A 55534-nucleotide genomic window follows, 5' to 3' on the forward strand; every position below is an offset into this window, starting at 1 on the left:
TGATGACGCTGGAGGCCCAGACCATCGCGCGCGCCTGCGGCAAGAACCACCTGCACAATCTGGAACCCGAAGACCTGTGTTCCCTGACCATCGAGGCTGCGGCCATGGCAGGCGTGCCCCTTGCGGGCACCAACTGGATCCCCGGTCGCACCGGCGGATTCTGACCCAACAAAATCAGGGATGTATCATAAAATGGTCAAAGACCTTGCTGCCTGGGCCCAGGAAAAGGGCGTCAAATATTTCATGGTGTCCTATACCGATCTGTTCGGCGGCCAGCGGGCCAAGCTGGTGCCATGGCAGGCCATCAATGACATGGCCCGCGATGGCGCCGGATTTGCCGGTTTCGCCACCTGGCTGGACCTCACGCCCGCCCACCCCGATATGATGGCCGTGCCCGACCCGGCTTCGGCCATCCAGTTGCCGTGGAAAAAGGAGGTTGCCTGGGTCGCCTCCAACTGCGTGATGGAAGGCGCGCCGGTCGCACAGGCCCCGCGCAACGTGCTGCGCCGCCTGGTGGACGAGGCCGCGAAAGAGGGGCTGCGGGTGAAAACCGGGGTGGAGCCGGAATTCTTCCTGCTCACCCCCGAGGGCGACCAGATCTCAGACCCCTATGACACCGCCGAAAAGCCCTGCTACGACCAGCAGGCGGTGATGCGCCGCTATGACGTGATCGCCGAGGTCTGCGATTACATGCTGGAGCTGGGCTGGGAGGCCTATCAGAACGACCATGAGGATGCGACCGGCCAGTTCGAGATGAACTGGAAATACGATGATGTGCTGCAAACCGCAGACAAGCACAGCTTTTTCAAGTTCATGCTGAAATCGGTGGCCGAAAAGCACGGGCTGCGCGCCACCTTCATGCCCAAACCCTTCAAGGGGCTGACGGGGTCGGGCTGTCATGCGCATATCTCGGTCTGGTCGCTGGATGGCACGCGCAACGCCTTTGCCGACCCGGATAAAGAGCTGGGCCTGTCGGATCAGGGCCGCACCTTCCTGGGCGGCATCATGAAACATGCCAGCGCGCTGGCCGCAATCTGCAACCCCACGGTCAACAGCTACAAGCGGATCAACGCGCCGCGCACCTCCTCCGGGGCGACATGGGCGCCGAATACGGTGACATGGACCGGCAATAACCGCACCCATATGGTGCGCGTGCCCGGCCCCGGCCGGTTTGAGCTGCGTCTGCCCGATGGCGCGGCGAACCCCTATCTGATGCAGGCTGTGATCCTTGCTGCGGGTTTGGATGGTGTGCGCAGCCAGGCCGATCCCGGCCCGCGCCATGACATCGACATGTATCAGCAGGGCCATACCATCACCGATGCGCCGAAACTGCCGCTGAACCTGCTGGATGCGCTGCGTGATTACGACGCCGACAGCACGCTGAAAGCCATGATGGGCGAGGAGTTCTCGGCGGCCTATATGAAACTGAAGCGCAAGGAATGGGACAGCTACGTTGCCCATTTCTCGCAATGGGAGCATGACAACACGCTGGATGTGTAACCCCGCGCGCTAACCTTGCGGATAGGCGATCACCGAAAGGTAGCGCGCCGGCAGGGAAATCAGCCCTTCCGGCCCGTGCCGCGCATCGGCATCAAAGAACAGGCTGTCGCCGGGGCGCAGGCGATAGACCTCATCGCCATGCCGATAATCAACCTCGCCTTCCAGCATGTAGAGCAGCTCCAGCCCCTCATGCTGGAAGGTGGGAAAAGTGTCGCTCTCGGTGGTCAGCGTGATCAGATAGGGTTCCACCACCACGCCCGAACTGTTGGAACCGATATGGCCCAGCATGTGATACTGGTGCCCGGCGCGCGTGCCGCGCCGCTCGATCTCCAGATGCTCGCCCGCGCGCACATGCTGCGCCTCGCGCCGTTCCTCGAAGCTGCGGAAAAACGCGGTCACCGGCACCGAAAACGCATGGCTCAGCACCTGTAGCGTGGTGAGCGAGGGCGAGGTATGGCCGTTTTCGATCTTGGAGAGCATCCCCATCGACAGGCCGGTCACCGCCGCCAGATCGGCGACGGTCATGTTCTGCTGATGGCGGAAATTGCGCACCTCGCGGCCAATCGCCGCCTCCAGATTGCGTTCGGCCACTTCGCGCAGGCGGTGGGGGTCTTGGTCAAAGGCGGGCTTGCCGCGCGGCAGGCTGGACTCGGGCATGACGGATTTCCGGCAGAGGGACAATCTTCACTACCAAGAAACCCGGCAGGCCACAACCGGCGCAAGCCCCGACGCGCGCGGGCCGCGCTTAGCCCATCCGCTCGCTGGCATGAGAGCCGGGCGAGGCCGGGAACACCACGGTCTTGTCGCCATTGAGGAACACCCGCCCGTTCACATGGGCATGCACCGCGCGGCTCAGCACCTGCGCCTCCACATCGCGGCCAAGGCTCACGTAATCCTCGGCGCTTTGGGCATGGGTGATGCGCACCGTATCCTGTTCGATGATCGGGCCTTCATCCAGATCGGCGGTCACATAATGCGAAGTCGCCCCGATCAGTTTCACCCCCCGCTCATAGGCCTGTTTATAGGGGTTTGCCCCCTTGAAGCTGGGCAGGAAGGAATGGTGAATATTGATGATCCGCCCCGACATCTCGCGGCACATCTCATCCGACAGAACCTGCATATAGCGCGCCAGCACCACCAGCTCGGCCCCGGTCTCGCGCAAGATCCGCATCTGCGCCGCCTCGGCCTCGGGTTTGGTCTCTTTGGTCACCTTGATGCAATGGAAGGGAATGTCGTGGTTGACCACCAGTTTCTGATAATCGAGGTGGTTGGAAATCACCGCCACAATCTCAATCGGCAGCGCGCCGATCTTCCAGCGATAGAGCAGATCGTTCAGGCAATGCCCGAAGCGGCTGACCATCAGCACCACCTTGCGCTTGCGGGTCTCGTCCAGAAACTCGGTCTCCATGCCGAAGCGCGCCGCCACCGGGGCAAAGCCTGCGCGCAGGGCCTCCAGCCCGGCCCCGGTTTCCGAGCGAAAGCTGACGCGCATGAAGAACCGCCCGGTGGCGGTATCATCAAACTGGGCGCTGTCGGTGATGTTGCAGCCCTGTTCGGCCAGATAGGTGGAAATCGCGGCCACGATGCCACGGGTCGAGGCGCAGGTGACGCGCAGGGCGTAACGGGTCATGTCAGTCTCAATTCTGGAAAGGTGGAAATCAGCCAAGCCGCGCTGCCGCTGTGGTCAGCGCATGCCACAGCGTTGCCGCAGCCGAGCGCAGGCCCAGCAGCGCCAGCCGGTCGGGGGCGCGGCGGATCACCAACACGCTCATATGCTCCAGCCCGGTGCGGGTGCCCATGCCGGGGCGCAGACGGTCGGGCGCGATATTCACCAGCCGCGCCAAAAGCGCGAGGATCGGCGCCTCGCCCGCTTCGGAGGTGATCTCGAAGGCCACAAAGCCATCGGTCTGTTCCGTCACCGAACAGCCGGGGCATTGGCCTTGCAGGGCGGTGGCAAAATCGGTCTCTGCCAGCCCCTCACCCTCGATCAACCATTGCTCTGGCCCCATCCACAGCGCGGCATGGCGGCCCGCCTGCCCCCAAGCCCCCGGCCCCGGCAAGGCAAGGCCAAAGGGCGCGGGCTGAGTGGTGCCCCGGCGCAGGGTGAGCGAGGCCAGCGCAAGGCCGCTGTTCTCCGCCATCCGCAGCGCGCCATGCCGGGCCTCTTGCGGCAGGGTGCCACCAAGCGCGGTGGTGGCCGTGAGCTGCAATGTATTCAGATCAGTCACGCAGGCGCCCTCCATCCGGGTCAACAAAATGGGCAGGCACCACACGCAGCGCGATTTGCTGGCCCTGCAAGGGGTTGGCGGCCACGATCACCTCGCCCAAACGCTCCGCGCCGCGCGCCAGAAAGCCCAGACCGATGCTGGAACCGACATGCGGCGAATGACAGGCCGAGGTGATCCAGCCCTCATCGGTTTCGGTTTTCTGCTGCGCCCCTTGCGCGAACAGATGCGACCCCGCCACCACCGGATCGCCGGGGTTCACCGGCTGCAACCCCACCAACACGCGCGCCTCCTCCACCAGCCCCTCGCGCCGCGACATCACCGCGCCGATGGCATCCTTTTTGTCCGAGACCATGCGCCCCAAGCCCAACATCTGCGCCGTGGTCTGGCCGTTCAACTCGTTCCCCGCGACATGGCCCTTTTCGATCCGCATCACGCCAAGCGCCTCGGTGCCGTAAGGCGTGGCCCCCAGATCGGCGCCCACCGCGACCAACCGCGCCATCAGCGCTGCGCCGAACCGCGCCGGCACCGCCAGCTCATAAGCCAATTCACCCGAGAAAGAGATGCGGAACAACCGCGCCCGCAGACCTCCGCAGATCGTCAGCTGGGCGCAGGCCATGAAGGGGAAGGCCGCGTTTGACAGATCGAACCCGTCCACCACCCGCTCCAGCAGCTTGCGCGCGTTTGGCCCCGCCACGGCGAATTGCGCCCAAGCCTCGGTGGTGGAGATCAGCTGCACATCCAGCTCTGGCCACAGGCATTGCCGCGCGAATTCCATATGGCGATAGACCGGCCCGGCCTGCGCCGTGGTGGTGGTGACCACATAGTGATCCTCCGCCAGCCGCGCGCAGGTGCCATCATCATAGGCGTGGCCATCCTCGCGCAGCATCAGGCCATAGCGCACCATGCCCACCTTCAGGCTCGCCATCGGATTGGCGTAAAGCCGGTCGAGGAACACCGCGGCATCGGCGCCCTGCACATCCACCTTGCCCAGGGTCGTCACATCGCAGATGCCCACGCCCTTGCGGGTGGCGAGAACCTCGCGATCGACCGAGTGCCGCCAATGGGTTTCGCCCGGCTGCGGGAACCATTGCGCCCGCATCCATTGGCCGACCTCGACAAACACTGCGCCTTGCGCCGCCGCCCAGGCATGGCTGGGGGTCAGGCGGCGCGGGCGGAACTGCGCCCCGCTATCGCCGCCGCCCAGAGCCGACAGCGCCACGGGCGTATAGGGCGGGCGGAAGATCGTGGTGCGGGTGGCGGCGATGGTCTGCCCGGTCAGCTCGGCCATCACCGCCAGCGCGGCGACATTGGCGGTCTTGCCCTGATCGGTCGCCATGCCCAGCGTCGTCCAGCGCTTCAGATGTTCGACCGGGCGCATGTTTTCCTGATGTGCCAGCTTGATGTCCTTCACGGTCACATCATTCTGAAAATCCACCCAGGCGCGGCCCTTGCCCGGCACATGCCAAAGGCTTTGGCCCGCAAGGCTCCGGGCCTCGGTAATGGGCAGCGCGGGCGCGCGGCCCGAAAGGCCCAGATCGGCAAGGGCGCGCAGCGCGGCCGCCACGCCCGAGGCCATGACCGCCGCCGTCTCGCCCTGCCCTGCCGCAGCCCCCGCCACTGCGAGCCCGGCGGGCAAGGTATCGGGCAAGAAGGCCTGCGCGGCCTCGTCCCATCGCGGGCGCCCGCGCTGATGCGAGGCGAGGTGCAGGTTCGGGTTCCAGCCCCCCGCCACGCCAAGCGCGCCACAGCTCAGCCACTCCACCCCGCCACCGTGGCGCACCTGCACCGCGCGCAGCCCCAGCCGCCCGCGGCTGTCGCACACCTGCCCGCCCGCGATCAGGCGATACTCGCCCATGGCCCGCGCCTCGGCCCGGCTGTCGATCACCGCCGCGATCTCCACGCCCTTGGCGATCAGGTCCAGCGCGGTCTGGTGGCCGTCATCCTGACTGGTGAAAATCGCCACCCGCTGCGCCGGGCTGACGGCAAAGCGATTGGCATAGGCGCGCAAAGCCCCGGCTTGCATCACCCCCGGACGGTCATTGTTGCGGAAGGGAATGTGGCGCTCGGTCGCGCCTGCTGCCAGCACGGCCCGCCGCGCGGTGATGCGCCACAGGGTCTGGCGCACCTGCGCGCCGGGGATTGGCAGGTGGTCCGCCACCCGCTCCACCGCGCCATAAACCCCGTGGTCAAACAGGCCCCAAACGGTGGTGCGCCGCATCAGGCGCAGGTTGGGGAGGCTGGCCATTTCGGCCTCCAGCCCTGCCACCCAGTCGCGCGCGGGCGCGCCATCCAGCGTTGCGCTTTCCGCCAGCAACCGCCCGCCTAGCCGCGCATCTTCATCGGCCAGAATGACCTGCGCGCCCGCCCGCGCCGCCGTCAGCGCCGCCGCCAGACCCGCCGCCCCCGCGCCGATCACCAGCAGGTCGCAATGCAGGAACCCCTTGTCGTAAGCATCGGGGTCCGCAGCCATCGACAGCCGCCCCAGACCCGCCGCCTTGCGGATCATCGGCTCATACAGCCTTTCCCAAAAAGCGCGCGGCCACATGAAGGTCTTGTAGTAGAACCCGGCGGTCAGGAAATTCGCCATCAGGTCATTCACCGCCAGCGCATCGAAGGCGAGCGAAGGCCAGGCGTTCTGGCTGCGGGCCTCCAGCCCCTCGAACAGCTCCACCGCCGTGGCCCGCGTGTTCGGCTCGGCCCGCGCGCCGCCACGCAGCGTGACCAGCGCATTCGGCTCCTCCGAACCGGCGGAAAACACGCCGCGCGGGCGGTGATACTTGAAGCTCCGCCCCATCAGCCGCACATCATTGGCCAGCAAGGCCGAGGCCAGCGTATCGCCCGGATGCCCCGTATAGGCGCGCCCGTCAAAGGTGAAGCGCAGCGTTTGGCTGCGGTCGATCTCTCCGCCCGAAAGTCTCATTTCGCACCTTTGGCGCGCAGCGCCACGTCACGCGCCAGTTCAGCGCCGAGGATCTCATGGGTGAGCGTGTTGCGCGTGACCACCAGCCAGCTGCGGTCGCCCTGTTCGTGAAACCACAGCTCGCGGTGAACCCCGGCGGGGTTGTCGCGCAGATAGACGTAATCGGTCAGCGCCTGCGGATCGGCCAGACCATCGGGCCGGTTCAGCAGGGCGGCATCGCCCAGACAGGTGAATTCCTGCGCATCGCGCAAACCCAGAAGCGGATGGGGGATCAGCATCGCGTCATCACCTCAATGCAGGTTCGGTTGGGCGCCCATGCCCTTTTCGTCAATCACATAGCCCCGCGCGAAGCGGTCCAGCCGATAGGCGCGCGCGGTGTCATGCGGGGTGTCGGTGGCAAGCAGATGGGCGAAGGCATAGCCAGAGGCGGGCGTGGCCTTGAAGCCGCCGTAACACCAGCCCGCATTGAGATAGAGCCCCGCCACCGGCGTGCGGTCGATGATCGGGCTGCCATCCATCGACATATCCATGATGCCGCCCCAGATGCGCAGCAGCCGCGCCCGCCCGATCATCGGCATCAGGGCCATGCCGCCCTCGGCCACATCCTCGATCACCGGCAGATTGCCGCGCTGCGCGTAGGAATTATAGCCGTCAATATCGCCGCCAAAGACCAAGCCGCCCTTGTCGGATTGGCTGACATAAAAATGCCCGGCGCCAAAGGTGATCACGCCATCAATCGTCGGCTTCAGCCCTTCGGAAACGAAGGCCTGCAAGACATGGCTTTCGATCGGCAGGCGCATCCCCGCCTGCGCCATCACCCGGCTGGTCGATCCGGCCACTGCCACGCCCACCTTGCCCGCGCCAATATAACCGCGCGAGGTTTCCACGCCGCGCAGCCGCCCGTTTTCAATCCGAAAGCCGGTCACCTCGCAATTCTGGATCAGGTCCACCCCCGCCAGATCGGCGCCGCGCGCATAGCCCCAGGCCACGCCGTCATGCCGCGCCGTGCCCGCGCGGCGCTGCAACAGCCCGCCCTTGATGGGAAAGCGCGCGTGATCGAAATTCAGGAAGGGATACATCGCCCGGACGCCCTCGGTGTCCAGCAATTCGGCATCGGCGCCTGCCAGCAGCATGGCATTGCCGCGCCGCCGATAGGCATCCCGCTGCGCATCGGTATGGCACAGATTCAGAATGCCGCGCTGGCTGACCATGGCGTTGAAGTTGAACGCCTGCTCCAACCCCTCCCACAGTTTCATCGAGAATTCATAGAAGGGCTCGTTGCCCGGCAGCAGGTAATTCGAGCGGATGATCGTGGTGTTGCGGCCAATATTGCCCGAGCCGAGCCAGCCTTTTTCCAGCACCGCGATCCGCGCCTGTTTGAAGGTTCTGGCAAGGTAATAGGCCGTCGCAAGCCCATGGCCGCCGCCCCCCACAATCACATAATCATAGGCCGGTTTCGGCTCGGGGTTGCGCCATAGCGGGCGCCAGCCCTTATGGCCGGTCAGCGCCTCTTTCAGAACCCGGAACGCTGAATAGCGCATCTCTGCCCGCCCCTCATGTGCCATGTCGCTGGGTGTATCTAAGGCCGGAACGGGCGCGGGGGCTTGCCTTCTGCGGACATATTCTTGCCTGTGGCGGCCACATGCCTATACTGGGCGGCATGGCAGACCCTGCTCCCCTTTCCATCGGGTTCATCCTGACCCCGGATTATGCGCTGATGTCGCTGGCGGCGGCGGTGGAGCCGCTGCGCGCCGCCAATCAGCTGGCGGACCGGGCGCTCTATCACTGCACCTTTCATTCGGTTGCGGGGGGCTTTTTGCCCTCCACCTCTGGCGGCGGGTTCGACACCACACCCTTGGCCGAAGCGCCGCGCTTTGATCTGGCCTTTGTGGTGGCGGGGGGCAATCCACTGCGCTTTGAGGATGCGGGTCTTGCGCGGGCGCTGCGCGGGCTGGCGCATCAGGGGGTCGGCTTGGGCGGCATTTCGGGGGGCGCCGCCATTCTGGCCAAGGCCGGGCTGATGCAGGGGCGCCGCTTCACCCTGCACTGGACCCATATCGACCCGCTGGCCGAGGCAATGCCGGATCTGCTGATCGAACGCGCGCTTTATGTCATTGACCGTGATCGCTATAGCTGCGCGGGCGGCGTGGCGGCGCTGGACATGATGGGCGCGCTGATCGCCGGAGCCCATGGCGCCGATTTCGCCCGCGCGGTCAGCGAATGGTTCATCCATCCGCGCCTGCGTCTGGCCGAAGAGCCGCAACAGGCCCCCGTGGCGCAGCGCTTCAACCTGCATCACCCGATTCTGGAAGCGGCGGTCGAGCTGATGGAAAGCCATCTGGCCGACCCGCTGGCCCCCGGGCAAGTGGCAAGCCTGTGCGGCCTCAGCGCGCGCCAGTTGCAACGGCTGTTCACCGCGCGATTTGGCCAGCCGATGATGGAATTTTACCGCGATCTGCGGCTTGCCAAGGCCGATGAGCTGCTGCGCCAAACTGCGCTGCCGGTGGTGGAAATCGCCCTCATCACCGGCTTTGCCAGCACCAGCCATTTCACCCGCTGCTACGCCGCCAGATATGGCAGCCCACCCGCCCGACGGCGCAGGGGCTGAGGCGCGGGCTGGCGGAACCAGCCCCGATCCGGGGCCGGGCCGCCTCCGTGGCGGCGGGTCTACGACCAAAGTCGAACCCGGCGCTTGATCGGTGTCAAACCGGGCTTTCGCGCTCTGTGATGGGATGGCGCAGGCACGCGCACCGCCCCCATACGGAGACCCGGAATGACCCCTCACCCCCTCCTGCTTTCCAGCCTCTTTCTGCTGGCCACCACCCCCCTTGCCCGGGCCGAACAGGCGCTGGACGAGCGGATCAAGATCGAGGCCGGCGGCGCCTTTTTCGCCTCGGAATGCCAGCGCTGCCATTCGGTGACCGCCGACCGGCAAACCTATGGCCCGCCTTTGGAAAATGTCATTGGACGCCGCGCCGGATCAGTGCCGGATTATGCCTATTCCCCCGCCCTCGCCCAGGCCGGTTTCACCTGGACCGAAGGCGCCCTGCGGGCCTGGATGGAGGATAACCAGGCCTTCGTGCCGGGCACCAAAATGCGCCATGTCGGGGTGACGGATCCGGTGGTGCAGGCCTTCATCCTGGCCTGGCTGAAACAGCCCCGATCCTGACGCCGCCCCCCTGCCCCGCGCCGCGCCCGCGGCCGGGGCCTAAGACTATGGTGGCATGTTCAAGCGCGCCGCGCCGCGCTTAGCATCCGGTCCAACGTGGCATCCCCGGCCCCCGGCCCGGTGACACGGCCTTGAGAGGAAGGCACCCGACAAAAGGCACATCCAAGGGAGGACAGGATGAACCGCTTCACGGCAGCCGCGATTGCTGCAATCATGCTGAGCGCCGCCGCGCCCGTCTGGGCAGGCGTGACCGAAGAGGATCTGGCGAAAGACCAATCCACCCCCGGCGACGTGCTGACCAATGGCATGGGGCGCGATCTGCAACGCTTCAGCCCGCTTGAGACGCTGAACAAGAAAAACGTCGCCAATCTGGTGCCCGCCTGGGCCTTCAGCTTTGGCGGCGAAAAGCAGCGCGGGCAGGAAACCCAGCCGCTGATCCATGACGGCATCATGTATGTCACCGGCTCTTACTCGCGGCTTTACGCCATCGACATCAAGACCGGCAAAGAGCTGTGGCAATACGACGCCCGCCTGCCCGAAGGCATTCTGCCCTGCTGCGACGTGATCAACCGGGGCGGCGCGATCTATGGCGACAACATCTATTTCGGCACGCTGGATGCCCGCATCGTCGCGCTGAACCTGAAAACCGGCGATGTGGTCTGGAACAAGAAAATCGCGGATTACAAAGAGGGTTACAGCTATACCGCCGCACCGCTGATCGTGAACGGTCTGGTGATCACCGGCAATTCGGGCGGCGAATTCGGCGTGATCGGCGAAGTGCAGGCCCGCGATGCGCTGACCGGCGAAACCGTCTGGACGCGCCCGGTGATCGAAGGTCACATGGGCACGCTGAACGGCAAGGAAAGCACCATGACCGGGACGCTGAACGCGACCTGGCCGGGCGATCTGTGGAAGACCGGCGGCGGCGCCACCTGGCTGGGCGGCAGCTATGACGCCGAGACCAACACGCTGGTCTTCGGGGCAGGCAACCCGGCGCCCTGGAACAGCCATCTGCGCAATGCCGGTGCCCCGGTTGAAGGCAATGTGGGCGACAACCTCTATGCCGCCTCGCGTCTGGGCATCGACCCGGCGACGGGCGAGATCAAGTGGCACTTCCAGACCACCCCGCGCGAGGGCTGGGATTACGACGGCGTGAACGAGGTCGTGGCCTTCACCGACAAGGACGGCAACAAGAAATTCGCCACCGCCGACCGCAACGGCTTTTTCTACGTCCTGAACCGTGAAGACGGCAAGTTCCAGCACGCCTGGCCCTTCGTGAAAGACATCACCTGGGCCAGCGGCATCGACGAGACCGGCCGCCCGATCTTCAACGAGGCTAACCGCCCCGGCGATCCGTCCAAGGCCGCCGATGGCGCCAAGGGCGAGATGATCTTCGCCTCGCCCTCGTTCCTGGGCGGCAAGAACTGGATGCCGATGGCCTATAGCCAGAACACCGGCATGTTCTATGTCCCCTCGAATGAATGGGGCATGGACATCTGGAACGAGCCGATCAGCTACAAGAAGGGCGCCGCCTATCTGGGTGCAGGCTTCACCATCAAGCCGAATTACGAAGACCATATCGGCAGCCTGAAGGCCATCGACCCGGTGACCGGCGAATGGAAGTGGGAATACAAGAACGAGGCCCCGCTCTGGGGTGGCGTGATGACCACGGCGGGCGGTCTGGTGTTCTTCGGCACGCCCGAGGGCGAGTTCATGGCGCTGGATGACGAGACCGGCGAAAAGCTGTGGTCGTTCCAGACCGGCTCCGGCATCGTCGGTCAGCCTGTGACCTGGGAACAGGATGGCGAGCAATATGTCTCGGTCGTGTCGGGCTGGGGGGGCGCCGTGCCGCTTTGGGGTGGCGAAGTGGCCAAGAAGGTGAACTACCTGAACCAGGGTGGCACCGTCTGGACCTTCCGCCTGCCCAAGCAATTGGCCTCGAACTGATCCGATCCTATGAAGACAGGCGCGCCGGGAAACCGGCGCGCCTTTTGTCATGTCAGCGCCTTACACCGAAAGGCAGGCGTATTTCATCGTCAGATAATCCTCGATCCCGTGGCGCGAGCCTTCGCGGCCCAGACCCGATTGCTTGACCCCGCCAAAGGGCGCCACCTCGGTGGAGATCAGCCCGGTATTGATGCCGACCATGCCATATTCCAGCGCCTCCATCACCCGCCAGACCCGCGCGACATCGCGGGTGAAGACGTAAGAGGCGAGGCCGAATTCGGTGTCATTGGCGGCGGCGATCACCTCGGCCTCGGTGTCGAACCGGAAGACCGGGGCGAGGGGGCCAAAGGTTTCCTCGCGCGCCACGGCCATCTCGGCGGTGACGCCGGTGAGAACGGTGGGGGCAAAGAAGGTGCCTTCCAGCGCGGCGCCCCCCGTGACGACCTGCGCGCCCTTGGCGGTGGCATCGGCGACATGGGCCTGCACCTTGGCCAGCGCCGCGGGCGAGATCAGCGGGCCGATCTCCGCCCCCTCATCGCCGGGCCCGACGCGCAGCGCCGCCACCGCTTCGGCCAGACGCGCGGCGAAGGCATCGTGAATGCCCGCCTGCGCATAAATCCGGTTGGTGCAGACACAGGTTTGCCCGGCATTGCGGAATTTCGAGGCGATGCAGCCCTGCACCGCCGCCTCCAGATCGGCATCATCGAAGACGATGAAGGGGGCATTGCCGCCCAGCTCCAGCGACAGTTTCTTGATCTGCGCCGCACCCTGCCGCATCAGGATACGGCCCACATTGGTGGAACCGGTAAAGCTGATCTTCGACACGGCCGGGTTTTCGCAGAACTCCAAGCCCAGCCCCACGGCGTCGGTGGAGGGCAGGATCGACAGCACCCCCTTGGGTAGCCCCGCCCGCTCGGCCAGCACGGCAAGCGCCAGCGCCGAAAGCGGGGTTTCGGCGGCGGGTTTGGCCACGATGGTGCAGCCGGCGGCCAGCGCAGGTGCCAGCTTGCGCGCGATCATCGCATTGGGGAAATTCCACGGCGTGATCGCCGCCACCACGCCAACCGGCTGGCGGATCACCAGCAGGCGCTTGTCGCGCTGATGGCCGGGGATGGTTTCGCCGTAAATCCGCTTCGCCTCCTCGGCGAACCATTCGATATAGCTGGCGCCATACAGAATTTCGCCCTTGGCCTCGGCCAGCGGTTTGCCCATCTCGGCGGTGAGGATCGCCGCCAGATCCTCGGCATGGGCCAGCACGAGGTCATGCCAGCGCCGCAGGATCGCCGCGCGTTCCTTGCCCGTCAGTGCCGCCCAGCCGGGTTGCGCGGCCTTGGCGGCCTTGATCGCCGCCGCCGCATCCGCCCGGCTGCAGTCGGCCACCTCGGCCAGAATAGTCCCGCGCGCGGGGTCATGCACCGCCAATCGGGCGGAGGTTTCCACCCATTCCCCCGCCAGACAGGCGCGGGTTTCCAGGAGGCTCGGATCGCTCAACCGCATGGCTTATCCCTTCACGAAAGCATGGGCCGCCTCGGGCGCCCAGCGGATATGCAGCCGGTCCCCGCGCGCGATACGCCCCGCCAAAGGGTGCCCGAAATTCAGCCGCACAGTCAGCGCCGCGCCCCAGCCGGTGCGGGCCGACACGGTGGTATTATTGCCCAGAAAGGTCAGGTCTTCCACAGTGACCGGCAGGCTTGCGCCCTCTGGCCCGGCCTCGGGGGTCAACTCGATCCGCTCGGGGCGCAGCATCAGCTCTGCGGCCTGTCCCGCCACGCCCAGCCCATGCAGCGGCACGGCGGCGACGGTCGATCCATCGGCAAAGCGCAAGCCCGCGCGGCCCTGCCCCACCCCTGCCAGCTCGCCCGCCAGAAACGCACTATCCCCGATGAAATCGGCCACGAAATGCGTGGCGGGGTTGGCGTAAAGCTCTGGCCCGGTGCCGACCTGTTCAATCTTGCCCTTGTTGAAAATGGCGATCCGGTCGGACAGGCGCAGCGCCTCCTCCTGATCATGGGTCACATAAAGGATCGTGACCCCGGTTTCCTGATGGATGCGGCGGATTTCAAACTGGATCTCCTCGCGCAGCTTCTTGTCCAGCGCCGACAGCGGCTCATCCATCAGCAGCACCGGCGGATCATAGACGAGCGCGCGGGCAAGCGCGACGCGCTGTTGCTGGCCGCCCGACATCTTGGCGGGCATCCGGTCCTCGAAGCCATCCAGCCGCACCAAGGACAGCGCGCGCTTCACCTTCTGCGCGATCTCGTCCTGCCCCATCCGCCGCACCCGCAGCGGAAAGGCCACATTCTCGCCTACGCTCAGATGCGGGAACAGCGTGTAGCGCTGAAACACCATGCCGATATTGCGCTTGTGCGACGGCGTTTGCAGGATCGACTGACCGCGCAGTTTGATGTCGCCCGCCGTCGGGTCTTGAAACCCTGCCAAGATATACAGCGTGGTGGATTTGCCCGAACCAGAGGGGCCAAGGAAGGTCATGAACTCGCCTTCCGCGATGGAAAGCTCCACATGGTCGGTGGCGACCACCGTTCCATAGGTCTTGCGGATGCCGTTGATATGCAGGAATGGGGTCATTCGGATTTACCTTTGCGAAGGACGGCGGCGGCGATCATCAGCAGCACCGTCAGTGCGACAAGCAGGGTGGAGGCGGCAGCAATCACCGGCGTCAGGTCTTGGCGGAGTGTCGTCCAGACCTTGACCGGCAGGGTTTGCAGGCTGGGCGAGGCCATGAAGATTGCCAGCACCACCTCATCCCAGGAGATAAGGAAGGAAAAGATCGCGGCCGAGAACAGGCCGTGGCGGATGCCCGGCAGGGTGACGCGCAGCCGCGCCTCCCAGGGCGAGGCCCCGCAGAGGATGGCGGCATCCTCGATGGCCGGGTCGAAGGTCTCCAGCGCGCCGGTGATGGTGATGATGGCGAAGGGCAGTGCCACGATGACATGGGCGATGACAAAGCCCAGCAGCGTGCCATTCAGCCCCAGCCGCAGGAACGCGGCATAAAGCGCCACGGCCACAATCACCACCGGCAGCACCATGGGCGTGAGGAAGAAGGCCCGCAGCACCTCGCGCCCCTTGAAAGTGCCGCGCACCAGCGCCAGCGAGGCCAGAAGCCCAAGCGCGACAGAGATCACCATGACGATGACCCCGATCTTGGCCGAGGTCAGCGCCGCCCCCATCCAGCGCGGATCGGCGAACAGCTCCTCATACCATTTCAGCGTCCAGCCCGGCGGCGGAAAGATCAGCCAGCGGGAATTGCCGAAAGACAGCGCCACGATGAACAGGATCGGCAGCAGCAGAAACAGGCTCATCACCGCGCAGATGGCCGAAAGCGCCCATTTCCACGCGCCCAGCTTGTTGAAATCCAAAAGCATCAGGCGGCCTCCTTCCGGTCCAGAAACCGCAACTGCACGGCATAAAGCCCCAGCGTGACCAGCAGCAGCAGAAAGGCCGCCGCCCCGCCCATGCCCCAGTTCACAAGGCTTTGCACCTGTTGGGCGATCAGTTCGGCCAGCATCATATTGGCGGTGCCGCCCAGCAGCGAGGGCGTGACGAAATAGCCCAGCGACATCACAAACACCATCAGCGCCCCCGAGGCGATGCCGGGCGTGGCCAAGGGCACCAGCACGCGGGTCAGCGCCTGCCATCTGGTTGCACCACACAGGGCCGCAGCTTGCAGGATCGCCGGGTCGATTTTCTTGATCACGCCCATCAAGGGCAGGATCATGAAAGGCAGCATGATATAGACCATGCCAATGGTCACACCGACCAGATTGTTGGTCAGTTGCAGCGGCTGATCAATGAGGCCCACGGCCTTCAGCATCCGGTTGATGAGGCCGGTCTGTTGCAGCAGCACCATCCAGGCATAGGTGCGCGCCAGAAGGTTGGTCCACATCGACAGAAGGATGATGGCAAACACCACCGCCGACCAGCGCGCGGGCATGATGGCCAGCGCCCAGGCCACCGGAAAGGCAATCAGCACCGTGACCAGCGTGACCACACCCGCCACGAAGAAGGTGTTGAAAAACACCTTGGCATAGGTGGAGCTGCCCACCAGCGTGGCATAGTTTTGCAGGCCCAACTGTGGCTCGGTCACCGAACGCGTCAGCAGGAATACCACGGGAATGACGAAAAACGCGGCCAGCAGCAGGATCGCGGGCATGGCAAAACCAAGCCCCGACCCGCGCCGGGGGGCGGCGGCGGAAAACATGTCCGATCCTCCTCTGTCGGGTGGCCCCCCGGCGCCGGGCCGGGGGGAGGTGGCGCTTATTGCGCCTGCCAAGCATACCAGCGGTTGCCGATCTCATCGCGGTGTTCGGCCCAATAGGCCATATCGGCATTCACCTGCACCGCGGTTTGCGCATCGGGCAGGGTGGCGCGGATCGCCGGGTCCATCAGATCAGCCGAGCCGAGGTTCACCGGCGCATAGCCGGTGGCAGCGGCAAAGGCGGCCTGCCCTTCGGCGCTGGTCGCCTCGGCGATGAATTTCATCGCGGCCTCCTTGTTCTTGGCGCCCTTGGGCACCACCAGCGCATCGGCGGCGGTGATGTTCTGATCCCAGCTGATGCCAACGTCCATGCCATCGGCTTGCAGCGCCGACAGGCGGCCATTCCAGAAGAAGCCGATCGGCGCCTCGCCCGAGGCCAGAAGTTGCTGCGATTGCGCGCCGCCTTCCCACCAGATGATGTCCGCCTTGATCGTATCCAGCTTCTTGAACGCGCGGTCGAGATCGAGCGGATACAGCGCCTCGGGTGCCACGCCATCGGCCAGCAGCGCGGCCTCGATCACGCCGGGCGCCGACCATTTGTAGAAGGTGCGCGTGCCGGGGAACTTGGCGGTGTCGAACAGATCGGCCAGCGTGGCGGGCTTGGCATCGGAGAAATTCGCCGGGTTCCAGCCCAGAACGAAGGAATAGTAGAAAGACCCCACCGCGAAATCCGACACAAAGCGCGGATCAAGCTTCGCCTTGTCGATCACCGTGAAATCAAGCGGTTCCAGCAGCCCGGCCTTGCCCGCTTGCAGCGCCCAGTCATATTCCACATCGACCACATCCCAGGTCACGGCGCCGGCCTCGACCATGGCTTTGATCTTGCCGTAATCGGTCGGGCCATCCTGCACCACGGCGGGGCCGCCCTTTTCGGTAAAGGGCGCGGCCCAATGTGCGGCCTGTGCATCCTGCGTGGTGCCGCCCCAGCTGGTGAACACCATGTCTTGCGCATGGGCAGCCGAGGTCAGGGCGCTGGCGAAGGCCAGCGCGATCATGGTCTTTTTCATCTGTTTTCTTCCCTGTTAAGGCCGGTCAGCGCATCACGAACGGGTCCGGGATCGGATCGTCCGAGGTGCGCAACCAGACCGTTTTCACCGTCGTATAGTCCAAAGCCGCGGCAAGGCCTCCCTCCCTGCCGTGACCAGAAAGCCCGTGCCCGCCGAATGGCGCGATGGGGGAAACGGCACGGTAGGTATTCACCCAGACGATCCCGGCACGGATGCCCCGGATCATGCGATGGGCGCGGGTCAGGCTTTGGGTGAACACGCCCGAAGCCAGCCCGAAAGCGGTATCATTGGCCTTTTCAAGCGCCTCTGCCTCGGTGCTGAAGGTGACGACCGACAGCACCGGACCAAAGAATTCTTCCGTCAGGCAAGGCGCGTCTGGCGCGTGCGAGCAATCCAGAATGGTGGGCGGGAAATAGAAGCCCGGCCCCTCCGGCACCACGCCCCCCGTCACCAGCCGCGCGCCTGCCGCCAGCGAGCGCGCGATCAGATCCACGATCCGGTCGCGCTGGCGCTGCGTGCAAAGCGGGCCGACCTCGGTGGCCATATCGCCCGGCGCGCCGATGGTCACGGCTTCGGCCTTGGCCGTCAGCCGCGCCAGAAACGCGTCCTTCACACTGGCCTGCACCAAGAGGCGCGAGCCCGCGACGCAGCTTTGCCCGGTGGCGGCAAAGATGCCCGAGACCTGCGCATTCGCTGCGCTGCCCAGATCGGCATCTTCAAACACGATGAAGGGCGATTTGCCGCCCAGCTCCAGCGAGGTTTTGGCAAGGTTCTCGGCACTGGCCCGCACGATATGGCGCGCGGTCTCCGGCCCGCCGGTAACGGCGATATGCGCGACCTGCGGGTGCGTGGTCAGCGCCCGCCCGGCCTCTGGCCCGCCGGTCAGGATATTCACCACACCGGGCGGAAAGCCCGCCTGTTCGACCAGCCGCGCAAATTCCAGCAGCGGTGCCGGCCCATCCTCCGAGGCCTTCACCACCAAGGTGCAACCCGCCGCCAAGGCCGGGCCGATCTTCACCGCCGAGAGGAACAGCTGGCTGTTCCATGGCACGATCGCCGCCACCACGCCCACGGGCTCGCGGCGCAGCCAGACCTCCATATCCGGCTTGTCGATGGGCAGATGCGCGCCCTCGATCTTGTCAGCGAGCCCCGCATAATAGCGGTAATATTCCGCCACATAGGCGATTTGCGCCGAGGTTTCGCGGATGATCTTGCCGGTATCGCGGGTTTCCAAGGCGGCCAGACGCGGCGCCGCCGCCTGCACCAGATCGGCCAGCTTGTGCAAAAGCTTGCCCCGCGCGGTGGCCGTCATCGCGGGCCAAGCGCCCGAGGTGAACGCCCGATGCGCCGCCGCGACCGCCCGGTCCACATCGGCGGCACTCGCCATCGGCATCACCGCCCAAGGCGCGCCCGTCGCCGGGTCAAGGCTGTCAAAGCTGGCCGCGCCATCCTCGAAAGCCCCGTCGATATAGTGCTGAAAACGGTCCATCGGGCGTTCCTGTATTTAGGCGAAAGCGGGCATCACGTCGCGGATCAACCGCTCCAGCGAGGCCTTTTTCCGCTCAAAGCTCATGCCAGTGTCGATCCAGAAGCTGAACTCATCATAGCCCAAAGCCTCATAGCCCTTGATCCGTTCGATGACCTCCGGCGCTTCGCCGATGATCTGGTTCTTGCGCATGGCCTCTGCCGAATAGAACGGATGCGCGGCGATTTCGGCCTCCGTCAGTTCCTGAATGAGACCCTGCGAGATCGGCCGTTCATTCTTGAACCAGGCGCCGAAATAGCAATAGAACCTGTTGATCTCCTGCGCGGCCAGCTGCGCGTCGGCCTCGCTTTCGGCCACATAGGCATGGCGCAGCACCATGATTTTCGGGCGCGGCACGGTGGGGTTGGCGGCACAGGCGGCGTTGAAACGCTCCATCAGGCTGACCACCTCCTCATCGCCCAGATGCAGCGGCGTGACCTGCACGTTGCAGCCCTGCGACACGGCAAATTCATGGCTGTTGGGGTCGCGCGCCGCCACCCAGATCGGCGGCCCGTCGGATTGCAGCGGCTTGGGCGAGGCAGTGGTCTTCGGGAATTGCCAATATTCGCCCGCATGTTCGTAATCGCCCGCCCACAGCGCCTTCACCGCCGGGATCAGCTCGCGCAGGCGCCCGCCCGCGCCCCAGGCATCCAGACCCGGCATCAGGCGTTCGTATTCAAAGCTGTAGGCGCCGCGCGCAATGCCCAGATCCAGCCGCCCATCCATGATGATGTCGGCCATCGCCGCCTCACCCGCCAGCCGGATCGGGTGCCAGAAGGGGGCGATCACCGTGCCGGTGCCAAGGCGCACATTCTTGGTGCGCCGCGCCAGATCCACCAGATTGAGCAAGGGGTTCGGCGCGATGGTGAAGTTCATGCCGTGATGCTCGCCCGTCCAGATGGCATGCATGCCACCCTCATCGGCGATGCGGCACAGCTCGATCATCTCGTCATAAAGGCGCTTCTGGTCGTCTTCCGCCGACACACGCTCCATATGGATGAAAAGCGAGAATTTCATCAGTTCTGTCCTTCCGCGATACGTTGCACGCGTCCCTGTTCATGTGTGCCGAAATAGGTGCCGTAATTGCCCATGCGGGTTTCCTCGGCCAGACGCTGCAACATGCTGCGCAGCGCCGGGTCGGTGACATCGGCCATGCCTTCCGGCGAAAGTTCGACAAAGGCGCCCGTGGCGGGGCTGCCTGCCTGCGCCGGGCAGCGCAGGGCGAGGTGCTGGGTGCCCAACTTGGCATCCTCATAAACGGCGTAGACCGAGCCTGCCTCGGCCTGAAGGTTCAGGCTGGCGAACAGGGCAGAAAGCGCCGCCTGCACACCGTCGCGGCCCACGCGGGTCATCGGCACCGAAAGCCCGCCGCGCCCGTCATCCACCAGCAGCACCTTTCCCTCGGCCTGAAGGATGGCCGAAAGCACCACATCCGGCCCAGCGGGCAGTTGCGTGGCGGTGGCGGCCGGCGTGACATAGGCGCCGCGATAATAGCCAAGGCCGGGATGGGCATTGGCCTCAAACGCGCCGATCCGGCCCAGCAGGATCGTATGATCCCCCGCCGGGATCGCCTGTTCCATGGTGCAATCGAACCAGGCCGAGACTTCGGCAATCAGCGGCGATCCCACCGGCCCGTGCCGCCAATAGACGCTGGCGAACCGATCTTCCGACGGGCGGGCGAAGGTGGCCGAGACATCCTTTTGTCCCTCGGCCAGAATGTTCACGGCAAAGCCCTTGGCCTTGCTGAATTGCGCCAGATTGGCCGAACGATTGGCGATCGACACCAGCAAAAGCGGCGGGTCCAGCGAGACCGAGGAGAAGGAATTGGCAGTAAAGCCCAGGGGCTTGCCCTGCTCGTCCAGCGCGGTGACCACGGTAACCCCGGTCATGAAACAGCCGAAAGCATCACGCAAGGCGCGCGGATCAAGGGGGGCACGCGGGTCGATGGGGTCGCTCATGCCAAAGTCTCCTCGGTTTCCAGCCAGCGCTGCAATTCTGCGGTGACCGCCTCGGGGGCGGTCAGGTTCACCATATGGCGGTGCCCCTCGATCACCACGGCCCGGCCATGGGGCGCCATGGCCGCCATGGCGCGGGTCATCTCGGGCGTCGAATTCGCATCGCCATCGCCGGTCAGCACCAGCAGCGGGCAACGCACCGCACCCAAGCGATCAGCATAAACGCCATCGCCCTCGGCAAAGGCGCGATAGGCGGCGGCATAGCCCGCAGGCGAAACGCCGCGCAGCCAGCCCGCGACCTGATCGCGCAAAGCGCTCTGGCTGTCGTCGAACCACCGCGCCAAGGGGGCCTCGATCCCGCCACCCCCGGCGGCAATCTCTGCCGCCCGCGCCAGAACGGCGGCCCGCGCGGTTTCGCTGCGCCGATGCACCCCATTGAGCAGCGCCGCGCGCGCCACCAGATCGGGGCGCTCCACCGCCAGCCCGCCCGCGATCAGCGAGCCCATGGAATGCCCGGCCACCGAGACCGAACCCAAGCCCAAGGCCTCGATCACCCGCGCCGCCCAGGCGACGTAATCGGGCAGGCGCGGGTCACCCGGCAGCGGGTCGCTTTCACCATGGCCTGGCATATCCACCGCGATCACGCGGTGGTCTGCCGCCAACGCCGCGATCTGAGGCCCCCAGGCCTCGGCCCGCATGCCAACGCCATGGATCAGCAGCAGCGGCGCGCCCGCCCCCGCCTCAATGATCCGTGCGGCCGCGCCGTCAGACAGAGGCAGGGTTCGCGACATCATGGCCCAGATCCTTGAGGTCTTGGTAACGGTCGCCAATCCGGTGATGCGGCCGCCCGCCCGTGGCCGCGCCAAGTGCCACCACGATCTCATCGGCGCCCGGCGCATCGGGGATCGAAAAGTGCCCGGTCTGGTAATGCGAGCGGCGGCCCTCGTCATGCTTGTCCATCAGCGGGATCATGATCGGCGTATTGGCCGGGCCGCGCACATTGGTGAAAGCCAGATAGGTCTTGGCGCCAAGCGCCTGCCGGTAATGGTTGCCAAAGCGCAGCGTGTGGATCAGCGCATTGGCATGTTCCAGCTCGCCATTCAGCCCCACCACGGCGGCCTTGCCATAGGCCTCCACCTTGTCGGCCCCGCCCGCAGCCTCCAGAATCATCGCCGTCAGCAGCGCGCCGATTTCCGGGGCGACGGCGTGGATCTCGGGCTTCAGGTCTTCCACGAACCCGCGCCCCGCCCAGGGGTTTTGCAGCACAACCGCCGCCGAGATCAGCTTCAGGGGTTGCGGCGCCGCGCGCCCGCCCTCGATCAGCGTCGTCTCGATATTGAGATAGGTCTTGCGAATCTGTGCCGCCATCGGAGCCTCCTGCTTTGCGGCTGTATGTTGGTATACCATAAGACGGCATGTCAAGAACAACTTGATTTGCCCCAAGCCAGCGCCTATCCTGCCGCCATGGACCAGACACATGACGCCGATCTGCGCATTGCGCATTCGCCCACCACGCTCCGCGAACTGGCGGTAGACCGGCTGCGACAGGCGATCATCTCGGGGCGGTTCTCGGGCGGCGACCGGCTGGTGGAACGCACGCTCTGCGATCAGCTGGGCGTTTCGCGTTCCGTGGTGCGCGAGGCGATCCGCTATCTGGAGGCCGAGGGACTGGTAGAGACCCAAGGGCGCAGCGGCCCGACGGTGGCGCGGCTGGATTGGGATCAGGCGCGCCAGGTCTATGCCATCCGCCGCCTGCTGGAATCCGACGCCGCCGCCGCCTGTGCCCGTGCCGCCGATGCCGGGGTGAAGGCCCGGCTGCAAGCGGCGCTGGTGCGGCTGGATGCCGCCTTCGCCGAGGCAACGCCCGCGCAGCTTTATGATGCCACGACAGGGTTTTATCAGGTGATCTTCACCGCCGCCGGGCATGGTGTGGCATGGGAGATCGTGCAGCGCCTGAACAGCCGGATTTCCCGCCTGCGCGCGCTGACGCTGGCCACCACCGACCGCCGGATTTCCGGCCCCGCCCATATGGCACGCATCTGCGCCGCGATCTGTGCCGGCGATGCCGAGGCCGCCGCGCAGGCGGTGCGCGAACATCTGGACGATGCCGCCGCCATCGCCCGCACCCTGCTGGAGACCCGGAAATGAGCGCCTATTGGCTGGCCCATGTCACCGTCACCGACCCCGAGGCCTATAAGCAATATCAAGCCCTTGCCCCCGCTGCCTTTGCGCCCTTCGGCGGCCGCTTTCTGGCCCGCGGTGGTGCGTCCGAGGTCATGGAGGGGCCAGAGCTGGCCCGCCATGTGGTGATCGAATTTCCCTCGCTGGAGGCCGCGCGCGCCTGTTACGCCTCGGAGGCCTATCAGGCCGCCCGCCGCGCCCGCGCCGGGGCGGCAGAGGTGCATCTGGTGATCGTCGAGGGCCTGCCCGAAGCCTGACCGCGTTACAGCGGCAGGCCGGAATCGGCCTTGGGCTGATCCATCACGATCTGGCTTTGCACCCGCGCCACCGCCGGATGCGGCAACAGCCGGTGATGGATCAGCGCATTCAGCCCCGGCAGATCGGTGACCCAGACCCGCAGCAGATAATCCGCCTCGCCGGTCAGGGTCCAGCAGCCCACCACCTCGGGCAGGGTCTGCACCAGCCGCACGAAACTTGCGGCATTGTCGGCATTATGCGCCGCCATCTGCACCTGCACGAAAGCCTGCACCGTCAGGCCCAGCTTGCGCGGCTCCAGCCGGGCGCGATAGCCCGCGATCACGCCCTCGGCCTCCAGCCGCGCGCGCCGCCGCGCCGCCTGACTGGGCGAGAGGTTCAGCACCGCCCCCAGCTCTTGCGCCGTGATGTCGGCGCGGCGCTGCACCTCGGCCAGCAGGCGGGTATCCAGCGAATCCATCATGCGCATTCCTCGCATTCATGCGGTCACCGGCAAAGTTTACGCGCATATCAAGCCGCGATAAAGCGCAAGATTGCGCACCATCACCGCCGGTTCCGGGCAATCCTGATCAGGACAGGATTTCACAGGGAGGCCAGCATGGGCCCGTTTCCGCATGACGCCCCGCGCGCCAGCATCACCCCGCAAAACCCGGCGGGCACCGATGGGTTCGAGTTCGTCGAATTCGCCCATCCCCAGCCCGAGGAAGCCCGCGCACTGTTCACCCGCATGGGCTTTACCCTCGCCGCCCGTCATCGCGCCAAGGCGGTGGAGCTGTGGCAGCAGGGCGACATCACCTATATCCTGACCGATGAGCCCGGCAGTCATGCCCGCCGCTTTGCCGAAGATCACGGCCCCTGCGCCCCGGCAATGGGCTGGCGCGTGGTGGATGCCCAGATGGCTTTCGCCCATGCCGTGCAGAACGGCGCCACCCCCTATGAGGGCGCGGACAAGACGCTGGACTGGCCCGCCATCATCGGCATCGGCGGATCATTGATCTATTTCACCGACCGTTACGGCGCGGGCATCAACCCCTATGCGCCGGATTTCGAGTTCCTCACCGCGCCCAAACCGGCGGGGGTGGGCTTTCATTACCTCGACCACCTCACCCATAATGTCTTCAAGGGCAATATGGACACCTGGTTCGATTTCTACAGCCGGTTGTTCAACTTCCGCCAGATCCGCTTCTTTGACATCGAGGGCAAGTTCACCGGGCTTTACAGCCGCGCGCTCACCTCGCCCTGCGGGCGCATCCGCATCCCGATCAACGAGGATCGCGGCGAGACCGGGCAGATCGTGGAATATCTGAAACGCTACAAGGGCGAGGGCATCCAGCATATCGCCGTCGGCAGCGAGGATATTTACAGCAGCACCGAGGCGATTGCCGCGCGCGGGCTGAAATTCATGCCCAAGCCGCCCATGGCCTATTACGAGCTGTCCAAGGCCCGCGTGCAGGGCCATGAGGAGCCGCTGGAAGCCATGGCCCGCCATGGCATCCTGATCGACGGCGAGGGCGTGGTGGAGGGCGGCGAAACCCGTATCCTGTTGCAGATCTTCTCGAAAACCGTGATCGGCCCGATCTTTTTCGAGTTCATCCAGCGCAAGGGCGATGACGGTTTCGGCGAGGGCAATTTCCGCGCCCTGTTTGAAAGCATCGAGCAGGATCAGATCGAACGCGGCGTGCTGAAGGCAAGCTGACACGCCGCTTTACCCGCTGCGCAGAGCCGGGCAGAATGGCCGCAGATGCGCAGAACAGAGCAAATGTCGCTGACCCTTGCCACAATCCTGACGCCGGTTCCGGCAGAATTGGCCCCGCTTGACCGGCGCGGCTTTCTGCGGGAATGGGCGCTGGCCATGGCCCTGAGCTTCGGCCTGCCCTTGGCGCTGCTGATTGGTGCGGGCGGGTTGGCGCTTGGCATGGCCCCTTGGGCGGTGGCGATTTTCATCTGGGGCGGTGGCGGCTTGGTCGGCGTTGTGATGCAGATATATGCCATGCTGCGGCTGAACGCGGCCACCCTTGCCCATGAAATTGCCCTGGCAAAGGGGGCCGCGCTCCCTCTTGCGCCAACCCTGCGAGGCCGGTTCAGGAAGGGCTTCATGCCCATTGGCACCGCGAGATCGCATGTGGTTTCTCAGATGCCTTTGACATTCAGCTGGGGGCTGGTGTTTGCAGGTGTTGCGCAATGGCTTGTCGTGCCCCTGGCTGCCTTGCTGATCTGGCAGGCTATAGCGCTGATCAAGCTGTTGCGCTGACGCTCAGCCGCGCGGCAAATCGGCGGCGATGCGGCGCAGCAGGGCGTCCAGCAGAGCCATATCGGGGCCAAGCCTTGCGCGCAGCGCGGCATCATGGGCGATGGCGCGCTGGCCCAGATCGGCAAAGACCGCCCGCCCGGCCTCGGTCAGGCAGAGCAATTCGGCCCGGCGGTCAGCCTCGCTGGGGCTGCGGCGTAACCAGCCCTCGGCCTCCAGCGCCGCCACCGCGCGGCTGACCTTGGTTTTCTCCACATGGCTGCGGGCGCAGATGTCGCGCGCCGTCAAGGCACCGAATTTCCCCAGATGGGCCAGCACCCGCCATTGCGTACGGGTCAAGCCGTGGCTGGCCTTGTAGCTGGCTTGAAACGCCGCCGCGCTGGCCTCGGCGGCCTGATTGAGCAGATAGGGCAGGAAGGTTTCCAGATCGAAATCTGCCATGGTCGGGCCTGTGATTGGAGCGGCAGGGCCGACCCTGCCACAGCACCGCCGCGCTGTCACGGGGCGGGATCGGGCCGCAGCGCTTCGGCATGGGCCTGGGCAAAGGCGGGCAGCGCAGCGCAACGCGCCTCGATGGCCAGCAGACGGGGAAAGGCGGTCAGATCCACGCCCCAACGGCGGGCATTGTAAAGCTGGGGCACAAGGCAGCATTCGGCAAGGCCCGGCGCCGCGCCGTGGCAAAACGCGCCCTCTGGCGGCAGCATCGCCTCGACCGCCGCCAGACCGGGGGCGATGAAATGCTGCATCCAGCCCTCCATCGTCGCCCCCAGACTGACGGCATGGCGGGCAACGCGCAGATTGCAGACCGGCTGCACATCCATCGCAATGGCATGGGCCAGCGCCCGCACCGCTGCCCGCGCCGCCGGAGCGGATGGCAGCAGCCCGGCCCCGCGCGTTTCCTCCAGATAATCGAGGATCGCCAGCGATTGCGTCAGCCGCAGCCCGTCAATCTCCAGCACCGGCACCAGCCCTTGCGGGTTCAGCGCCAGATGCGCCGCATCGCGCTGCGCCCCCGCCAGCAGATCGACCGGGTGGCGGCGATAGGCCACCCCGGCGAGGTTCAACCCGATCCGTACCCGCCAGGCCGAGGAGGACCGCCAGTAATCATGCAGGATCACGCCGGACATGCAGGGCCTTTCGCGTAAGGATGGCCAAAGTTACCTTGACTTGGTTGCATTTGCAACTAATATCACGGCATCCCCATCACCGGAGGCCCGCATGTCAGACCCCCATCCGCTGCCCGCAGGCCTGACCCGCGCAGCCTGCCTGCCCGGCCCTCATGCGGGCTACATGCCGGGCTTCGGCAATGATTTTGAAACCGAGGCGCTGCCGGGCGCGCTGCCGCAGGGGCAGAATTCCCCGCAGAAATGCGCCTATGGGCTTTATGCCGAGCAGCTTTCGGGCTCGGCCTTCACCAAGCCACAGCCGGAGCGGACCTGGTGTTACCGCATCCGCCCTTCGGTCAAGCATTGCACCCGGTTCGAGAAGATCGACCTGCCGCTGTGGAAATCGGCGCCGCATATCCTGCCCGAGGTCATCAGCCTTGGGCAATATCGCTGGGACCCGATCCCCCATGCGGCAGAAGACCAGACCTGGATCACCGGCATGCGCACGGTGACGACGGCGGGGGATGTGAACACCCAGACCGGCATGGCCGCGCATATCTATCTGGTCACGCAATCCATGCAGGATGAGTATTTCTATTCCGCCGATGGCGAATTGCTGGTGGTGCCGCAGGAAGGCCGGCTGCGTTTCTGCACCGAATTGGGCGTGATCGATCTGGAGCCGAAGGAAATCGCCCTGCTGCCACGCGGGCTTGTTTACCGCGTGGAGGTGCTGGAAGGCCCGGCGCGGGGCTTTGTCTGCGAGAATTACGGCGTGCCCTTCACCCTGCCCCATCGCGGGCCGATCGGCGCGAATTGCATGGCCAACCCGCGCGATTTCAAGACGCCGGTGGCCGCGTTCGAGGATCGCGAGGTGCCGTCCTCGGTGGTGCTGAAATGGTGCGGGCAGTTCCACCGCACGCCCATCGGCCATAGCCCGCTGGATGTGGTGGCCTGGCATGGCAATTACCCGCCGTGGAAATACGATTTGCGGACCTATTCGCCGGTGGGCGCCATTCTGTTCGACCACCCGGACCCGTCGATCTTCACCGTGCTGACCGCGCCGAGCGGCTTGGAAGGCACCGCGAATATTGATTTCGTTTTGTTCCGCGAACGCTGGCTGGTGGCGGAAAACTCGTTCCGCCCGCCATGGTACCACAAGAACGTGATGTCCGAGCTGATGGGCAATATTTACGGGATCTATGACGCCAAGCCCAAGGGCTTTGTCCCCGGCGGCATGAGCCTGCACAATTGCATGTTGCCGCATGGGCCGGACCGCAACGCCTTTGAGGGCGCCTCCAACAGCGCGCTGAAACCCGAGAAGCTGGAGGAGACCATGAGCTTCATGTTCGAGACCCGCTTCCCGCAGCATCTGACGGAATGGGCCGCCAAGGCCGCACCCTTGCAGGAGGATTACATCGCGTGCTGGGACAGCCTTGAGAAAAAGTTCGACGGCACGCCCGGCGTGAAGTGACGAAAAGCGGGGGGCCAGCCCCCGTCGCCTGTCGGGCTCGGACCGATGGCGCCCGACAGGCAACCCCCGCGGGATATTTTTGAACAGAAAATGAAGGAAGCCAGATGGGCCTGATCCGGTCTTGGGTGGAGAGCGCGAATGCGGCGGAGTGTTTGTTTCCGCTGAACAATCTGCCTTGCGGCGTGTTCTCGACGGGGGAAAGCGCGCCGCGCTGCGGGGTGGCGATTGGCGATTTCGTGCTGGATGTGGCGGGGCTGGAGGCGGCGGGCTTGCTGGAGCTTGACGGCGGGCCCTTGCTGGATGTGCCGTTCTGGAATGAGGTGATGGCGGCAGGCCCCTCGGTCTGGGCGGCGCTGCGGGCGCAGTTACAACTTATCCTTGGTGAAGACGCAGACGAACATGTCCGCGATGAATGTCGCTTCTTCATGTATGAGCTGGCGGATGTGGCGCTGCACATGCCGTTCCGCGTCAGCGAATACACCGATTTCTACGCGGGCCGGAACCATGCCTTCAATGTCGGCACCATGTTCCGGGGGCCGGAAAACGCGCTGCCGCCGAACTGGCTGCATATGCCCATCGGCTATAACGGGCGGGCCTCGTCGGTGGTGGTTTCCGGCTCTGATGTGCGCCGCCCCTGGGGGCAGGTGAAGGCGCCCGATCAGGCCCTGCCCGTCTTCCAGCCCTCGCGCCGCTTTGACATCGAGCTGGAGCTGGGGGCGGTGGTCGGCATGGCCTCGGAGGGGCCAGTGACGGTGGCCGAGGCCGAGGCGATGATCTTTGGCTATGTGCTGCTGAACGACTGGTCGGCGCGCGACATTCAGGCCTGGGAATATCAGCCGCTGGGGCCGTTTCAGGCCAAGGCCACCGCCACCACGATCAGCCCCTGGATCGTGATGACCGCGGCGCTGGAGCCGTTCCGCACCCCCACGCCCGCGCGCGAGCTGCCGCTGCTGCCCCATCTGCAAGAGCCGCGCCCGATGCTGTATGACATCGCGCTGGAGGTGGGCTTGGCACCGGAAGGCGGGCCGGAGACCATCATCGCCCGCACCAATGCTGCGGAACTGTATTACTCGGCCCCGCAGCAATTGGCGCATCACACCACCAGCGGATGCGCGATGAATACCGGCGATCTGCTGGGCTCGGGCACGATTTCCGGCCCGACGAAAGACAGCCGGGGCAGCCTGCTGGAGCTGAGCTGGGGCGGCAAGGAGCCTTTCGCCATCGCGGGCGGCAGCCGCAGTTTCATCGAGGATCACGACACGCTCACCCTGCGCGGCCAGTGCCAGGGCGCGGGCTATACCATCGGCTTTGGGGAATGCACGGGCAAGGTGCTGCCCGCGCTGGCCGATCCCTATGCCCGCTGACCGGGCCTAGCGCAGGTAATCGAGCCAGGGCGATTGCTCGGCGATCATGTGATCGACCAGCGCCGGAATGCCACGCGCGACGGCGACCACCGGATCGACCAGCAGCGCCTGAATGGCCAGATCGCGGCTGCCTTGCAGCACCGCCTCGGCGGTCAGGCTATGCACGCCGATCTGATTGGCCAGCAGCCCGCGCATACCCACCGGGATCTCCAGCTTGATGCCCTGCACGCCCTTGGCCGTCACCACGGCGGGCACCTCGACCGCCAGCCACTCCGGCAGATCGGCGATATAGCCCGCATTGGGGATATTCACCGCCGCCTCCTCATAGCCGGAATCGGTCAGGATGCCCTCCATCACCGGCACGACACGCTCGTGCAGATGGGTGCCGATCTGCGGCGCGGTGCGGCCCAGGAAATTGCGGTAATAGGTGTAGAAATCCAGAATGCCGCGATGGTCGCTGCATTCATGCGCCCATTGGATATATTCGCCAAAATGGCTGTCATAGGTGATCGGCAGCAGGCCGAACCGCTCCAGCACCTCGCGGAACAGCCAGCGATCCGACCAGGGCCGCACTTCGGTGATATGCGACAGGTCAATATCCATCCAGCCCTCGGTCTCGACCGCGCGGCCCGACTGGCGCGTGGCGGTCAGGATCTCCGAATAGCCGGGCTGGCGCCCGAAGTAGCCCTCGGCCCGCGCCCGCACATCCGGGTAGGCGTCGCGGCCCGTATCGACATAGCTGCATTCCGTCATCACCGAGAAATGGTTCAGACCCCCGGCCCGATAGCGGATATTCTCGCGCGGCTGGCCCAACATCGGCGGCAGGTGGCGCTCCAGCGAGGCGATCTCGTGGCACATGCCGATGAATTTGATCCCCGGATAGGCGCGATGCACCGTGGTCGTGATGCGGCTCATCGGGTTGGAATAGTTGAACACGGTGGCGCCCGGCGCGTGGTCCATCACCTTGCCGCAGATTTGCAGGATCGGCGGGAGGATGCGCAGGCTGTGGAACAGCCCCCCCGGCCCGCCATTCTCGCCGTAAACCTGTTGGATGCCGTATTGCTGCGGGATTTTCCAATCCATGTCCCACAGCGCGAAACGGTCGCCCACCTCGATCGAGATCACCACGAAATCGGCCCCCGGAAGGGCGCGCGCCAGATCGGGCTCGCAGCGGATGCGATGGGTCAGGCCCCGCGCCGCCATGGTCTCCTCCGCCAGCGCCTGCATGCGCTGCGCGGCGCCGGCATTGATGTCATTCAACACGATTTCGGCCCCGGCGAGGGTGGCCGACTGGAAAATATCGCCCAGCATCCCGGTGCCGAATTGCAGGCTGCCTGCACCGACAAGCACGATCTTGGTCATGAAAATCCCCTCTGGATGAGAATGGGCGGCAAGGCCACCTCTCCCGCCAAGGAGTAGCCGAGTGCGGGCGCATCGTCAAAGCGGTTTGAAGATCACTTCCTGTTGATATTGGCTGCATAGGTCGCGCTGCCTTGCCGCTTGCCCAAAGCGCTTTCAAACCATCCCCTGCGGCGCGCGAAATCTGCGCCATGTCGCAAAATCGCCCATCCGCTTCGCCGCCAAGGCGGTGCGCGCCCCGGCTTTGGCGATCCTTGGGGGCATCAGGTTTTCGCAAGGTGCAACCATGAACGACATTCCGGCCCGAACCGCCCGCGCGGGTGGCCGCGGCGCCCGCAGGGCCCTGCGCGCCGCCCCCGATTTTGCCATGCTGCCCAGCCTCAAACGCGGCCTGCCCGAATGCCTTGCCATGACGCAAGAGCAGGTGGAGCGGATCGACGCCGCCTCGATGGCGATCCTGGAGGAGGTGGGCGTGATCTTCCGCGACGCAATCGCGCTGGAGGATTGGCGCCGCGCCGGGGCCAAGGTGGTGGGCGAGCGGGTCTACCTTGACCGCCATCTGGTGCGCGCGCTGATCTCCACCATCCCCTCGGCCTGGGAATACCGCGCCCGCAACCCCGAACGCAGCCTGCCTTTCGGCGGCAAACACTCGATCTTCGTGCCGATGACCGGCGCGCCCTTCCTCCGCGATCTGGAGGATGTGCGGCGTTGGCCGACCATGGCCGACCTGAACATGTTTCACAAACTGGCCCATATGTCGCCGGCGCTCCATTCCACGGCACACCATATTGTAGAGCCGATGGACCTCAAGGTTTCGCATCGCCATCTGCACATCACCTATTCCTCGATCAAACATTCCGACAAGACCTTCATGGGCATGACGACCAGCGGCAAAAATGCCGAGGATGTGATGCAGATGTGCGAGATCCTGTTTGGCCGCGATGTGATGGAGGAAACCCCGGTCACCACCGGCAATTGCAACGGCAATTCGCCGCTGGTCTGGGATGAGACCATGCTGTCGGCCATGCGCGCCTTTGTGAAGCGCAAGCAGCCGGTGCTGTGTTCGCCCTTCGTGCTGGGCGGTGCCAATACACCCGCCTCGGTCGCGCCCGCCGTGGCGCAACTGAACGCCGAGGCGCTGTCGGCGCTGGCCTATACGCAGGTGATCCGCAAGGGCGCGCCCGCGATTTACGGCCATTACCTCTCGACCGTGTCGATGAAATCCGGCGCGCCGATGGCAGGCACCCCGGAGATCAGCCTGATGAACTTCATGATCGGCCAGATGGCGCGGTTCTACAACGTGCCGTGGCGGACCTCGAACCTGCTGGGCGGCGCGAAAACCTTTGACGCGCAGGCCGGGTATGAAAGCGCCATGACCATGAATGCGGTGCTGCATGCGGGCGCCAACTATATCTGGCATTCGGCGGGCTGGAATGAGGCCGGGATGCACTGTTCCGTCGCCAAGTTCATGGTCGATGCCGAGATGTGCGCCATGGGCTATCGCATGGCCGAAGGCCCGCGTTGGGATGACTTTGACGAGGCGATGGTGGCGGTGCGCGATGTCGGCCCCGGCGGGCATTATCTGGGCCATGCGCATACGCTGGAAAACTTTGAACGCGCGTTTTTCATGCCCAAGATGTTCGACAACAACTCGATCGAGCAATGGCAGGCCGAAGGCTCGGTTGAAATCACGCAGCGCGCGCTGGATCACGCCAAAAAGCTGCTCGGCGACTATGAGGAACCCGCGCTCGACCCCGGCATTGACGAGGCCTTGCGCGACTATATCGCCCGGCGCGAACGCGAAATTCCGGCGATGGACGAGCTGAACACCGAACACTGACCTCCCGACTGGCCGCCCTTTGCGGGCGGCCCCTTTTTTTCAGGGCTGCGCATGAAAATCACGGAAATCCACATCTTTACCCATGATCTGCCGGTGAAGAACGGGCCTTATCGCATGGCGAATGCGCTGGTCTGGTCGCTGCAAACGGTGATTGTGAAGCTGGTCACCGATAGCGGGCTGATCGGCTGGGGCGAAACCTGCCCGGTCGGGCCAACCTATCAGCCGCACCACACAGGCGGCGCAGTGGCCGCGTTGATCGAGATGGCGCCGGGGCTGATCGGCTGCGACCCGACGCAGCTTGGCCTGTTTCATCGCAAGATGGACAGCCTGCTGAACGGCCATGGCTATGCCAAGGCGGCACTAGATATTGCGGCGCATGATCTGACAGGCAAAGCATATGGTGTGCGCGTGGCCGATCTTCTGGGCGGCGCGGTGACGGAACGGGTGCCCAGCTATTATGCCAGCGGCGTGGGCGAACCCGATGAAATCGCCCGCATCGCCGCAGAAAAGCGCGCCGAGGGTTATCCCCGGATGCAGGTCAAGGTCGGCGGGCGCCCGGTGGAGGTGGACATCGCGGTGATCCGCAAGGTCTGGGAGGTGCTGCGCGGCAGCGGCATGCGGCTGGCGGTCGATGCCAACCGGGGCCTGCCCACCCGCGACGCCCTGCGCCTGTCGCGCGAATGCCCCGAAATCCCCTTCATCATGGAGCAGCCCTGCAACACCATCGAGGAGGTCGCCGCCATTCGCGGGCAACTGCATCACGGCATCTATCTTGATGAAAACGCGACAGATATTTCCACCGTGCTGCGCGCGGTGGGGACCGGGCTGTGCGATGGCTTCGGCATGAAGGTCACGCGGATCGGCGGCTTGCGCCCGATGGCGACCTTCCGCGACATTTGCGAGGCGCGCAGCCTGCCGCATACCTGCGACGATGCCTGGGGAGGTGACATCATCGCCGCCGCCTGCACCCAAATCGGCGCCACGGTGCAGCCGCGCCTGAACGAGGGCGTCTGGCTGGCCGCGCCCTATATCGAGGGGCATTACGACGCCGAAAACGGCGTGAAAATCGAGGGCGGCCATATCGCGCTGCCCCAGGGCCCCGGCCTGGGCATCACCCCCGACGAGACACGTTTCGGCGCGCCTGTCGCATCTTTTTCATGAGGAACAAATGACTGATCTTAAAGGAAAATGCGCGCTGGTGACCGGCGCTGCGGGCGGCATTGGGGCGACAGTTGTGGCGGCGCTGCGGGCGCGGGGCGCGCGCGTGGCGGTGGCGGATCGGGATGTGTCCGCCATCCCGGCCGAAGCGCATTTGCCGGGCAATCTGCTGGAGGCTGCCTATGCCGATGGGCTGCCCGCAGCGGCGCAGGCGGCGCTTGGGGGTCTTGATATTGTGGTGAACAACGCGGGTGTGATCACACGCGGCACGGTGACCGAAAGCAGCGATTCCGATTGGGATTTGTCGCTGGGCGTGAACGTGCAGGCGCCCTTCCGCATCTGCCGCGCGGCGATTCCCTTGCTGGCGGCGGCGGGCGGCGGCGCGATTGTGAATGTGGCGTCCTGCTGGGGTCTGCGCCCCGGCCCGAACCATGCGGTCTATTGCATGACCAAGGCCGCCATCGCCTCGCTGACGCAGTGCATGGGGATGGATCACGCCCATCAGGGCATTAGAATCAACGCCGTAGCCCCCAATGAGGTGAACACGCCGATGCTGCGCACCGGGTTCCTCCGCCGGGGCTTTGACCCCGATACGGCGGTGGCGGAACTGGGCAAGACGGTGCCTTTGGGCCGCATCGCCGAGCCGGAGGACATTGCGGACGTTATCCTTTTCCTCGCCTCCGACGCGGCGCGCTATCTGTGCGGCACGGTGGTTGAGGTGAATGGCGGAAAGGCGGTGGGCTGATGCGCTATCAGGGGAAAGTGGCGCTGGTGACGGGGGGGCGCAGCGGGATCGGGCAGGCGATTGCGCGGCGGTTGAGCGAGGAAGGCGCCTTTGTGATCACAGCGCAGCGCGGCAAAGACCCCGAGCGCGACTGTATCGAGGCAGATTTCACCGATCCCGGGAGCCCGGCAGAGGTGATTTCGGGGGTGATTTCCCGCGCCGGGCGGCTGGACGTGCTGGTGAACAATGCCGGGATGATGCAGGAATCATCCTGTGAAAACATGAGCTTGGAGGATTGGCAGCGCAATCTTGCAGTCAATCTGACCACGCCTTTTCTTTTGATCAAACACGCCATGCCGCATTTGCGAAAGACCCAAGGGGCGGTGGTCAATATCGGGTCGATCGAGGGGTTGGGGGCGAACCCGCATCATGCGGCCTATTGTGCCAGCAAGGCGGGGCTGCATGGGCTGACGCGGGCGGTGGCGGTGGATCACGGGGCCGAAGGGATCCGGTGCAACGCGGTGGCTCCGGGTTGGATCGACACTGACTTGAACCTTGATTTTATTGAGAAAATGCCTGATCCCGCAGCCTTCCGCCGCGAGATTGGCCGCATTCATCCGGTGGGCCGGACCGGCAAACCCGAGGAAGTGGCGGCGCTGGTGGCGTGGCTTGGCTCTGCCGAGGCGGGCTTTGTCACCGGGCAGGTCTGGACGGTGGATGGCGGCCGGATGGCCAAGCTGAGCCTGCCATAAGTGTAACGCGCCCTACAGTTTGGCCCGGTTTTTGGGCCAAACTGTAATGGCGTGTACGGTTTTGGGGGATGAGATGGCCGCGGCCATTGCCGAGGTCATGCGGTGCCGTTTCCAAGCGGGCCGTTGGCCCGAAGCCAACGGCCAGCGCCCGCCCTGCGGGGGGCGGGTGCTTCACACCCGCCGGGCGGGCGCTGGCCTGTCGGTCATGGGCTGACATGGTCTTGCGGTAAGATGTCCACACGGGCGGGGAAACGCGGTGCGTTTCCTGTTCCGCCCGATTTGCGCTCCATTAAGATTTTATTCCGCTGCCGCGCGCCACTCTTTCCAGCGTAAAAACGCATTGGCCCCAATCGTGGAGAAGGGCCGGGGCGGCAAGCGGGGGGGCTGGGCCTCGGCGCTGAAATGGCGGGTCAGGTCTGTGATCACACCCGAGGCCATCTCGGCGGCGGCGAGGCCGGTGAGGGTGCCGCGCGCGGTGCCGAGGCCGTTTTGCACGCAGGCCGCAAACAGGCCCGGCTCCAGCTCGCGCGCGACGGCCACGCCGTTGCGGGTGAGGCAGAGATGCCCGGCCCATGAGAACTGCATCGCCATGCCTTTCAATTGCGGAAAGCGCTGGTCGAACTTCTCGCGGTGGACGGCGGCGGTGCGGCGCAGGCTGGCTTCGGAGGCCTCCATGCCGGGTTCAAACGTGGCGCAGGTGCGGGTGATGATGCGGTTGCCCCCCTGCCCCGTGTCGATGCGGCGCATGGTGGTGCCCATGGGATCAGAGGGGGTGATGCCCCAGCGGGGCTGGCCGCCAAGCGCCTTGAGCGCGGCGCTGTCCAGCTCGGCACTCATGGACGCATAGAGAAAGACGTGCATCAAGCGGCCCTTGGCAAAGCCGAAGCTCTCCAACTGGCCGTTATTGGCGAAGATCACCTTGCCTGCGCTGACTCGGCCCTTCGGGGTGGTGACGAGCCAGCCAGCCCCTTGGCGGGTGACCGATTGCACCGGGGTGGCCTCGGCCAGGGTGACGCCCGCGCGGCGCAGGCCTTCGCCAAAGCCGCGCACATAACCCGCCGGTTGCAGCATCACCGTGCCGGGCGTGTAGAGGCCCGAGAGGTAATGGCGCGAGCCGGTGAGATCGAACATCGCCTGCGCGTCAAGGTGCTGGCTGGCCTCGCCCATGGCCGACAGATGCTCGGCATAGCTGGCATTCAGCCGGTCGGTCCCCTCGCTGGCGGCGCCGTTCACCTTGCCGGCGGGATCGAAGAAATTGGGGTCGATGCCATATTCCGCCACGGCCTCGCGGGCGAAACCGATGGCGTGGCGGTTGCGGGCGATCGAGGCGCGGTCATCGCCGCCGCCTGCGTAATCATCGGATTGAAGCTCGTGCGGCAGGTCGATCATGAAACCCGAATTGCGCCCCGAGGCACCTTCGGCCAGTCGCCCGGCCTCCAGCACCACGACGCGCGCGCCGGGGTTCAACTGGCCCAGGCGGCGCGCGGCGGATAGCCCCGCGAAACCTGCGCCAATCACCGCGAAATCGGCGGTCACATCGCCCGGCAGAATCTGCGGGGCGGCTTGCCCCGGCAGGATGGCCGACCATGCGGCGGGGCCGCGATGGGCAGGCAGGCGCCGGGCGATGTGGTTGGTCATGCGACAGCCTCGTCTGCATCATCGGAGAGATCGACCCAGATGGTCTTGATCTGGGTATATTGGTCATGGGCGTGGATGCCATTGTCACGCCCGCCAAAGCCCGACTGTTTATAGCCGCCAAAGGGGGTGGCAATATCGCCTTCGCCAAAGCTGTTCACCGTCACCGTGCCAGCACGCAATGCGCGGGCGCCGCGGATCGCCTTTTTCACATTGGCGGTATAGATCGAGGCGGCGAGGCCATATTCGGTATCATTCGCCAAAGCGATGGCCTCATCATAGCTTTCGACCGTCAAGACGGTGAGGATGGGGCCAAAGATTTCCTCGCGCACCTGAAGATCGCCCGGTTTGCAATCGAGGATCGTGGGCTCCACAAAACCATCCGCCGCCTTGCCGCCCAACAGCACTTTGGCGTCTTTGGTGATATAGCTGGCGACCTTTTCGTAATGCGATTTCGACACCAGCGCGCCCACGCGGTTCACCGGATCGAGCGGATCGCCCATCGGCCATTCGCGGGCATGGGCGAGGATGCGTTTCAGCAACTCCTCTTTCACGCCCTTTTGCACGATGAGCCGCGAGGAGGCCGAGCAATTCTCGCCCATGTTCCAGAAGGCGCCATTGGTGATATGGGCCGCCACGCGATCCAGGTTTTCGGCATCATCCAGCACGACGGCGGGGTTCTTGCCGCCCATCTCCAGCGTGACTTCCTTGAGGTTCGATTCCGAGGCGTAGGTGAGGAATTTGCGGCCCGTTTCGGTGGAGCCGGTGAAGGACACCATGTCGATATCCATATGGCGGCCAATGGGTTCGCCCACATCGGCGCCGCCACCGGGCAGCACGTTGAACACGCCCGCAGGCACGCCCGCCTCCATCGCCAGTTCCGCGATGCGCAGCGCGGTGAGCGAGGTTTCCTTGGCCGGTTTCACCACGATGGAACAGCCAGCCGCCAGCGCCGGGCTGATCTTCCACGCCAGCATCAGCAGCGGGAAGTTCCAGGGCAACACGAGGCCCACCACGCCCACGGGCTCGCGCACCACCAGCGCCAGATGGCCGTCAGACGAGGGCGCGACCTGATCGTAGATCTTGTCGATCAGCTCGGCATGCCAGGAGAGGCAATGCACGGTCTCCGGCACGTCGACCGTTTCACAGTCATAGATGGTCTTGCCGCTGTCGAGGCTTTCCATCACGGCCAGTTCCCGTGCATTGCGTTTGATCAGCTTGGAGAGCTTGATCAGAACCTCTTTGCGCTCTTTCGGGTGGAGGCGCGACCAGCGGCCATCCTCGAAGGCGTCGCGGGCTTTTGCGACCGCGAAATCCACATCTTCCGGGCCGCAGGCGGCGATTTTCGCCAGCACCTCGCCGGTGGCCGGGTTGGTGGTGGTGAAGGTCTTGCCCGAGATCGCCGGGCGGAAGCTGCCGTCGATGAAGGCCTGCGTCGGCAGGGTGAGGCTGGCGGCGATGGCCTTGTATTCTTCGGTGGTCAGAAGGGACATGGGGGCTTACTCCGCTTCGATCTGGGCAATGGTGGTTTTCAACACGCGCACAACCTGTTCCAGCTGGCGCTTGTCATCCTTGTTCAGGCCTTTCAGCGGCGGGCGCGGCGGGCCGGCATAGCCGCCAGCCATTTCGACGCCGTGCTTGATGCATTGGATGAACTTGCCGCCCTGCTCCAGCACGCGCATCAGCGGCATGAGAGCCGACATGATGCGGCGGCCCTTGGCGAAATTGCCCTCGACCGCGCAGGCGCGCCACAGCGCGAGGTGTTCGCCCGGCAGGAAGTTCGACCCGCCGCAGACCCAGCTTTGCGCGCCCCAGGCAAAGAATTCCAGCGCCTGATCGTCCATGCCGCAGGACATCTGGATATGCGGGTAATCGCGGCCCAAGAGGTGAACCCGGTTGATGTCGCCCGAGGATTCCTTGATGGCCTGAAAATTGCGGCTCCGGCCCACGCGGTCGAGGAATTCCTCGCCCATGTTGATGCCCATGCGGCCGGGGTAGTTATAGAGCATGATCGGCAGATCGGCGGCACGGTCGATGGCGAGGGCATTCAGCGCATTCTCGCGCTCGGTCGGCACCGAATAGGGCGGGCTGCCCACGAGGATCGAATCCGCGCCGATCCGGGCGGCATGTTCGGCCATGATCAGGCTGTCTTCCAGACGGATTGCCACCGTCCCCACCATCAGTTGCACCCGGCCCTTGGTGACCTCACGCGCGAGGGTCGCCAGCTCCAGGCGTTCCTCCATCGACTGCGCGTAATATTCGCCGGTAGAGCCGCCATTGATGATGCCATGCACCCCGGCGGCGATCAGCCGTTCCAGATGGGCGACAAAGGCATCGCGGTCGATGCTGCCATCCTCGCGATGCGGGGTGATGGCGGGGGTGTGGATCCCGTCGAATCTCATGAAGCTCCTCTCTGTTCCAAAGCGCCGGGCGCGCGGCCCAACGGGAACTGAATGCTGGCGGGGGTGACGAAACTTTCGATCTGGGCGCGCGACAGCTCCCAGTGGGACACCGCCAGATCGGCAGCGGCATCGGCATCGCCCGCCTCGATCAGCGCGATGAATTCATCATGCTGGTCGGCGGCGGTGGCCGAAATGCAGGCCATGTCGGTCTTGCGGGGGTCGTAGAAGGTCATGCCGATGCGGGTATGGTCGATCAGCAACCGCCGCAGGCTGGGCATGAGAAATTCGTTATCGGACATGTCGCCGATGATGGAGTGGAAGCGCTCGTTCTCCACCGCGCGTTCGGCGGCATTGCCGCGCGCGATGGCCTGACGGAAGGTGCGCTGGCAGTCCTTCAGCCGGTTCACCTGCGCGGGCGTGGCGTGCTGCGCGGCCAGCCGGGTGACGGCGGCATAGATCATCGGGGCGGCCACAAAGAAATTGCGCAGGGTCTTGTGCGTCATGGGCGAGACCTGCGCGCCGCGATTCTCGTGCAGCACCACGTAGCCCTCACCGGCGAGCTGCCGCAGCACCTCGCGCAGGGGTGGGCGGGAAATACCATAGGCCTCGGACAATTCGGTCTCGTCCAGATAGGCGCCCGGCTCCAGCTCCTGCGTGAGAACCTTGCGGCGCAAGTCCTCGACACAGATCACCTTTTTGCTGCGCGTCTCGATTTCCACTTGGGCCTCCTTGCCTGGTTTCACCTGTCGGTCAGGTGAATCAGGTAGCCTTCTTTCTGTCTAATATCCGAAATACATATTGTCTACAGTGAAGCACAGCGGGCGCGCAAAATAAAATACATATTGTCTACTGCAACATTTCATGCTTGTATTTCGGAAACAGGGGAGATTCTGCATGACCCAACCTCAAAGAGAGGAAGTCATCCGCTGCGAGGGGATCTGGAAGATCTTCGGCGACAAGTCGCGACAGGCGATGGACGCGATCCGCAGCGAGGGGCTTTCAAAGAAAGACATCCGCGAGAAATTCGACTGCGTGGTGGGTGTTCAGGATGCCAGTTTCAGCGTCGGCCGGGGCGAGATTTTCTGCATCATGGGCCTGTCGGGCTCGGGCAAATCGACGCTGATCCGCCATATCAACCGGCTGATCGAACCCACCGCCGGGTCGATCATCATCGAGGGGCAGAACGTCAATGCGATGAATGCCCGCGACCTGCGCGCCCTGCGGGCCGAGCGCATCGGCATGGTGTTTCAGTCGATGGCGCTGATGCCGCACCGCACGGTGCGCGAGAATGTCGGCTTTTCGCTGGAGGTGCGCGGCGTGGCCGAGGCCAATGCCGCCAAGATCGCCGCCGCAATTGATGCGGTGGACCTGACGGGGTGGGACAAGAAATACCCCGACGAGCTGTCGGGCGGGATGCAGCAGCGGGTCGGGCTGGCGCGGGCGATTGCCGCCGATCCGTCGATCCTGCTGATGGACGAGCCGTTCTCGGCACTGGACCCGCTGATCCGCAAGCAATTGCAGGGCACGTTCATGCAATTGTCGGCAGAGCTGCACAAGACCACCGTCTTCATCACGCATGATCTGGATGAGGCCATCCGGATCGGTGATCGCATTGCCATCATGAAGGACGGTGTTCTGGTGCAGATCGGCACGCCGGAGCAGATCGTGACGGAACCGGCGGATGATTATGTGGCCGAGTTCGTGGCCGGGATCAGCAAGCTGGATCTGGTGACGGCGGCGCGGATCATGCAGCCGCTGGCGCAGTATCAGGCGCAGCATGGCGCGCAGGATATGGCGCATTGGCCGGTGGCGCGCCCCGAGGACAAGCTGAATGCGCTGGTCGATCTGGCGGTGGGGGCCGACAGCCCGATCCGCATCGAAGCCGAGGGCCGCGTGGTCGGCATCGTCACACGCCGCGCCCTGTTGCGCGGCATTCAGGGCCGCGACGAGGCCATGACCGCGCAGGAGGCCGCGTAATGGACAAGGAATTCGATTGGCTGAACCCTTTCGCCTCGATTGATCTGGGCATTGGCAGCTGGGCCGATGGCATCAAGGGCTGGGCGATTTCCAACCGCGACCTGATCCAGCCGCTGAAGCATTTCTTTGAAGGCGTGATCATGCGGATCGAGGCCACGCTGCAAGCGGTGCCGCCGGTGATCATGCTGCTGATCCTGACGCTGATCGCCTGGCAGGCGGCGGGGCGGCGGGTGGCCATTCTGGTGGCCTGCTGTCTGGTGGCGCTTGGCCTCTTGCACCCGAATGCCTGGAGCCTGGCGATGACCACGCTCGCCATCGTGACGGCCAGCGTGCTGCTTTGCGTGCTGATCGGCCTGCCTTTGGGCATTCTGGCCGGGAAAAGCGACCGGTTTGAATCCTTCGTGCGCCCGGTGCTGGACACGATGCAGACCATTCCGGCCTTCGTCTATCTGGTGCCGGTGGTCATGCTGATCGGGATTGGAAATGTGTCGGGCGTGATCGTGACGATCATCTTCGCGCTGCCGCCGCTGGTGCGTCTGACCTCGCTGGGCATCCGCAACGTGAACCAAAGCGTCGTGGAGGCCGCCCGCGCCTTTGGCGCCACGCCGGGGCAGATCCTTTACAAGGTCGAGCTGCCGCTGGCCACGCCGACCATTCTGGCCGGGCTGAACCAGACCATCATGCTGTCGCTGTCAATGGTGGTGATTGCCTCGATGATTTCGGTGAAGGGTCTGGGCAATGAGGTCTTGCGCGCCATGGGCCGTCTGGATGCGGGCAAGGCCATCGTGGGCGGTTTGGGAATTGTGATGCTGGCCATCGTGCTGGACCGCATCACGCAGGGTTTGGGCCGCTCTGGCCGGGAACGCGGCCACCGCCATTGGTGGCAAAGCGGGCCGGTGGGCCTGATCACCGGGCTGTTTGCCCGCAACTGACACCAAAACAAAACCAACAGAGAGGAAGACCATGAAGCATTTCACCCTGACCACGGCACTTGCGCTGCTGCTGGCCAACCCGGTTTTCGCCAATGACAAGCCCGGCGAAGGCACCACGGTGCGCGTGATCATGCCGGCGCAGATCGAGGAGCATTTCCACCATTACGTCCTGCTGCGCGCGCTGCAAGACCTGGGCTATACCACCGCCGACCCGGCCGAGGCGGAATATCAGACCATCCACCTTGCCATCGGCTCGGGCGATGCGGATTTCACCGCGAACCACTGGCAGACCCTGCACAATGCGTTTTTCGAGGAATCGGGCGGCGCGGCGGTGATGAGCAAGGTGGGCGTGATCCTGCCCGGCGCGCTGCAAGGCTATATGGTGGACAAGGCCAGCTATGATGCGGGCATCACCGATCTGGGCATGTTGAAAGACCCGGAAGTGGCGAAGAAATTCGACGCCGATGGCGATGGCAAGGCCGATCTGGTGGGCTGCATGCCGGGCTGGGGCTGCGAGCGTGTGATCGAGCATCAGCTGACCGAATTCGGCCTGCGCGACACCGTGACCCACAATCAGGGCTCCTATCAGGCGATCATCGGCGATGCGATTGCCCGCCATGAAAACGGCGAGCCGATCATCTATTACAACTGGGTGCCCTATTGGGTCTCGGGTGTGCTGGTGCCGGGCAAGGATGTGGAATGGCTGAGCGTGCCCTACACCTCGCTGCCCGATGGCAATGACGCCAACACCACCTTCGAGGGCAAGAACCTTGGCTTCGCGGTGGACAATGTGAGCGTGCTGGCGCGCAATGACTTTCTGGAGGCCAACCCGGCGGCCAAGGCGCTGTTCGAGGCGGCGACGATCCCGGTGAATGACGTGTCGGTGGCGGCGCTGGAGATTTCCAAGGGTGCCGACAGCTCGGAAGAAATCTGGGCGTTGGCCGACAAGTGGATCGCCGATCACCGCGCCACCTATGACAGCTGGCTGGCCGCGGCGCGCGCGGTCAAGTGAGGATCGCCGCGTGATCAACAGGGGGGCGGTGCCATGCCGCCCCCCTCCCCTTTCGGGATGGCCCTCCGATGACCCGGACCACGCATTTCGCCTTTTTCCTGCTGCGCGATTTCTCGCATCTGGCGTTTTCCTGCGCGCTGGAGCCGTTGCGCATTGCCAATCTGGTGTCGGGCCAGCCGCTCTATCGCTGGACCCTGCTGTCGGAGGATGGCAAGACCGCCACCAGCTCCAACGGCTGTGTGACGCTGGTGGATGGCGGGATGGAGGGGCAGCGGCATCTGGACCGGCTGTTCCTGATCTCGGGCCTGCATGTGCAGGACCATTGCAGCGCGCCGGTTCTGGCCTGGCTGCGGCGCGAGCGGGTGAAGGGCACGCCCTTGGGGGCCATCTGTTCGGGCGCCTATGTGCTGGCGCGGGCCGGGTTTCTGGACGGGGTGGAGACCGCCGTGCATTGGGCCTATCATGACCTCTTCGAGGAAGAATTCCCCGAGGTGGCCTTGCTGCGCAATGTGTTCGCCGCGCGGGAAAAGATCATCACCGCCTCGGGCGGGACGGCGGCGGCGGATCTGATGCTGCATCTGATCGGGCGCGATCATGGCGCGGATCTGGCCACGGAAGTGGCGGATCAGATGGTGTATAATGCGGTGCGCGAGGGATCGGCGGCGCAGCGGGTGTCGCTGCAATCGCGCCACGGGATGCGCAATGCCCATCTGATGAAGGCGATCGCGCTGATGGAGCGGCAGATCGAGGAGCCGGTCTCGCCCAGCCTGATCGCCGAGGAGCTGGGGATTTCGACGCGGCAGTTGGAGCGGCTGTTCGGGCGCTATCTGAACTCCACGCCGAAGCATTATTTCATGGAGCTGCGGCTGCACCGGGCGCGCAACATGCTGCTGCAAACCGAACAATCGGTGACCGAGATCGCCATGGCCTGCGGCTTCCGCTCGCCCTCGCATTTCTCCAAGGTCTATCGCGGGTTCTATGGCAGCTCGCCCGTGGCGCAGAAGGCCAGGCTGGGGTGAGCGGGCCGGGCCTCGCGCGGATCAGGAAACGCACCGCGTTTCCCCGCCGGTGTGGGGACGTAAGGCAAGGCCGCTTCAGCATGTGACCGAGAGGCCACCTCACAGGGGGCGGAAAAAGAAACGCACCGCGTTTCGCCGCCCCAATGGGAACGGTTAAGCAAGACCGTTTCAGCGCATGACCGAGAGGCCTGCACCCGCCCGGCGGGGGCAAAGCACCCGCCGCCCGGAGGGCGGGTGCTGGCCGGTGGCTTTGGGCCACCGGCCCAAACTCGCAGGCGTTTCCGCATGACCTCGGCGATAGCCTCGGTCATTGGATTCGGGCGGATCAAGGAAACGCACTGCGTTTCCCCGGCCCTGTGGAAACGGTGAAGCAAGACCGCATCCACCTTATGACCGAGAGGCCAACGCCCCCCGGCGGGCGCTGGCCGTTGGCTTCGGGCTAACGGCCCGATGTGGATGCGTTTCCGCATGACCTTGGCGATGGCCTCGGCCAATTGGGGGGGAGGTCTCAGGCCTGCCGCATCCCCCGCGCCACCTCTTGCAGCGCTGTGAAGGCGGCGAAGCGGCGGTGGTGCAGCGCGGCCAGCGCGCCGCTGGCGGGCTGGAACAGCCGCGCCGGGCCAGACATCGCCGCCATGGCGCTGCCCGCATCGGCATGGGCTCCGCTGGCGATGGCGCCCAGCATGGCGGCGCCCAGCAAGACCGGCTCGGGCGCCTCGGGCAGGGCCACCGGCAGGCCAGTGCTGTCGGCCAGCATCTGACAGGCCAGCGCGCTTTGCGCCGCCCCGCCCGAGGCCACCAGCGTCTCAATCGCCATGCCCTGCGCGGCGAAGCGTTCCAGCAGTTGCCGCAAGCCATAGCCAATGCCCGACAGCCCGGCCAGATGCAGCGCCACCAGCGATGGCAACCCGCGATCCAGACCCAGGCCCGCGATCACCGCCCGCGCCTCGGGGTCGGCGAAGGGCGAGCGGTTGCCCAGAAACTCTGGCACCACGATCACCCCTTCGGCGGCGCGGATGCAGTCCGACAGGCCCCCCCCCTGCCCCGCCGCATGCTCTGCCACATGGGCGATCAAAGGCAGGCCGCGCACCGCGGCCTCGGCGGCAATCGCGGGCGCGTCGCGGTGCAGATGCACCAGATGATCCAGCGCCGCGCCCGCCGCCGATTGGCTGCCCTCGTTCAGCCACAGCCCTGGCAACATGGCGTTGCAATAGGGCCCCCAAACCCCCGGCACCGGCACGGCCTGCCGGGCCGAGGCCATGGAACAGGCCGAAGTGCCAAAGATATAGGCCAGCCGCGCCGTGGGATCGGCGCGCCCCGGCAGGGTGACGCCCAAAGTGCCCAACCCGCCCGCATGGGCATCAATCAGCGCCGCCGCAACGGTGACGCCCTCGGGCAGGCCCAGATCGGCGGCGGCCTGCGGCGTCAGAGGCCCAAGCGCCGTGCCGGGCGCCACAACCTCAGTGCCGATACGGGCAAAGCCCTCCTCAGCCAGCACGCCCAGACCGATGGCGCGGAAGTAATCGCCATCCAGCGGTTTTCATGGGCCAGATAGGTCCATTTGCAGGTCACCGTGCAGGACGACCGCGCAAGGCTGCCACTCGCCCGCCATGTGAGATAATCCGACAGATCGAAGAATTGCGCGGCCTGCGCAAAGGCCTCAGGCCGGTGGCGGGCCAGCCAAAGGAGTTTCGGCGTCTCCATCTCGGGCGAGATGCGGCCGCCGACATATTGCAGCACGGCATGACCGCCGGCATTGATCTCCTCGGCCTCGGCCTGCGCGCGGTGATCCATCCAGACCATGACATTGCGCGCCGGATCGCCAGAGGGGCCGACCGCCACCCCCTGCCCCGCCGCATCCACCACCACCAGCGAGCAGGTGGCGTCAACGCCGATGCCGGTGATCGCCTGCGCCGCCACACCGGCCTCGGCCATGGCGCCACGCACGGCATGGCACACGGCCTGCCAGATCTGCGCGCCCGATTGCTCCACGATCTCGCCGGGGTCCGTCCACATCGTGACCGGGTGCTTGCCGATCCCCAGCAAGCGCCCTGCCCCGTCAAACACCCCGGCGCGGGCCGACCCCGTGCCCACATCCACCCCGATCAGCATCACAGATCCACCGTATTGAGCAGGATCACCAGATCGCGCACCACCACGCCCTTGCGCAGGGTCAGCATGAAGATCACGGCCTCGGCCACCTCCACCGGCTGCATCAGGCTGCCATTGGCCAGAGCCTCCTCCATCTTGGCCTTGGGCCAATCATCCAGCAGGGCGGTCACCACCGGGCCGGGCAGCACGGCGCCCACGCGGATGCCCTGCGGCGCCAATTGGCGGCGGATGGTATGGGCAAAGGCCTGAATGGCGAATTTCGAGGCGGTATAGACCGGCTCCCACACCACCGGCACCACGCCCGCAATCGAAGAGGTGAGGATGATGTCGCCCGCCTGCCGTTCGATCAGATGCGGCAAGACCGCATGGACCGAGCGAAAGGCGGCATTCACGTTCAGGTTCAACACCTTGTCCCAGACCTCGGGGTTCCCCTCGGCCACCGGGCCACCAATATAGCCACCCGCATTGGCGTGGAAAATATCGAGCCCCCCGGCCAGCGCGAGGATGCGCGGCAGCATCCCCGAGACCTGCGGCCCGTCGAGCAGATCGACGACGAGGGGCAGCGCCTTCGGCCCCAGCTCGGCACAGAGCACGATCAGACGATCCTCGGCCCGGTCGATCAGCACCACCGTCGCACCTTGCGCAAGCATCGCCCGGGCGCATTCCAGCCCGATGCCCGAGGCCGCGCCTGTGATGGCCGCCACCTTTCCGTTCAAAACTTGCATATGGGTCTCCTTATCCCCGGCCATGGCTGACGCGCGATTGCCGGGCGAGGCTGTCAACGATCACCGCAATAGCGAGGACGCCGCCGGTGATCATGTAGCGCAGCGAGGACGACAGATTGAGCAGCGTCAGCCCGTTGGAAATCGCCTGAATGACGATGATGCCCAGCACGGCAGACCAGGCCGACCCGCGCCCGCCGAACAGGCTGGTGCCGCCGATCACCGCCGCCGCGATGGCGTTCAGGTTCACGTCGCCTGTCCCGGCCTGCTGGCGGGAGGAGGCAAGGCGCGCGGCCGACAGGATGCCGCCAAGCGCCGCCAGCGTCGAACAGAGCATGAAGGCCGAGAGGTAAATGCGCCGCACGTTGATACCCGAGCGCCGCGCGGCCTCGCGGTTGCCGCCCACGGCAAACATCGAGCGGCCCCATTGCGTGCGCGTCAAGGCATAGTTCAGCGCCACCGCCAGCGCGAACATCACCGGCACGCCACGGCCCAGATGCAGATACCACAGCGCAAACTCCAGCCCCACGGTCAGCGCCGCCGCCTTCAGCATCAGCCGCCCCAGGGGCTGCGCCCAAAAGGCCCGCCGCCCGGCGTTGCCGCATCACCGAAAGCCCGACCCAGATCATCACCGCACCGGGCAGCAGCCCCAGCACGCAAGACGCCTAGGCAGGCAAGATCCACAGCTGGCCAAAGCCCACCAGCGGCGAGGTGAAGGGCAAGTTGATCGAGCCGGTCGGCCCGAGGATATAAAGCTGCAAACCCAGAGTGGCGAGCAGGCCGGAGAGGGTGGAAACAAAGCTCGGCATCCCCAACCGATTGAAAAGAAACGCATAAAGCGCGCCGATCAGGGCCCCGGTCGCCAGCGCTGCCATGATGGCCAGCGGCAGCGACAGGCCCCATTCACCCAGAACACCCCGATCATGGCGCAATCGAACAGCACCAGATTGTTCGGCGCCAGAAACACCGGGTTCAGGATGGAAAACACCGTGGAGATCAGCACAAGGCCCACCACCAGCGCGCCGGGCGATAAACCATTTATTTACAGATGGTTACATGCCTTCATAGCTGCAAAGCCCCTGCCCCGTCAATCAGGCCTGATCCAAAGTTGACAGCTGTCAACTTCTTGCACCGGCGGGCGCATGGGACAGCAAGGCCATGATCATCGGCCCCGGCGAAAATGCCCCCGCCGCTGCCTTGGCGGTCAGGTGCCGCAGATAGGCGCCCGGGCGCTGGATCGCGGAAATGCGTTGCAGCATCGCCGCCAGCGTTACCGCCGCGCGCTCGGCCCCCATCACCCGACGCGCCTCGGCCCAGACATCCGCCGCCACGCCCATCATGGGCCGCAAGGTTTGCGCCGTCGCCAGCAGCTCGTGCCAGGAGCGGATGCCGCCCCCGGCATAGGGCAAGAGATCGGGGCAGGCCTTCACCACCAGCTCCAGCGGGAGGGAATCCGACGCGGCGGGTGGGGCCGCAATCTTCTCTGCGCAAGATTCAGATTCTTTAAGTTCTGGTTTTGAATCTTGAGAGTGCCGCTCAAAATGGCTGTCACAGCCGCTTGAATCCGCTGTTTGCAGCGCCGGTTCCAGCCGGGCCGACAGACCCGCGCGCAGGGTTTCGGCGGCCTCTGCCAGCCGCTCCATCTCGGCTAGATCCAGCTTGCGGCGCATCAGGCCACGCAGCGCGCCCAGCCGGGCCGCGAGCGCATCGCCCTGCGCCACCATCGCCTCGGCCTCGGCAAAGGCCAGCAGCTTGGCGCAATCGCGCAGGCAAAGGACCAGACGTTCCCGGGTCAGCCGCAGGGCCAGCGCGGTCTCGCGAGCCTCGGTGGCGGCGGCGATGATCTCGGGCGCGCGGATCAGCAGGGGCCGCAGCGAAAAGCCGAAGGCGCGCAGCACGGTGCCATGGGCGCGGGTGACATAGCGCTTGCCATTCGGGCTGTCATGCCGGGCCAGCAGACCCGCCGTGACCAGCGCCGCCAGATGGCGCCGCAGCGTGCTTTCGGGCATGCCATGCGCCCGGTCCGACAGGGTGGCGTTGGAGGGGAACACGATCAGCGCGCCGGCATCCTCCAGCAGCCGCCCCGGATGAAAGCTGAGCAGCGCGTTCAGCACCGCCAGATCGCGGTCGCTGACACCAAACCGCGCCCGCGCCTCGCGCAGGTCGGAAAACAGGTGCCATTTGTCGATGCTGGGCATAGGTGCAGGCGCGGCGGCCAGAGCCTGACTTGCCAGAAGGCAAGCCGAGACCGCCCGCCGCCCGAAGGGCGTCGTGGAAATGTGCTGCATCATCTTGTCACGAGGCAAAAGAAGAGCGCCCACCGAAAGACGGTGGTTGACAGTGAATCGATGGCCGGGCTATTCTCGAGGTGCTAGATCAAGAATGGGCCTCTCGGGATGTCATGTCCTGGGGGGCTTTTTCTTAGGCCGGGTCGTGCCTCCTGTTTGGGGTGGATCGGATCGTCATTCGCCCTTGCTCCATGCCTGATGAAGCTGCGGGATCTGGGCCAGAAGCCAGTCCTCGAAACCGGCCTCGATGTTTTTCTCCATGCGGATCACCAGACGCCCGCCGCGACGGGCCGCCTGGGCCAGGGGTTTGCCATCCAGCGCGCGCACCGCTGCCAGCGGGGCAGGGGGCGCGGCCGGTTTCGCGGGGCTGGGCGGGGCAGGGCGGCGGCTGGCATAGGCCAGCGCGGCCTCGAACCGCGCATCCGAGGCGGCGGCGCCGGAAAGGTTGATCATGGCGACCACATCTTGCGGCGCATGTTCGCCCTCGGTGAGGGCATCGGCCAGCGCCAGCCAGCGGTCGCGCCCGATGGAGGGCGCCGCGCCAATGGCCTGCACGATCTCGGGCGAGATGCGCTCTCCTACCGAAATCATGCGGGAAATCAGGGTCTTGTCCATCGAGAGCGTGTCGCCGATGATCTTGCGATCATAGCCCGCCTCCAGCATTTGCCGCGCGAAACTGGCCTTTTCGATGAAGGACAAGTCGCGCCGGGCGGTGTTTTCCTGCCCCTGCGCGATGATCAGGTCGCGGTCGTCCAGCTGGCGCACCAGCGCCTTGACCGGGCGGCCAAGCTCGCGCAGCGCCAGAACCCGGCGGCGGCCATAGACGATCTGGAACCGACCCTCATGTTCGGGATGGGGGCGCACCAGAACCGGCACCTGCTGGCCGTATTCGGCGATACTGTCGCGCAGTGCGGCATCCTCGGCGCTGTCGCTTTCCAGCCTGTCCTGCAAGCCACCGGCCTCGATCTGCATCGGGTCGATCTCGATCAGCGCGCGGGCCTGAAGATCGGCGACCGAGCGCGAAATCGCACCGATGGCGCCCTTGGCGTAACGCGGGCGGGTCGGATCGGGCGGCGCAGAGACGGTTTCGGCCCCGGCGCGGGGCGGCGGGGCGGCGGGGGAGGGGGCGGGCGCCGCCCCCATCAACCCTTCCAGAAGGTTCTTGCGTGCCATGATCAGCGCCCCCATGCTTTCTGAACCAGCGCCTCGATCTCGCCATTGACCGCGTTCAGGCTTTCCAGCGCACGGTCATAGGTCGAACGGGTGAAGGCGCTTTTCTCGACCTCATACAGCGTCTGCTTGGTGATGCCCGCATCGGAAACCGCCGTCGATTTCAAGGCGGTATGGTTCAGCACATGATCGCCGAACAGCGATCGCATGAAGCTGACCATCTGGTTTTGCGGCCCGTCGCCGGGCTCGTAGCGGGTGACGACATAGCGCAGCCAGTCGTAATTCATATTGCCCCCGGCATCGGCCACCACCCCCAGCAGGTTGGAGGTCATCAGCAGGAACTGGCACATCGACATCACGTCGAGCATCTGCGGATGCACGGTGACCAGCACCGCCGTCGCCGCCGAAAGGGCGGCCATGGTGAGGAAGCCCAGCTGCGGCGGGCAGTCGATGATGACCAGATCGTATTGCGCCTCGATCTCGGCCAGCTTGTCGGCAATCCGGGTAAAGAACAGGTTCCCGGCCCGCTCTGCCAGCAGGCGCGGGGTCTCGTGTTCAAATTCCATCAGATCCAGATTGCCGGGAATCAGATCGAGATTGGCGAAATAGGTCTTGCGGATGATCGAGGCCATCGGCGCCGGGTCTTCGTGGCGGATCGCATCGTAAAGCGTGCCGCCATCCAGCAGGTCAAACTCGGGCTGGAAGCCGTGCAGAGCCGAAAGCGAGGCCTGCGGGTCAAGGTCGATCGCCAGCACGCGATAGCCGTCAAGCGCGCATTTCTGTGCCAGATGGGCGGCGGTGGTGGTCTTGCCCGAGCCGCCCTTGAAGTTGATCACAGTGATCACTTGCAGATGGTCGCCCGCGCGCCGCCCCGGCAGATAGGTGCCGGGCACCTTGGCGCCGGCCTCCAGCAGGTGCCGCAGCGCCATGATGTCTTCGGGCGTGTAAAGGCGGCGCCCGCCCGGCCCGGTTTCGGGCTGCGGGCCGCGCCCCTCCAGGCTCAGTTTGCGCAGATAGGCGTCTTTCACGCCCAACAGCTCGGCCACCTCGCCGCTGGTGAATCGGCGCAACTGTTTGCTGGCATTGGGCGGGAAGAGTTGCGCCCGATGGGCCAGCAGACGCTCTGACAGAAGCGCTGCATGTTCGCCGACAAGCCGGTCGATGCGGGTTTGGTCTACCATATCTGCCCTCCGCCCAGCCATTTGTTACGGCTTTTGGCGATTTTATCACTGCTTAGCGTAAATGAATGCGCGATTTCAGGGATTCGGGCAAGAGGGTTTGCGCAAGAGTTTGTGGCAATGGCGCCGCAGACCGCAAGAATGGCTAGAAGAGCGGGGCGTATTTCCAGTTATCGGCATCGGGCGTGACCTCATCAAGGTCATAATCGGCGCCTTGCAGGCGGCGCGCGGTGGAGAGGCCCTGCGCGGCGGCGGCATCGACCATGCGGCGCCCCTCGGCCTCGTCCTGCACGGTGCCGCGCCCGCGGATCAGATCGAGCCCATAGTTGAACTGCCCGACCGGATCACCGGCATCTGCGGCGCGGCGGTCCCAGTCGGCGGCGGCATCGGGGTTTTCCGGCGCGCCAAGGCCGTTATTCTCCAGCTGCGACATCCAGGTCATCGCGCCGCTATAGCCCGCCTCGGCGCAGCGCTGGAACAGGGCGCGGGCCTCGGCATGGCGGCCGGATTTGGTGATGTAATAGCCCGCCGCGCAATTGGTCATGCTGGTGTCGCCACGCGCCACATCCTCCAGCACGCGGCCCAGCGTCAGCTCTTCGGGGTTCAAGGTGCCGCCCTCATCGGCGAAGGCCGGGGTTGCGCAGAGGGTCAGGATCAGGAGTGCTTTCATCTCAGCCACCTTTCAGGGTCTTGCCCTGCATGCCCCGCGCCGGATCATAGCCGCGCAGCGCCGCCGCCCCGAAGGCCAGCGTCGCCAGCAGCACCCAGCCCAGGGCGGGGAGAGCGGGCTGGAGGTGAAGCGAAAAGCGGATCAGCTCGACCGCATGGGTGAAGGGGTTCAGGCCGCAAAGCGTGGCCAGCACCGGGCTGCCCTCGCGCATCTTCCACAGCGGGTAAAGCGCGGAGGAGAGGAAGAACATCGGGAAGATCACGAAATTCATCACGCCCGCGAAATTCTCCAATTGCCGGATGATGGAGGAGAGCATGAGGCCAAGCGCCCCCAGCATCAGCCCGGTGAGCAGCAGCGCCGGCAGCACGGCCAGCACCCCCATCACCGGAAAGCGCACCCCCCAAACGGCGGCAATGCCCAGAAACACCAGGCATTGCAGCACGGAAACCAGCGTGCCCGCCAGCAACTTGCACAAAAGCAGCCACCAGCGGGGCAGGGGGGCCGTCAGCAGCAGCCGCATCGAGCCCATTTCGCGGTCATAGACCAGCGAGAGCGAGCTTTGCATGCCGTTGAACAGGCAGATCATGCCCAAGAGGCCGGGCAGGATATAGGTCTCGTAGGTGATATAGGTCTGGTAGGGCGGGGTGATGGAAAGGCCGAGGGCCGCGCGAAACCCGGCGGCAAAGACCACCAGCCAGACCAGAGGCCGCACCAGCGCGGCGACAAAGCGCCCGCGCTGGCCGGTGAAGCGCAGCGCCTCACGGTGCAGGATGGCGCGCAGCGCGATGAGCCAGGGGGTCATGCCGCGCCCTCCGTCAGCGAGAGGAAAGCGGATTGCAGGCTTTCGCCCCCGCGCAGGGCGGCGGCGGTGGTATCCGCGCGCAGGCGCCCGCGATGCAGCACCGCCACGCGGTCGGTATCGCGGATTTCATCGGTCAGATGGGTGGCCCACAGCACGGTGAGGCCTTGGGCAGCCAGATCATGCACATGATCGGTGATCGCCACGCGGGCGGCGGCATCAAGACCGACGGTCGGTTCATCCAGCAGCAGCACCGCCGGATCATGCAGCAGGGCGCGGGCAATCTCCATCCGGCGGCGATGGCCACCATTCAGCGCCCGCACGGGTTCGCGCGCGCGTTCGGCCATGCCGAGACGGTCGAGCGCCGCCGCCACGCGGGCCTCCGCCGCGCGCCCGGCCAAGCCATGCAGCGCGGCGAAATACATCAGGTTGCGCCGCACCGTCAGATCGAGGTCGAGGGTCGGTTGCTGGAACACCACGCCCAAGCGCGCCAAGGCGGCGCGGGGGCTGCGGGCCAGATCCTGCCCGGCCAGCAGGATGCGGCCCTGAGGGGCCACGAACAGCCGGGTGAGCAGCGCAAACAGCGTCGATTTTCCGGCACCATTCGGCCCCAGCAGCGCGCAGAACTGCCCCGGCGCGACCTGCAAATGCAGGTCGTCCAGCGCGCGTTTGGCGCCGTAGCTGTAGCTCAGCCCGGTGATCTCGATGCCATTCACATGCTTGGTCACTCGATCACGATCTCCACCCGCTGACTGTCGCCGGTGCTGCCGGGCACGCTGAGGCTGTAGGCGCCGGGCTTGATGGCGATGAAGGACAGCTCGATCTTGCCCTCGTCGTCAAATTCAAAGGAATCGAGGCCAAGGGGGCGAATTTCGATGTCATTGATGACCACCTCATTCACCCAGATGGCGCGGAAGAACCCGGCACCTTCCAGGGCCAGCTCGGCGCTGCCATCTGATTCAATTTCCAGAATGTAATAGGTGCCGGATTTCAGCGCCATGGGCGCGGTGGCGACCGGCTCGCCCGACATGAGCTTCAGCCCCGGCAGCTCCACCCGGTTGGCGCGCTCCAACAGGCCCGCGGTCTGGGCCGAAGCGGCCAGAGGGGCCAGCAGCAGGGCGGCGGTGAGAAACAGGTTTTTCATGGGAATTTCCTTAAGTTAAGGCCGCATCGCCGCGCCCCAGGGGAAGCGGCCGACCTTGATGGATTTCACGGGTTCAAGGCTCGCGACATCAATCACCGTCACATCGCCCGAAACGCCATTGGTGGTGAACAGCCGGGTCTTGTCGGGCGAATATTCCATGTGCCAGACCCGGCGCCCGACCAGAATGTATTTCTCCACCTCATAGGTGGCGGTGTTCACCACCGCGACATGATTGGCGGGGCCAAGCGCCACGAAGGCCCTGGTGCCATCGGGCGAGAAGCGAAAGCCGACCGGCTGGATCAGATCCTGATTGACGCCCGGAATGGCGAAACGCACCTTGCCGGTCTCGGTCTGGCCCTTGGTTTCAAAGACGGTGATGGTGCCGCCGATCTCGGAGCTGACCCAAAGCGCCGCGCCATCGGCGGTGAACTCGGCATGGCGGGGGCGGGCATCGACCAGCGTATTGGCGAACAGGCTTTGCGTCGAGGTGTCGATCCAATGCGCCATATTGGTGGTCTCGGAGGTGGTGATCGCCACCTTGCCATCGGGCGAGACGGCCATGCCTTCGGGTTCGATGCCGACATTGATCTGCGCCACCACCGTGCGGCTTTGGGTATCGACGACGGTGGTCACCGCGTCATCCTCATTGGCGATGTAGAGATGGCGGTCATCGGGGGCCAAGACGAACTGCTCCGGGTCTTCACCCGAGGGCAGATCATGCAAGATCTCGCCGGTGTTCGGATCCATCACCTGCACGGTGTTGCTGTCGCTGGCGCAGATATAGACCCGGCTGAAATCCTTGGAGAAGGTGATTCCGCGCGGGCGTTCGCCGGTGGGGTAGGTTTTCACCACCTCCAGCGTTTCCACGTCGATCACGCTGACGGTGTCGTCTTTCTCATTGGTGACCCAGATTTCCCCGGCCATAGCGGGCAGGGCGGCAGAGGTCATGAGGGCGGCAAGCAAAAGGCGCATCGGTTACTCCTTGAAGGCGGTGCAGCGGCTTTCGGGCGCGTCCAGCCCGAGGCTGTCGGTCTCGTTGCGCTGATGCAGAAAGCCGGGCAGCGGGGCGAGGGTGACCAGCGCGCGGTCATTCACCACGGCGATGGGTTGGCGCATCTGGCCGTTCCATGTGCGGAAGGTGAGGGCGCGGCCCTTGAAGCCATCGAGCTGGAAGGCATCCGACAGCATATAGGCGCGCAAAATGGCCGGATCGGCGCTGCTGGTGCGGGTGACGGCCTCGCCAATGGCGCGGATGGCGGCCCATGCGGCGTAATCTTCGCTGCGCATCGGGCGGCCTGTTGCGGCCTCGAAGCGGTTTTGCAATTGCACGGCGCCCCAGGCCTCGATCACGCTGGCCCAAGCCTCGCCATGCAGGCCATGGCTGCCTGCCACCGGGCGCGGCAGCCAAGTGTTATGCAGCACATAGCGGCCGAAATCATCGGTCGGGTCGGCCACCAGCAGCACGTCATGATCGGGCAGCGATTGGGTG

The 55534-nt window shown here is 65.4% G+C and carries 55 protein-coding genes and 2 pseudogenes (1 of these 57 cut by a window edge); 19 read left to right on the forward strand and 38 right to left on the reverse strand.

Annotation, left to right across the window (positions count from 1 at the left end; translation table 11 throughout):
• Together JNN06_RS02625 and glnT are read left to right on the forward strand one after the other, a co-directional pair.
• Positions 1–164 (forward strand): annotated as a pseudogene (locus tag JNN06_RS02625) (FMN-binding glutamate synthase family protein); the annotation flags it as partial.
• Between the two features lie 28 nt (positions 165–192).
• Positions 193–1500, forward strand: coding sequence for a type III glutamate--ammonia ligase (glnT, locus tag JNN06_RS02630; protein ID WP_291238044.1), 1308 nt, complete (start codon positions 193–195; stop codon positions 1498–1500).
• A 9-nt stretch (positions 1501–1509) separates the two neighbouring features.
• Here the strand turns inward: glnT and JNN06_RS02635 are convergent, their stop codons facing one another.
• The 6 genes from JNN06_RS02635 to JNN06_RS02660 all read right to left on the reverse strand — a co-directional run bounded on the left by JNN06_RS02635 (position 1510) and on the right by JNN06_RS02660 (position 8189).
• On the reverse strand, positions 1510–2157 hold the full coding sequence (locus JNN06_RS02635; protein ID WP_291238045.1) for a helix-turn-helix domain-containing protein: 648 nt from the start codon (positions 2155–2157) through the stop codon (positions 1510–1512).
• 88 nt (positions 2158–2245) lie between these two features.
• Positions 2246–3130 carry a formyltetrahydrofolate deformylase gene (gene purU, locus JNN06_RS02640; RefSeq protein WP_291238046.1) on the reverse strand — a complete coding sequence of 295 codons (885 nt, stop codon included), beginning with the start codon at positions 3128–3130 and terminating at the stop codon, positions 2246–2248.
• A 28-nt stretch (positions 3131–3158) separates the two neighbouring features.
• Positions 3159–3728, reverse strand: a complete 570-nt coding sequence (locus tag JNN06_RS02645; RefSeq protein ID WP_291238047.1) for a sarcosine oxidase subunit gamma — start codon at positions 3726–3728, stop codon at positions 3159–3161.
• Positions 3721–6648 carry a sarcosine oxidase subunit alpha family protein gene (locus JNN06_RS02650; RefSeq protein WP_291238048.1) on the reverse strand — a complete coding sequence of 976 codons (2928 nt, stop codon included), beginning with the start codon at positions 6646–6648 and terminating at the stop codon, positions 3721–3723. The genes JNN06_RS02645 and JNN06_RS02650 overlap by 8 nt, the downstream gene beginning before the upstream one ends.
• Positions 6645–6926 (reverse strand): sarcosine oxidase subunit delta, encoded by a 282-nt coding sequence (locus JNN06_RS02655; RefSeq protein ID WP_291238049.1) that lies wholly within the window; start codon positions 6924–6926, stop codon positions 6645–6647. The genes JNN06_RS02650 and JNN06_RS02655 overlap by 4 nt, the downstream gene beginning before the upstream one ends.
• A gap of 12 nt (positions 6927–6938) precedes the next feature.
• Positions 6939–8189 carry a sarcosine oxidase subunit beta family protein gene (locus JNN06_RS02660; protein WP_291238050.1) on the reverse strand — a complete coding sequence of 417 codons (1251 nt, stop codon included), beginning with the start codon at positions 8187–8189 and terminating at the stop codon, positions 6939–6941.
• Between the two features lie 119 nt (positions 8190–8308).
• Between JNN06_RS02660 and JNN06_RS02665 the strand changes: the two genes are divergently transcribed.
• The 3 genes from JNN06_RS02665 (at position 8309) to JNN06_RS02675 (ending at position 11764) form a co-directional block, all read left to right on the forward strand.
• Positions 8309–9256 carry a helix-turn-helix domain-containing protein gene (locus JNN06_RS02665; RefSeq protein WP_291238051.1) on the forward strand — a complete coding sequence of 316 codons (948 nt, stop codon included), beginning with the start codon at positions 8309–8311 and terminating at the stop codon, positions 9254–9256.
• 165 nt (positions 9257–9421) lie between these two features.
• Positions 9422–9817 carry a c-type cytochrome gene (locus tag JNN06_RS02670; protein ID WP_291238052.1) on the forward strand — a complete coding sequence of 132 codons (396 nt, stop codon included), beginning with the start codon at positions 9422–9424 and terminating at the stop codon, positions 9815–9817.
• Positions 9818–9994: 177 nt separating this feature from the next.
• Positions 9995–11764 carry a PQQ-dependent methanol/ethanol family dehydrogenase gene (locus tag JNN06_RS02675; protein WP_291238053.1) on the forward strand — a complete coding sequence of 590 codons (1770 nt, stop codon included), beginning with the start codon at positions 9995–9997 and terminating at the stop codon, positions 11762–11764.
• Positions 11765–11824: 60 nt separating this feature from the next.
• Here the strand turns inward: JNN06_RS02675 and JNN06_RS02680 are convergent, their stop codons facing one another.
• From JNN06_RS02680 to JNN06_RS02725, 10 genes are read right to left on the reverse strand one after another with little or no spacing between them, the layout of a single operon-like run.
• Positions 11825–13261: an NAD-dependent succinate-semialdehyde dehydrogenase gene (locus JNN06_RS02680; RefSeq protein WP_291238054.1), complete on the reverse strand. Its 1437-nt coding sequence runs from the start codon at positions 13259–13261 to the stop codon at positions 11825–11827.
• A gap of 3 nt (positions 13262–13264) precedes the next feature.
• Positions 13265–14350 (reverse strand): ABC transporter ATP-binding protein, encoded by a 1086-nt coding sequence (locus tag JNN06_RS02685; RefSeq protein ID WP_291238055.1) that lies wholly within the window; start codon positions 14348–14350, stop codon positions 13265–13267.
• Entirely contained in the window at positions 14347–15147 is an 801-nt protein-coding gene (locus JNN06_RS02690) for an ABC transporter permease (RefSeq protein ID WP_291238056.1), read from the reverse strand. The genes JNN06_RS02685 and JNN06_RS02690 overlap by 4 nt, the downstream gene beginning before the upstream one ends.
• On the reverse strand, positions 15147–15983 hold the full coding sequence (locus JNN06_RS02695; protein ID WP_291238057.1) for an ABC transporter permease: 837 nt from the start codon (positions 15981–15983) through the stop codon (positions 15147–15149). The genes JNN06_RS02690 and JNN06_RS02695 overlap by 1 nt, the downstream gene beginning before the upstream one ends.
• Before the next feature lie 56 nt (positions 15984–16039).
• On the reverse strand, positions 16040–17047 hold the full coding sequence (locus JNN06_RS02700; protein WP_291238058.1) for an ABC transporter substrate-binding protein: 1008 nt from the start codon (positions 17045–17047) through the stop codon (positions 16040–16042).
• Between the two features lie 25 nt (positions 17048–17072).
• Positions 17073–18536 carry an aldehyde dehydrogenase gene (locus JNN06_RS02705; protein WP_291238059.1) on the reverse strand — a complete coding sequence of 488 codons (1464 nt, stop codon included), beginning with the start codon at positions 18534–18536 and terminating at the stop codon, positions 17073–17075.
• A gap of 15 nt (positions 18537–18551) precedes the next feature.
• On the reverse strand, positions 18552–19589 hold the full coding sequence (locus JNN06_RS02710) for an LLM class flavin-dependent oxidoreductase (RefSeq protein ID WP_291238060.1): 1038 nt from the start codon (positions 19587–19589) through the stop codon (positions 18552–18554).
• Positions 19589–20530, reverse strand: coding sequence for a flavin reductase family protein (locus JNN06_RS02715; protein ID WP_291238061.1), 942 nt, complete (start codon positions 20528–20530; stop codon positions 19589–19591). Before JNN06_RS02715 ends, JNN06_RS02710 begins: the two co-directional genes overlap by 1 nt.
• Entirely contained in the window at positions 20527–21321 is a 795-nt protein-coding gene (locus tag JNN06_RS02720; protein ID WP_291238062.1) for an alpha/beta hydrolase, read from the reverse strand. Before JNN06_RS02720 ends, JNN06_RS02715 begins: the two co-directional genes overlap by 4 nt.
• Complete coding sequence (locus JNN06_RS02725; RefSeq protein ID WP_291238063.1) at positions 21293–21895, reverse strand: amino acid synthesis family protein; 603 nt, start codon at positions 21893–21895, stop codon at positions 21293–21295. Before JNN06_RS02725 ends, JNN06_RS02720 begins: the two co-directional genes overlap by 29 nt.
• Before the next feature lie 96 nt (positions 21896–21991).
• Between JNN06_RS02725 and JNN06_RS02730 the strand changes: the two genes are divergently transcribed.
• Entirely contained in the window at positions 21992–22675 is a 684-nt protein-coding gene (locus JNN06_RS02730) for a GntR family transcriptional regulator (protein WP_291238064.1), read from the forward strand.
• Positions 22672–22965, forward strand: coding sequence for a DUF1330 domain-containing protein (locus JNN06_RS02735; RefSeq protein ID WP_291238065.1), 294 nt, complete (start codon positions 22672–22674; stop codon positions 22963–22965). Before JNN06_RS02730 ends, JNN06_RS02735 begins: the two co-directional genes overlap by 4 nt.
• A gap of 5 nt (positions 22966–22970) precedes the next feature.
• Here JNN06_RS02735 and JNN06_RS02740 read toward each other — a convergent pair whose 3' ends face one another.
• Positions 22971–23426 (reverse strand): Lrp/AsnC family transcriptional regulator, encoded by a 456-nt coding sequence (locus JNN06_RS02740; protein ID WP_291238066.1) that lies wholly within the window; start codon positions 23424–23426, stop codon positions 22971–22973.
• A 135-nt stretch (positions 23427–23561) separates the two neighbouring features.
• Between JNN06_RS02740 and hppD the strand changes: the two genes are divergently transcribed.
• Both hppD and JNN06_RS02750 read left to right on the forward strand, forming a co-directional pair.
• Positions 23562–24659 (forward strand): 4-hydroxyphenylpyruvate dioxygenase, encoded by a 1098-nt coding sequence (gene hppD / locus JNN06_RS02745; protein WP_291238067.1) that lies wholly within the window; start codon positions 23562–23564, stop codon positions 24657–24659.
• A gap of 63 nt (positions 24660–24722) precedes the next feature.
• Complete coding sequence (locus tag JNN06_RS02750; protein ID WP_291238068.1) at positions 24723–25214, forward strand: hypothetical protein; 492 nt, start codon at positions 24723–24725, stop codon at positions 25212–25214.
• Between the two features lie 3 nt (positions 25215–25217).
• Here the strand turns inward: JNN06_RS02750 and JNN06_RS02755 are convergent, their stop codons facing one another.
• Positions 25218–25652 (reverse strand): MarR family transcriptional regulator, encoded by a 435-nt coding sequence (locus JNN06_RS02755; protein WP_291238069.1) that lies wholly within the window; start codon positions 25650–25652, stop codon positions 25218–25220.
• Positions 25653–25708: 56 nt separating this feature from the next.
• Complete coding sequence (maiA, locus tag JNN06_RS02760) at positions 25709–26338, reverse strand: maleylacetoacetate isomerase (RefSeq protein ID WP_291238070.1); 630 nt, start codon at positions 26336–26338, stop codon at positions 25709–25711.
• 163 nt (positions 26339–26501) lie between these two features.
• Between maiA and hmgA the strand changes: the two genes are divergently transcribed.
• The gene (gene hmgA / locus JNN06_RS02765; protein WP_291238101.1) at positions 26502–27788 is read left to right on the forward strand and encodes a homogentisate 1,2-dioxygenase; all 1287 of its coding nucleotides are present in this window, start codon (positions 26502–26504) and stop codon (positions 27786–27788) included.
• A gap of 104 nt (positions 27789–27892) precedes the next feature.
• Positions 27893–29152: a fumarylacetoacetase gene (gene fahA, locus JNN06_RS02770; protein WP_291238071.1), complete on the forward strand. Its 1260-nt coding sequence runs from the start codon at positions 27893–27895 to the stop codon at positions 29150–29152.
• Between the two features lie 6 nt (positions 29153–29158).
• Here the strand turns inward: fahA and JNN06_RS02775 are convergent, their stop codons facing one another.
• The gene (locus JNN06_RS02775) at positions 29159–30514 is read right to left on the reverse strand and encodes a hypothetical protein (RefSeq protein WP_291238072.1); all 1356 of its coding nucleotides are present in this window, start codon (positions 30512–30514) and stop codon (positions 29159–29161) included.
• A gap of 283 nt (positions 30515–30797) precedes the next feature.
• On the opposite strand from JNN06_RS02775, the gene JNN06_RS02780 reads away from it, so the two are divergent.
• Genes JNN06_RS02780 through JNN06_RS02795 form a run of 4 tightly spaced genes read left to right on the forward strand, consistent with a single transcriptional unit; the run spans position 30798 to position 34985 of the window.
• Positions 30798–32351 (forward strand): trimethylamine methyltransferase family protein, encoded by a 1554-nt coding sequence (locus JNN06_RS02780; protein WP_291238073.1) that lies wholly within the window; start codon positions 30798–30800, stop codon positions 32349–32351.
• Positions 32352–32402: 51 nt separating this feature from the next.
• Positions 32403–33512 carry a mandelate racemase/muconate lactonizing enzyme family protein gene (locus JNN06_RS02785; protein WP_291238074.1) on the forward strand — a complete coding sequence of 370 codons (1110 nt, stop codon included), beginning with the start codon at positions 32403–32405 and terminating at the stop codon, positions 33510–33512.
• Between the two features lie 7 nt (positions 33513–33519).
• Positions 33520–34254, forward strand: coding sequence for an SDR family oxidoreductase (locus JNN06_RS02790; RefSeq protein ID WP_291238075.1), 735 nt, complete (start codon positions 33520–33522; stop codon positions 34252–34254).
• A complete protein-coding gene (locus JNN06_RS02795) occupies positions 34254–34985 on the forward strand; it encodes an SDR family oxidoreductase (RefSeq protein WP_291238076.1) in 732 nt (243 codons plus the stop codon). Before JNN06_RS02790 ends, JNN06_RS02795 begins: the two co-directional genes overlap by 1 nt.
• Positions 34986–35282: 297 nt before the next feature.
• Here JNN06_RS02795 and JNN06_RS02800 read toward each other — a convergent pair whose 3' ends face one another.
• From JNN06_RS02800 to JNN06_RS02815, 4 genes are read right to left on the reverse strand one after another with little or no spacing between them, the layout of a single operon-like run.
• Positions 35283–36623: an FAD-binding oxidoreductase gene (locus JNN06_RS02800; RefSeq protein ID WP_291238077.1), complete on the reverse strand. Its 1341-nt coding sequence runs from the start codon at positions 36621–36623 to the stop codon at positions 35283–35285.
• Complete coding sequence (locus JNN06_RS02805) at positions 36620–38113, reverse strand: aldehyde dehydrogenase (protein ID WP_291238078.1); 1494 nt, start codon at positions 38111–38113, stop codon at positions 36620–36622. The genes JNN06_RS02800 and JNN06_RS02805 overlap by 4 nt, the downstream gene beginning before the upstream one ends.
• 6 nt (positions 38114–38119) lie before the next feature.
• Entirely contained in the window at positions 38120–39022 is a 903-nt protein-coding gene (locus tag JNN06_RS02810) for a dihydrodipicolinate synthase family protein (protein WP_291238079.1), read from the reverse strand.
• Positions 39019–39741 (reverse strand): GntR family transcriptional regulator, encoded by a 723-nt coding sequence (locus JNN06_RS02815; protein ID WP_291238080.1) that lies wholly within the window; start codon positions 39739–39741, stop codon positions 39019–39021. The genes JNN06_RS02810 and JNN06_RS02815 overlap by 4 nt, the downstream gene beginning before the upstream one ends.
• Before the next feature lie 175 nt (positions 39742–39916).
• Between JNN06_RS02815 and JNN06_RS02820 the strand changes: the two genes are divergently transcribed.
• The 4 genes from JNN06_RS02820 (at position 39917) to JNN06_RS02835 (ending at position 43962) form a co-directional block, all read left to right on the forward strand.
• Complete coding sequence (locus JNN06_RS02820; protein ID WP_291238081.1) at positions 39917–40999, forward strand: glycine betaine/L-proline ABC transporter ATP-binding protein; 1083 nt, start codon at positions 39917–39919, stop codon at positions 40997–40999.
• On the forward strand, positions 40999–41931 hold the full coding sequence (locus JNN06_RS02825; RefSeq protein WP_291238082.1) for a proline/glycine betaine ABC transporter permease: 933 nt from the start codon (positions 40999–41001) through the stop codon (positions 41929–41931). The genes JNN06_RS02820 and JNN06_RS02825 overlap by 1 nt, the downstream gene beginning before the upstream one ends.
• A 31-nt stretch (positions 41932–41962) precedes the next feature.
• Complete coding sequence (gene proX, locus JNN06_RS02830; protein ID WP_291238083.1) at positions 41963–42943, forward strand: glycine betaine/L-proline ABC transporter substrate-binding protein ProX; 981 nt, start codon at positions 41963–41965, stop codon at positions 42941–42943.
• Positions 42944–43011: 68 nt separating this feature from the next.
• On the forward strand, positions 43012–43962 hold the full coding sequence (locus JNN06_RS02835) for a GlxA family transcriptional regulator (RefSeq protein ID WP_291238084.1): 951 nt from the start codon (positions 43012–43014) through the stop codon (positions 43960–43962).
• A gap of 508 nt (positions 43963–44470) precedes the next feature.
• Here the strand turns inward: JNN06_RS02835 and JNN06_RS02840 are convergent.
• The 14 genes and pseudogenes from JNN06_RS02840 to JNN06_RS02905 form a co-directional block, all read right to left on the reverse strand.
• Positions 44471–46074, reverse strand: a pseudogene (locus JNN06_RS02840) (FGGY-family carbohydrate kinase).
• The gene (locus JNN06_RS02845; protein ID WP_291238085.1) at positions 46074–46799 is read right to left on the reverse strand and encodes an SDR family oxidoreductase; all 726 of its coding nucleotides are present in this window, start codon (positions 46797–46799) and stop codon (positions 46074–46076) included. The pseudogene JNN06_RS02840 and the gene JNN06_RS02845 overlap by 1 nt, the downstream one beginning before the upstream one ends.
• A 10-nt stretch (positions 46800–46809) precedes the next feature.
• Positions 46810–47349 carry a hypothetical protein gene (locus JNN06_RS02850; protein ID WP_291238086.1) on the reverse strand — a complete coding sequence of 180 codons (540 nt, stop codon included), beginning with the start codon at positions 47347–47349 and terminating at the stop codon, positions 46810–46812.
• A gap of 112 nt (positions 47350–47461) precedes the next feature.
• Positions 47462–47671 (reverse strand): hypothetical protein, encoded by a 210-nt coding sequence (locus JNN06_RS02855; RefSeq protein ID WP_366812369.1) that lies wholly within the window; start codon positions 47669–47671, stop codon positions 47462–47464.
• On the reverse strand, positions 47644–47811 hold the full coding sequence (locus tag JNN06_RS02860) for a hypothetical protein (protein WP_291238088.1): 168 nt from the start codon (positions 47809–47811) through the stop codon (positions 47644–47646). The genes JNN06_RS02855 and JNN06_RS02860 overlap by 28 nt, the downstream gene beginning before the upstream one ends.
• A 103-nt stretch (positions 47812–47914) precedes the next feature.
• Positions 47915–49087, reverse strand: coding sequence for a plasmid replication protein RepC (gene repC / locus JNN06_RS02865; RefSeq protein ID WP_291238089.1), 1173 nt, complete (start codon positions 49085–49087; stop codon positions 47915–47917).
• A gap of 171 nt (positions 49088–49258) precedes the next feature.
• Positions 49259–50257, reverse strand: coding sequence for a plasmid partitioning protein RepB (gene repB, locus JNN06_RS02870; protein WP_291238090.1), 999 nt, complete (start codon positions 50255–50257; stop codon positions 49259–49261).
• A gap of 2 nt (positions 50258–50259) precedes the next feature.
• Positions 50260–51435: a plasmid partitioning protein RepA gene (repA, locus tag JNN06_RS02875; protein WP_291238091.1), complete on the reverse strand. Its 1176-nt coding sequence runs from the start codon at positions 51433–51435 to the stop codon at positions 50260–50262.
• 142 nt (positions 51436–51577) lie between these two features.
• A complete protein-coding gene (locus JNN06_RS02880; RefSeq protein WP_291238092.1) occupies positions 51578–52102 on the reverse strand; it encodes a sel1 repeat family protein in 525 nt (174 codons plus the stop codon).
• A gap of 1 nt (position 52103) precedes the next feature.
• Positions 52104–52904 carry an ABC transporter permease gene (locus JNN06_RS02885; protein ID WP_291238093.1) on the reverse strand — a complete coding sequence of 267 codons (801 nt, stop codon included), beginning with the start codon at positions 52902–52904 and terminating at the stop codon, positions 52104–52106.
• A complete protein-coding gene (locus JNN06_RS02890) occupies positions 52901–53617 on the reverse strand; it encodes an ABC transporter ATP-binding protein (RefSeq protein WP_291238102.1) in 717 nt (238 codons plus the stop codon). The genes JNN06_RS02885 and JNN06_RS02890 overlap by 4 nt, the downstream gene beginning before the upstream one ends.
• An 8-nt stretch (positions 53618–53625) precedes the next feature.
• Positions 53626–54045, reverse strand: coding sequence for a hypothetical protein (locus tag JNN06_RS02895; protein ID WP_291238094.1), 420 nt, complete (start codon positions 54043–54045; stop codon positions 53626–53628).
• A 15-nt stretch (positions 54046–54060) separates the two neighbouring features.
• A complete protein-coding gene (locus JNN06_RS02900; protein ID WP_291238095.1) occupies positions 54061–55017 on the reverse strand; it encodes a YVTN family beta-propeller repeat protein in 957 nt (318 codons plus the stop codon).
• A 3-nt stretch (positions 55018–55020) separates the two neighbouring features.
• A protein-coding gene (locus tag JNN06_RS02905) for an ABC transporter substrate-binding protein (RefSeq protein WP_291238096.1) crosses the window boundary here: on the reverse strand, positions 55021–55534 show its final stretch. Its footprint extends 677 nt past the window's final position; 514 of the gene's 1191 nt are visible here — the last part of the coding sequence; its start codon lies beyond the right edge, outside the window — the gene reads right to left on this strand; the stop codon is at positions 55021–55023.

Origin of the sequence: Gemmobacter sp. (assembly GCF_016792925.1) — a bacterium.
In the GTDB taxonomy this organism is placed as follows: Bacteria; Pseudomonadota; Alphaproteobacteria; order Rhodobacterales; family Rhodobacteraceae; genus Gemmobacter.

Coding starts and splice junctions, on each gene's coding strand:
- JNN06_RS02685 (WP_291238055.1), bottom strand. CDS start 14,350: ATGACCCCATTCCTGCATATCAACGGCATCCGCAAGACCTATGGAACG.
- JNN06_RS02700 (WP_291238058.1), bottom strand. CDS start 17,047: ATGAAAAAGACCATGATCGCGCTGGCCTTCGCCAGCGCCCTGACCTCG.
- JNN06_RS02735 (WP_291238065.1), top strand. CDS start 22,672: ATGAGCGCCTATTGGCTGGCCCATGTCACCGTCACCGACCCCGAGGCC.
- JNN06_RS02835 (WP_291238084.1), top strand. CDS start 43,012: ATGACCCGGACCACGCATTTCGCCTTTTTCCTGCTGCGCGATTTCTCG.
- fahA (WP_291238071.1), top strand. CDS start 27,893: ATGGGCCTGATCCGGTCTTGGGTGGAGAGCGCGAATGCGGCGGAGTGT.
- JNN06_RS02820 (WP_291238081.1), top strand. CDS start 39,917: ATGACCCAACCTCAAAGAGAGGAAGTCATCCGCTGCGAGGGGATCTGG.
- JNN06_RS02755 (WP_291238069.1), bottom strand. CDS start 25,652: ATGGCAGATTTCGATCTGGAAACCTTCCTGCCCTATCTGCTCAATCAG.
- JNN06_RS02710 (WP_291238060.1), bottom strand. CDS start 19,589: ATGAAATTCTCGCTTTTCATCCATATGGAGCGTGTGTCGGCGGAAGAC.
- JNN06_RS02785 (WP_291238074.1), top strand. CDS start 32,403: ATGAAAATCACGGAAATCCACATCTTTACCCATGATCTGCCGGTGAAG.
- JNN06_RS02845 (WP_291238085.1), bottom strand. CDS start 46,799: ATGCAAGTTTTGAACGGAAAGGTGGCGGCCATCACAGGCGCGGCCTCG.
- JNN06_RS02675 (WP_291238053.1), top strand. CDS start 9,995: ATGAACCGCTTCACGGCAGCCGCGATTGCTGCAATCATGCTGAGCGCC.
- proX (WP_291238083.1), top strand. CDS start 41,963: ATGAAGCATTTCACCCTGACCACGGCACTTGCGCTGCTGCTGGCCAAC.
- JNN06_RS02790 (WP_291238075.1), top strand. CDS start 33,520: ATGACTGATCTTAAAGGAAAATGCGCGCTGGTGACCGGCGCTGCGGGC.
- JNN06_RS02750 (WP_291238068.1), top strand. CDS start 24,723: ATGTCGCTGACCCTTGCCACAATCCTGACGCCGGTTCCGGCAGAATTG.
- JNN06_RS02665 (WP_291238051.1), top strand. CDS start 8,309: ATGGCAGACCCTGCTCCCCTTTCCATCGGGTTCATCCTGACCCCGGAT.
- maiA (WP_291238070.1), bottom strand. CDS start 26,338: ATGTCCGGCGTGATCCTGCATGATTACTGGCGGTCCTCCTCGGCCTGG.
- JNN06_RS02660 (WP_291238050.1), bottom strand. CDS start 8,189: ATGCGCTATTCAGCGTTCCGGGTTCTGAAAGAGGCGCTGACCGGCCAT.
- JNN06_RS02655 (WP_291238049.1), bottom strand. CDS start 6,926: ATGCTGATCCCCCATCCGCTTCTGGGTTTGCGCGATGCGCAGGAATTC.
- repC (WP_291238089.1), bottom strand. CDS start 49,087: ATGATGCAGCACATTTCCACGACGCCCTTCGGGCGGCGGGCGGTCTCG.
- JNN06_RS02705 (WP_291238059.1), bottom strand. CDS start 18,536: ATGGACCGTTTTCAGCACTATATCGACGGGGCTTTCGAGGATGGCGCG.
- JNN06_RS02780 (WP_291238073.1), top strand. CDS start 30,798: ATGAACGACATTCCGGCCCGAACCGCCCGCGCGGGTGGCCGCGGCGCC.
- JNN06_RS02810 (WP_291238079.1), bottom strand. CDS start 39,022: ATGAGATTCGACGGGATCCACACCCCCGCCATCACCCCGCATCGCGAG.
- JNN06_RS02795 (WP_291238076.1), top strand. CDS start 34,254: ATGCGCTATCAGGGGAAAGTGGCGCTGGTGACGGGGGGGCGCAGCGGG.
- hmgA (WP_291238101.1), top strand. CDS start 26,502: ATGCCGGGCTTCGGCAATGATTTTGAAACCGAGGCGCTGCCGGGCGCG.
- JNN06_RS02900 (WP_291238095.1), bottom strand. CDS start 55,017: ATGCGCCTTTTGCTTGCCGCCCTCATGACCTCTGCCGCCCTGCCCGCT.
- JNN06_RS02740 (WP_291238066.1), bottom strand. CDS start 23,426: ATGATGGATTCGCTGGATACCCGCCTGCTGGCCGAGGTGCAGCGCCGC.
- JNN06_RS02680 (WP_291238054.1), bottom strand. CDS start 13,261: ATGCGGTTGAGCGATCCGAGCCTCCTGGAAACCCGCGCCTGTCTGGCG.
- hppD (WP_291238067.1), top strand. CDS start 23,562: ATGGGCCCGTTTCCGCATGACGCCCCGCGCGCCAGCATCACCCCGCAA.
- JNN06_RS02695 (WP_291238057.1), bottom strand. CDS start 15,983: ATGTTTTCCGCCGCCGCCCCCCGGCGCGGGTCGGGGCTTGGTTTTGCC.
- JNN06_RS02775 (WP_291238072.1), bottom strand. CDS start 30,514: ATGACCAAGATCGTGCTTGTCGGTGCAGGCAGCCTGCAATTCGGCACC.
- JNN06_RS02720 (WP_291238062.1), bottom strand. CDS start 21,321: ATGATGTCGCGAACCCTGCCTCTGTCTGACGGCGCGGCCGCACGGATC.
- JNN06_RS02880 (WP_291238092.1), bottom strand. CDS start 52,102: ATGAAAGCACTCCTGATCCTGACCCTCTGCGCAACCCCGGCCTTCGCC.
- JNN06_RS02650 (WP_291238048.1), bottom strand. CDS start 6,648: ATGAGACTTTCGGGCGGAGAGATCGACCGCAGCCAAACGCTGCGCTTC.
- JNN06_RS02690 (WP_291238056.1), bottom strand. CDS start 15,147: ATGCTTTTGGATTTCAACAAGCTGGGCGCGTGGAAATGGGCGCTTTCG.
- JNN06_RS02715 (WP_291238061.1), bottom strand. CDS start 20,530: ATGAGCGACCCCATCGACCCGCGTGCCCCCCTTGATCCGCGCGCCTTG.
- JNN06_RS02670 (WP_291238052.1), top strand. CDS start 9,422: ATGACCCCTCACCCCCTCCTGCTTTCCAGCCTCTTTCTGCTGGCCACC.
- glnT (WP_291238044.1), top strand. CDS start 193: ATGGTCAAAGACCTTGCTGCCTGGGCCCAGGAAAAGGGCGTCAAATAT.
- JNN06_RS02800 (WP_291238077.1), bottom strand. CDS start 36,623: ATGACCAACCACATCGCCCGGCGCCTGCCTGCCCATCGCGGCCCCGCC.
- JNN06_RS02825 (WP_291238082.1), top strand. CDS start 40,999: ATGGACAAGGAATTCGATTGGCTGAACCCTTTCGCCTCGATTGATCTG.
- JNN06_RS02895 (WP_291238094.1), bottom strand. CDS start 54,045: ATGAAAAACCTGTTTCTCACCGCCGCCCTGCTGCTGGCCCCTCTGGCC.
- JNN06_RS02885 (WP_291238093.1), bottom strand. CDS start 52,904: ATGACCCCCTGGCTCATCGCGCTGCGCGCCATCCTGCACCGTGAGGCG.
- JNN06_RS02730 (WP_291238064.1), top strand. CDS start 21,992: ATGGACCAGACACATGACGCCGATCTGCGCATTGCGCATTCGCCCACC.
- JNN06_RS02855 (WP_366812369.1), bottom strand. CDS start 47,671: ATGGCAGCGCTGGCGACCGGGGCCCTGATCGGCGCGCTTTATGCGTTT.
- JNN06_RS02635 (WP_291238045.1), bottom strand. CDS start 2,157: ATGCCCGAGTCCAGCCTGCCGCGCGGCAAGCCCGCCTTTGACCAAGAC.
- repA (WP_291238091.1), bottom strand. CDS start 51,435: ATGGTAGACCAAACCCGCATCGACCGGCTTGTCGGCGAACATGCAGCG.
- purU (WP_291238046.1), bottom strand. CDS start 3,130: ATGACCCGTTACGCCCTGCGCGTCACCTGCGCCTCGACCCGTGGCATC.
- JNN06_RS02725 (WP_291238063.1), bottom strand. CDS start 21,895: ATGGCGGCACAGATTCGCAAGACCTATCTCAATATCGAGACGACGCTG.
- repB (WP_291238090.1), bottom strand. CDS start 50,257: ATGGCACGCAAGAACCTTCTGGAAGGGTTGATGGGGGCGGCGCCCGCC.
- JNN06_RS02805 (WP_291238078.1), bottom strand. CDS start 38,113: ATGTCCCTTCTGACCACCGAAGAATACAAGGCCATCGCCGCCAGCCTC.
- JNN06_RS02850 (WP_291238086.1), bottom strand. CDS start 47,349: ATGCTGAAGGCGGCGGCGCTGACCGTGGGGCTGGAGTTTGCGCTGTGG.